50 protein-coding genes (1 of these 50 only partly in view) are annotated in these 47,912 nt (G+C 68.0%); 21 read left to right on the top strand and 29 right to left on the bottom strand.

All coding sequences use genetic code 11. The features are described 5' to 3' along the window. Positions 1-1,003: FecR family protein (locus AC04MI_RS00485; protein ID WP_476496889.1), on the bottom strand; the 1,003-nt coding region annotated here is incomplete at its 3' end. 293 nt (positions 1,004-1,296) lie between these two features. Here AC04MI_RS00485 and AC04MI_RS00480 point away from each other — a divergent pair. Further along, complete coding sequence (locus AC04MI_RS00480; RefSeq protein ID WP_121941301.1) at positions 1,297-2,172, top strand: gamma-glutamyl-gamma-aminobutyrate hydrolase family protein; 876 nt, start codon at positions 1,297-1,299, stop codon at positions 2,170-2,172. Here AC04MI_RS00480 and AC04MI_RS00475 read toward each other — a convergent pair. After that, on the bottom strand, positions 2,155-3,126 hold the full coding sequence (locus AC04MI_RS00475; RefSeq protein WP_436076815.1) for a LysR family transcriptional regulator: 972 nt from the start codon (positions 3,124-3,126) through the stop codon (positions 2,155-2,157). The two genes, AC04MI_RS00480 and AC04MI_RS00475, sit on opposite strands and share 18 nt — an antisense overlap. A gap of 58 nt (positions 3,127-3,184) precedes the next feature. On the opposite strand from AC04MI_RS00475, the gene AC04MI_RS00470 reads away from it, so the two are divergent. The 4 genes from AC04MI_RS00470 (at position 3,185) to AC04MI_RS00455 (ending at position 6,916) form a co-directional block, all read left to right on the top strand. Next, on the top strand, positions 3,185-3,535 hold the full coding sequence (locus AC04MI_RS00470) for a protocatechuate 4,5-dioxygenase subunit alpha (protein ID WP_436076814.1): 351 nt from the start codon (positions 3,185-3,187) through the stop codon (positions 3,533-3,535). A gap of 119 nt (positions 3,536-3,654) precedes the next feature. Continuing rightward, on the top strand, positions 3,655-4,500 hold the full coding sequence (locus AC04MI_RS00465) for a class III extradiol dioxygenase family protein (protein ID WP_436076813.1): 846 nt from the start codon (positions 3,655-3,657) through the stop codon (positions 4,498-4,500). 136 nt (positions 4,501-4,636) lie between these two features. Next, entirely contained in the window at positions 4,637-5,911 is a 1,275-nt protein-coding gene (locus tag AC04MI_RS00460; RefSeq protein WP_436076812.1) for a putative DNA modification/repair radical SAM protein, read from the top strand. A 15-nt stretch (positions 5,912-5,926) separates the two neighbouring features. Continuing rightward, positions 5,927-6,916: a TIGR03915 family putative DNA repair protein gene (locus tag AC04MI_RS00455; protein WP_436076811.1), complete on the top strand. Its 990-nt coding sequence runs from the start codon at positions 5,927-5,929 to the stop codon at positions 6,914-6,916. On the opposite strand, the gene AC04MI_RS00450 is transcribed toward AC04MI_RS00455, so the two are convergent. Together AC04MI_RS00450 and AC04MI_RS00445 are read right to left on the bottom strand one after the other, a co-directional pair. Next, positions 6,810-7,811: a pyridoxamine 5'-phosphate oxidase family protein gene (locus AC04MI_RS00450; protein WP_436076810.1), complete on the bottom strand. Its 1,002-nt coding sequence runs from the start codon at positions 7,809-7,811 to the stop codon at positions 6,810-6,812. The genes AC04MI_RS00455 and AC04MI_RS00450 overlap by 107 nt on opposite strands. Continuing rightward, positions 7,808-8,449, bottom strand: coding sequence for a glutathione S-transferase family protein (locus AC04MI_RS00445; protein WP_436076809.1), 642 nt, complete (start codon positions 8,447-8,449; stop codon positions 7,808-7,810). Before AC04MI_RS00445 ends, AC04MI_RS00450 begins: the two co-directional genes overlap by 4 nt. 117 nt (positions 8,450-8,566) lie before the next feature. Between AC04MI_RS00445 and AC04MI_RS00440 the strand changes: the two genes are divergently transcribed. Beyond that, complete coding sequence (locus tag AC04MI_RS00440) at positions 8,567-9,505, top strand: LysR family transcriptional regulator (RefSeq protein ID WP_436076808.1); 939 nt, start codon at positions 8,567-8,569, stop codon at positions 9,503-9,505. An 85-nt stretch (positions 9,506-9,590) separates the two neighbouring features. Next, a complete protein-coding gene (locus AC04MI_RS00435; RefSeq protein WP_436076807.1) occupies positions 9,591-9,917 on the top strand; it encodes a hypothetical protein in 327 nt (108 codons plus the stop codon). Positions 9,918-10,070: 153 nt separating this feature from the next. On the opposite strand, the gene AC04MI_RS00430 is transcribed toward AC04MI_RS00435, so the two are convergent. Then, positions 10,071-10,664 carry a TetR/AcrR family transcriptional regulator gene (locus AC04MI_RS00430; protein WP_436076806.1) on the bottom strand — a complete coding sequence of 198 codons (594 nt, stop codon included), beginning with the start codon at positions 10,662-10,664 and terminating at the stop codon, positions 10,071-10,073. 115 nt (positions 10,665-10,779) lie between these two features. Between AC04MI_RS00430 and AC04MI_RS00425 the strand changes: the two genes are divergently transcribed. Both AC04MI_RS00425 and AC04MI_RS00420 read left to right on the top strand, forming a co-directional pair. Beyond that, positions 10,780-11,607: an SDR family NAD(P)-dependent oxidoreductase gene (locus tag AC04MI_RS00425; RefSeq protein WP_056067941.1), complete on the top strand. Its 828-nt coding sequence runs from the start codon at positions 10,780-10,782 to the stop codon at positions 11,605-11,607. Between the two features lie 30 nt (positions 11,608-11,637). Beyond that, positions 11,638-12,771 carry a thiolase family protein gene (locus AC04MI_RS00420; protein ID WP_436076805.1) on the top strand — a complete coding sequence of 378 codons (1,134 nt, stop codon included), beginning with the start codon at positions 11,638-11,640 and terminating at the stop codon, positions 12,769-12,771. A gap of 48 nt (positions 12,772-12,819) precedes the next feature. Here AC04MI_RS00420 and AC04MI_RS00415 read toward each other — a convergent pair whose 3' ends face one another. The 6 genes from AC04MI_RS00415 to AC04MI_RS00390 all read right to left on the bottom strand — a co-directional run bounded on the left by AC04MI_RS00415 (position 12,820) and on the right by AC04MI_RS00390 (position 17,986). Beyond that, positions 12,820-13,296, bottom strand: a complete 477-nt coding sequence (locus AC04MI_RS00415; protein ID WP_436076804.1) for an FKBP-type peptidyl-prolyl cis-trans isomerase — start codon at positions 13,294-13,296, stop codon at positions 12,820-12,822. Between the two features lie 161 nt (positions 13,297-13,457). Next, the gene (locus tag AC04MI_RS00410; protein WP_436076803.1) at positions 13,458-14,537 is read right to left on the bottom strand and encodes a pirin family protein; all 1,080 of its coding nucleotides are present in this window, start codon (positions 14,535-14,537) and stop codon (positions 13,458-13,460) included. 226 nt (positions 14,538-14,763) lie between these two features. Then, positions 14,764-16,209, bottom strand: coding sequence for an MFS transporter (locus AC04MI_RS00405; RefSeq protein ID WP_476496888.1), 1,446 nt, complete (start codon positions 16,207-16,209; stop codon positions 14,764-14,766). A 122-nt stretch (positions 16,210-16,331) separates the two neighbouring features. Then, positions 16,332-16,820 (bottom strand): DUF1579 domain-containing protein, encoded by a 489-nt coding sequence (locus AC04MI_RS00400; protein WP_436076801.1) that lies wholly within the window; start codon positions 16,818-16,820, stop codon positions 16,332-16,334. A gap of 33 nt (positions 16,821-16,853) precedes the next feature. Continuing rightward, on the bottom strand, positions 16,854-17,513 hold the full coding sequence (locus tag AC04MI_RS00395) for a glutathione S-transferase family protein (protein WP_436076800.1): 660 nt from the start codon (positions 17,511-17,513) through the stop codon (positions 16,854-16,856). Between the two features lie 44 nt (positions 17,514-17,557). Continuing rightward, the gene (locus AC04MI_RS00390) at positions 17,558-17,986 is read right to left on the bottom strand and encodes a VOC family protein (RefSeq protein ID WP_288850840.1); all 429 of its coding nucleotides are present in this window, start codon (positions 17,984-17,986) and stop codon (positions 17,558-17,560) included. Between the two features lie 112 nt (positions 17,987-18,098). Here AC04MI_RS00390 and AC04MI_RS00385 point away from each other — a divergent pair, with 112 nt between their 5' ends. Further along, positions 18,099-18,764 carry a TetR/AcrR family transcriptional regulator gene (locus AC04MI_RS00385; RefSeq protein WP_476496887.1) on the top strand — a complete coding sequence of 222 codons (666 nt, stop codon included), beginning with the start codon at positions 18,099-18,101 and terminating at the stop codon, positions 18,762-18,764. Positions 18,765-18,891: 127 nt separating this feature from the next. On the opposite strand, the gene AC04MI_RS00380 is transcribed toward AC04MI_RS00385, so the two are convergent. Then, positions 18,892-19,878 carry a helix-turn-helix transcriptional regulator gene (locus tag AC04MI_RS00380; protein WP_436076799.1) on the bottom strand — a complete coding sequence of 329 codons (987 nt, stop codon included), beginning with the start codon at positions 19,876-19,878 and terminating at the stop codon, positions 18,892-18,894. 138 nt (positions 19,879-20,016) lie between these two features. Between AC04MI_RS00380 and AC04MI_RS00375 the strand changes: the two genes are divergently transcribed. Both AC04MI_RS00375 and AC04MI_RS00370 read left to right on the top strand, forming a co-directional pair. Next, positions 20,017-20,745, top strand: a complete 729-nt coding sequence (locus AC04MI_RS00375; protein WP_436076798.1) for an NIPSNAP family protein — start codon at positions 20,017-20,019, stop codon at positions 20,743-20,745. A 49-nt stretch (positions 20,746-20,794) separates the two neighbouring features. Next, on the top strand, positions 20,795-21,331 hold the full coding sequence (locus AC04MI_RS00370; protein WP_422848066.1) for a hypothetical protein: 537 nt from the start codon (positions 20,795-20,797) through the stop codon (positions 21,329-21,331). 100 nt (positions 21,332-21,431) lie between these two features. Here the strand turns inward: AC04MI_RS00370 and AC04MI_RS00365 are convergent, their stop codons facing one another. Beyond that, positions 21,432-22,343, bottom strand: a complete 912-nt coding sequence (locus AC04MI_RS00365; protein ID WP_436076797.1) for an oxidoreductase — start codon at positions 22,341-22,343, stop codon at positions 21,432-21,434. A gap of 157 nt (positions 22,344-22,500) precedes the next feature. Between AC04MI_RS00365 and AC04MI_RS00360 the strand changes: the two genes are divergently transcribed. Then, complete coding sequence (locus tag AC04MI_RS00360; protein ID WP_476496885.1) at positions 22,501-23,484, top strand: LysR family transcriptional regulator; 984 nt, start codon at positions 22,501-22,503, stop codon at positions 23,482-23,484. Between the two features lie 178 nt (positions 23,485-23,662). Here the strand turns inward: AC04MI_RS00360 and AC04MI_RS00355 are convergent, their stop codons facing one another. Then, complete coding sequence (locus tag AC04MI_RS00355) at positions 23,663-24,460, bottom strand: SDR family oxidoreductase (RefSeq protein WP_476496884.1); 798 nt, start codon at positions 24,458-24,460, stop codon at positions 23,663-23,665. Between the two features lie 141 nt (positions 24,461-24,601). Between AC04MI_RS00355 and AC04MI_RS00350 the strand changes: the two genes are divergently transcribed. After that, positions 24,602-25,528, top strand: coding sequence for a LysR family transcriptional regulator (locus AC04MI_RS00350; RefSeq protein WP_476496882.1), 927 nt, complete (start codon positions 24,602-24,604; stop codon positions 25,526-25,528). Between the two features lie 76 nt (positions 25,529-25,604). Beyond that, the gene (locus tag AC04MI_RS00345) at positions 25,605-26,306 is read left to right on the top strand and encodes an aspartate/glutamate racemase family protein (protein WP_146870617.1); all 702 of its coding nucleotides are present in this window, start codon (positions 25,605-25,607) and stop codon (positions 26,304-26,306) included. A 6-nt stretch (positions 26,307-26,312) separates the two neighbouring features. On the opposite strand, the gene AC04MI_RS00340 is transcribed toward AC04MI_RS00345, so the two are convergent. Both AC04MI_RS00340 and AC04MI_RS00335 read right to left on the bottom strand, forming a co-directional pair. After that, positions 26,313-27,293 (bottom strand): alpha/beta hydrolase, encoded by a 981-nt coding sequence (locus tag AC04MI_RS00340; RefSeq protein WP_476496880.1) that lies wholly within the window; start codon positions 27,291-27,293, stop codon positions 26,313-26,315. Between the two features lie 37 nt (positions 27,294-27,330). Further along, a complete protein-coding gene (locus AC04MI_RS00335; RefSeq protein WP_476496878.1) occupies positions 27,331-27,903 on the bottom strand; it encodes a hypothetical protein in 573 nt (190 codons plus the stop codon). Between the two features lie 257 nt (positions 27,904-28,160). Between AC04MI_RS00335 and ompR the strand changes: the two genes are divergently transcribed. Together ompR and AC04MI_RS00325 are read left to right on the top strand one after the other, a co-directional pair. Then, positions 28,161-28,925, top strand: a complete 765-nt coding sequence (gene ompR / locus AC04MI_RS00330; RefSeq protein WP_440596732.1) for an osmolarity response regulator transcription factor OmpR — start codon at positions 28,161-28,163, stop codon at positions 28,923-28,925. Further along, a complete protein-coding gene (locus AC04MI_RS00325) occupies positions 28,922-30,310 on the top strand; it encodes an ATP-binding protein (protein ID WP_476496876.1) in 1,389 nt (462 codons plus the stop codon). Before ompR ends, AC04MI_RS00325 begins: the two co-directional genes overlap by 4 nt. 142 nt (positions 30,311-30,452) lie before the next feature. Here AC04MI_RS00325 and AC04MI_RS00320 read toward each other — a convergent pair whose 3' ends face one another. Beyond that, a complete protein-coding gene (locus AC04MI_RS00320; RefSeq protein ID WP_476496874.1) occupies positions 30,453-32,411 on the bottom strand; it encodes a sigma-54-dependent Fis family transcriptional regulator in 1,959 nt (652 codons plus the stop codon). A 313-nt stretch (positions 32,412-32,724) separates the two neighbouring features. Between AC04MI_RS00320 and exaC the strand changes: the two genes are divergently transcribed. Next, complete coding sequence (gene exaC / locus AC04MI_RS00315; RefSeq protein WP_288850856.1) at positions 32,725-34,248, top strand: acetaldehyde dehydrogenase ExaC; 1,524 nt, start codon at positions 32,725-32,727, stop codon at positions 34,246-34,248. A gap of 180 nt (positions 34,249-34,428) precedes the next feature. Beyond that, positions 34,429-34,806, top strand: coding sequence for a DUF779 domain-containing protein (locus AC04MI_RS00310; RefSeq protein ID WP_476496872.1), 378 nt, complete (start codon positions 34,429-34,431; stop codon positions 34,804-34,806). Between the two features lie 101 nt (positions 34,807-34,907). On the opposite strand, the gene AC04MI_RS00305 is transcribed toward AC04MI_RS00310, so the two are convergent. Next, on the bottom strand, positions 34,908-36,878 hold the full coding sequence (locus AC04MI_RS00305) for a methyl-accepting chemotaxis protein (protein WP_476496870.1): 1,971 nt from the start codon (positions 36,876-36,878) through the stop codon (positions 34,908-34,910). Positions 36,879-37,201: 323 nt separating this feature from the next. Between AC04MI_RS00305 and AC04MI_RS00300 the strand changes: the two genes are divergently transcribed. Together AC04MI_RS00300 and AC04MI_RS00295 are read left to right on the top strand one after the other, a co-directional pair. Beyond that, positions 37,202-37,642, top strand: a complete 441-nt coding sequence (locus AC04MI_RS00300) for an acyl-CoA thioesterase (RefSeq protein ID WP_099731809.1) — start codon at positions 37,202-37,204, stop codon at positions 37,640-37,642. Next, entirely contained in the window at positions 37,639-38,610 is a 972-nt protein-coding gene (locus AC04MI_RS00295) for an EamA family transporter (RefSeq protein WP_476496868.1), read from the top strand. Before AC04MI_RS00300 ends, AC04MI_RS00295 begins: the two co-directional genes overlap by 4 nt. Before the next feature lie 48 nt (positions 38,611-38,658). On the opposite strand, the gene AC04MI_RS00290 is transcribed toward AC04MI_RS00295, so the two are convergent. From AC04MI_RS00290 to AC04MI_RS00240, 11 genes are all read right to left on the bottom strand, one after another. After that, a complete protein-coding gene (locus AC04MI_RS00290; protein WP_476496867.1) occupies positions 38,659-39,651 on the bottom strand; it encodes a M14 family metallopeptidase in 993 nt (330 codons plus the stop codon). Next, positions 39,648-40,622 carry a Bug family tripartite tricarboxylate transporter substrate binding protein gene (locus AC04MI_RS00285; RefSeq protein ID WP_476496865.1) on the bottom strand — a complete coding sequence of 325 codons (975 nt, stop codon included), beginning with the start codon at positions 40,620-40,622 and terminating at the stop codon, positions 39,648-39,650. Before AC04MI_RS00285 ends, AC04MI_RS00290 begins: the two co-directional genes overlap by 4 nt. A gap of 169 nt (positions 40,623-40,791) precedes the next feature. Beyond that, positions 40,792-41,691: a LysR family transcriptional regulator gene (locus AC04MI_RS00280; RefSeq protein WP_476496864.1), complete on the bottom strand. Its 900-nt coding sequence runs from the start codon at positions 41,689-41,691 to the stop codon at positions 40,792-40,794. Positions 41,692-41,790: 99 nt separating this feature from the next. Then, positions 41,791-42,615 carry an orotidine-5'-phosphate decarboxylase gene (gene pyrF, locus AC04MI_RS00275; RefSeq protein ID WP_476496862.1) on the bottom strand — a complete coding sequence of 275 codons (825 nt, stop codon included), beginning with the start codon at positions 42,613-42,615 and terminating at the stop codon, positions 41,791-41,793. A 186-nt stretch (positions 42,616-42,801) separates the two neighbouring features. Next, positions 42,802-43,359, bottom strand: a complete 558-nt coding sequence (locus AC04MI_RS00270) for a FlgO family outer membrane protein (protein ID WP_056742900.1) — start codon at positions 43,357-43,359, stop codon at positions 42,802-42,804. Continuing rightward, on the bottom strand, positions 43,356-44,042 hold the full coding sequence (locus AC04MI_RS00265; RefSeq protein WP_056067885.1) for a hypothetical protein: 687 nt from the start codon (positions 44,040-44,042) through the stop codon (positions 43,356-43,358). The genes AC04MI_RS00270 and AC04MI_RS00265 overlap by 4 nt, the downstream gene beginning before the upstream one ends. 216 nt (positions 44,043-44,258) lie before the next feature. Further along, on the bottom strand, positions 44,259-45,458 hold the full coding sequence (locus tag AC04MI_RS00260; protein WP_436076785.1) for a phosphoglycerate kinase: 1,200 nt from the start codon (positions 45,456-45,458) through the stop codon (positions 44,259-44,261). Positions 45,459-45,541: 83 nt separating this feature from the next. Then, positions 45,542-45,877, bottom strand: coding sequence for an AzlD domain-containing protein (locus AC04MI_RS00255; RefSeq protein WP_436076784.1), 336 nt, complete (start codon positions 45,875-45,877; stop codon positions 45,542-45,544). Continuing rightward, entirely contained in the window at positions 45,874-46,647 is a 774-nt protein-coding gene (locus AC04MI_RS00250) for an AzlC family ABC transporter permease (RefSeq protein ID WP_436076991.1), read from the bottom strand. Before AC04MI_RS00250 ends, AC04MI_RS00255 begins: the two co-directional genes overlap by 4 nt. 47 nt (positions 46,648-46,694) lie before the next feature. Further along, positions 46,695-47,669 (bottom strand): methionyl-tRNA formyltransferase, encoded by a 975-nt coding sequence (fmt, locus tag AC04MI_RS00245; protein WP_436076783.1) that lies wholly within the window; start codon positions 47,667-47,669, stop codon positions 46,695-46,697. A gap of 62 nt (positions 47,670-47,731) precedes the next feature. After that, positions 47,732-47,912, bottom strand: partial view of a hypothetical protein gene (locus AC04MI_RS00240; RefSeq protein WP_056067875.1) — the 3' portion only. 326 nt of this gene lie beyond the right edge of the window; 181 of the gene's 507 nt are visible here — the last part of the coding sequence; its start codon lies beyond the right edge, outside the window; it ends in the stop codon at positions 47,732-47,734.

The raw sequence follows: 47,912 nt of genomic DNA, 5'->3' as shown, positions 1-47,912 counted from the left end.
GGATCTGCACGCGCGCCAGTTGCGCCACCAGCGCCGGGTGGGCGGGCCAGCGCTGGAGCGCCGTGCGCAGCGTCCCGGCCGCTGCAGCCCCTTCCCCCTCCATCAGCTGCACGTCGGACTGCATGAGCCACGCGGGCAGCGGCGCGGCGTCCACCGCAGCCACCTGCCGCGTCAGCGACCCGCGTGCGGCCAGCAGGTCGCCCGCCTGCAGGGCCACAGCCGCATCAAACACATCCACCCATACAGGCGCTGCGGTAGTGCGCGCCTGCGCCAGCGCGGCACGGGCCGCCCCGAGGTCGCGTGCCGCCAGGGCATCCCGCACGGGCGCCAGCGCTGCAGGCACGGGCTCGGCCGACAGGTGGGGCACCGGGTCGGCACGCAGCGCGTTGACCCACTGGATGCGGTCTCGCGGCTGGCTCAGCACCAGCTTGACCGGGGCCTTGCCCACTTCGGCAAGCGCCGCTTCGTTGGCGCCCACCGACACCGAGCCCTGCGCGTTGGAAAACTCCACCGTGCCCGACAGCACGGTGATCAGCGTGCGGCCATCGTCCTCCACACTGATGTCCCAATCGGTGCCACGGATCGCAGCCGTCGCGGCCGGTGTCTCCAGGTTCAGGCGGCTGCCGTCGGCACGTTTGGTCTGCGTCCACGCACGGCCAGCGTTGAGCAGCAAGGTGGTCACGGGCTGTGCCGGGGTGGCCAYGCCCTTGACCTGCAGCACCGTGTTCTGGTGCAGTCGCAGCTGGGTGTCGTCCGCGAACAGCAGCGCCATCTTGGCGGCCTGGCGCGTGCGCACAAAGTCGCCCTGGGCCAGGGCCTGGGCCAGTCGGGCAGGGCCCCAGTCGGCTGCGGAGGCGGCACGCTGGTCACCTGTGCCTTGCAGGCTGATGATCTCTGCCGCCGCACCGGCGGGCACGGTGGCCTGTGCCACCAGCGGACAGGCGGCAGCTGTCGCGGCCACCAGCGCAGCCAGGGCGGACAAACGGAATTTTGGATGGGACATTTTTTCTGCTTTCGGGGAAGGCGTGCATCGCGCCACCGGGCGCCCCTCCCTGGCACCGGGTGAGCCGAAATTATGGCGATCAGCCCCCCAGATTTCGCCCGCGTCCCGTCGACATGCGGACACATTTCATGAAGAAAGCCACATTTCGTTGCAGGTTGTGGCGCTTTGCGCGCTCCACCAACCCATGCAGGCGACGCGCCGCTCCGCACGGCCCTTTCCTACAGACGCCACAGGGGGTGCGGTGCTACAACTGCAGGAATCACGCGCACAAGCGCTGCCCGGAGCTTTCCCCCATGCCTGCTGCCCCCCGCCTCAAGATTGGCCTGTCCGCCTGCTTTCAACACGCCGACCCTGCACGCCCGCTGTTCACGGGCAAGACGCTGCAGTATGTCGAGCAGTCCATCGCCCACTGGCTGATGTCGGCCGGTGCCATGGTGGTGATGGTGCCCTGTCCCACGGGCGAGACCGCGCGTGGTGACGTGACGCTGGACCACTACGCCGAATGGCTGGACGGCATCGTGATGCACGGCGGCGCCGACGTGTGGCCGGGCAACTATGGCGAGGAGCCCTTGCGCGAGGAGTGGGTGGGTGACCGCGTGCGCGACCTGTACGACCTGGCCGTGGTCAAAGCCTTTGCCCAGGTCGGCAAGCCCATCTTTGGCGTGTGCAGGGGCCTGCAGCTCATCAACGTGGCCTTTGGCGGCGCGCTGTACCAGGACATCGAGACCCAGCACCCTGGCGCGCAGCAGCACCGCAACGCCACCACCTACGACCAGCACTTCCACGACATCCAGATCCTGCCGGACTCGCATCTGGCCAAGCTGTACCCCAACACGCCACGCGCGCGGGTCAACAGCATCCACCACCAGGGCATCAAGCGGGTGGCTCCGGAATTTGTGGTCGAGGCACTGAGCGAACCCGATGGCGTGCCCGAGGCGATTCGCCTCAAACCCGCGCCAGGGCGCGGCTACATCGCCGCCACGCAATGGCACCCCGAGTTCCACAAGCAGGGCTCGGACACGCTGGACGACACGGCCATCCTGAATGACTTTCTGGCGGCTTGCGAACAAGCCAAGGCCCACCCGCGACCTGCGGCGCGCCCCGCGCCCTCGCTGCGGGAGCGGGCCGCGCGGCGGCTGCGTCAAGCACTGTCACGGCAGCGCAACTGACGCAGACGCCGGTGCACCCCTGCCCGGCGGCAACACCGCAAACAGCACTTCCTGCAGCTGTGCCCGCAACCAGCGGTGCGCCGCGTCCTGCTGGTAGCGCACATGCCAGATCAGGTACATGGGCAGGCTGGGGCAAGCCACTGGCACCGGCACATGCGCCAGCGCTGCCAAGGCGGTGCGCCCCATCAGCGATGGCGCGGTGGTGAGCAGCGCAGTCCCCCGCACGAACGCGGGCAGGGCCGCAAAGCCCGGCACACGCACCACCATGCGACGGCGCACGCCGCGCGCCTCCAGCAGCTGGTCCAGCTCCAGCCCCCGGCGCGCCTCGTAGGCCACGGTGGCGTGGTCCGCGGCCAGGTACTCGGTCTCTGACAGCGGAGCACTGCGCCCGGCGGGGTCGTAGAACACGCGGTACTGATCCTCCAACAAGCGCTTTTGCACGATGTCGGTGCCCTCCGGCGGGCGGGGGCTGATGACGAGCTGGCATGCGTCCGAGCGCAGCAACTCGGCGCTGGGCGCGCCGCTGGGCACGATGCGCAGCGTGACGCCCGGTGCCGCGCTGCGCAGGCGGGTGGCCAGCGCGGGCAGCAGCAGATCGCGCTGAAAATCGTTGGCCGCAATGGTCAGCTCGGTCTGCCAATGCAGCGGGTCAAACGCGGCCCCTTGGGCAAACCGCTGCATCTGGTGCAGCATGTCGCGCGCGGGCTGGGCCAGGGCCTCGGCCCGGGCGGTGGGCACGATGCCGCGCCCGCGCTTCACAAACAGCGGGTCGCCGGTGATGGCGCGCAGCTTGTCGAGCAGGTGGCTCACGGCCGACTGGGTGACGCCCAGGCGATCAGCCGCCGCCGTGATGCTGCCCGTCTCCAGCACGGCCAGCAGCAGCTTCAGCAGGTGTCCGTCCAGCGCTGATCCATCGAAATTGCTCATGCATTCGATGATGTTTTGAGGCTTCATCTTTGGCAATGCCGTCGCGACACTGCGGGCTGACTTACATCAAGCCCCGGAGACTTCCATGCCTTCCCCACTGCCCCCGATCCCCGGCACCACGCCGTTCAATGGCGACCAGGCCCGCAAGGGCTATGCGCTGAACAAGATGTGCTTCTCGTTCAACAACGAAGCCAACCGCAAGGCCTTTGTGGCCGACGAAGAGGCGTACATGAAGCAATACGGCCTGAACGAGCAGCAGGCCGCCGCCATCCGCGCCAAGAACGTGCTGCAGCTCATCGCCGCAGGCGGCAACGCCTACTACCTGGCCAAGTTCGCGGGCATTTTCAAGCTGGACATGCAGGACATCGGCGCGCAGCAGACGGGCATGACCAAAGACGCATTCAAGGCCATGCTCGTGGCCGCAGGAAAAGACTAAGCCCCCACGCTCCCCACTGCGTGTGGTTCGCTGCCCCCCAGGGGGGCCTCAGGCGGCTTGGGGCGGCCCGGCGCCGCCTGAACAACACACGCCACAACAACCTTCATCAGGAAAACGAAATGGCACAACTCATCGGCGGCCTCGGCACCTCGCACATCCCGGCCATTGGCAACGCCATCCACAAGGGCTTGCAAAACGAACCGTACTGGAAGCCCTTCTTCGACGGTTTTCCTCCCATCCGCCAATGGCTGGGCGAGAAGCAGCCCGACGTGGTGGTGATGTTCTACAACGACCACGGCCTGAACTTCTTCCTCGACAAAATGCCCACCTTTGCCGTGGGCGCAGCGGCGCAATACCACAACGCCGACGAAGGCTGGGGCATCCCCACGTTGCCGCCGTTCCCGGGCGAGGTGGACCTGTCGTGGCACCTCATCAACACACTCATCGAGCAAGAGTTTGACGTGACCACCTGCCAGGAGATGCTGGTGGACCACGCCTGCACGCTGCCGCTCAAACTCTTCTGGCCCGAGGGCGATTGCCCCGTGACGGTGGTGCCAGTGTGTATCAACACCGTGCAGTTCCCGCTGCCCTCGGCCAAGCGCTGCTACGCCCTGGGCAAGGCCGTGGGCCAGGCGATCCAGAGCTGGGACAGCAACAAGAAGGTGGCAGTAATTGCGTCAGGAGGCCTCAGCCACCAGCTCGACGGCGAGCGCGCGGGCTTCATCAACAAGGCGTTTGACCTGCAGTTCATCGAAAGCCTGACCACCAACCCCGAGTGGGCCACGCAGTTCAGCGTGCACGAGCTGGTGGAAAAGACCGGCACCCAGGGCGTGGAACTGCTGATGTGGCTGGCCATGCGCGGGGCGCTGTCCACCGCCAGCGCGGGCGTGCGGCGGGTGCACAGCAACTATCACATCCCCATTTCGAACACGGCCACGGCGGTGATGGCCCTCGAAACGGTGTAGTCCAGCAATTCTCAGGTGATTTTGGCTGCAAGCGCATGATTTTCATGCGCTTGCAGCTATCAAATAAGGAGCACATTGCCGCTATCGCTTGACCCCAGGCTGGCGTCAGACAATCAAAATACTGTAAATTCATCCAGTGAATTTACAGTCCAAACTCGCCATCCTGGCCGACGCCGCCAAGTACGACGCCTCGTGTGCATCGAGCGGCGCTGCGCCGCGCGACTCGGTGGGCGGGCGCGGCATGGGGTCCACCGAAGGCATGGGCATCTGCCACAGCTACGCGCCGGACGGGCGCTGCATCTCCCTGCTCAAGATTCTGCTCACCAACTTCTGCCAGTACGACTGCCTGTACTGCGTGAACCGCGTGACCAGCAACGTGTCCCGCGCGCGCTTCACGGTCGATGAGGTGGTGCAGCTCACGCTGGACTTTTATCGTCGCAATTGCATCGAGGGGCTGTTCCTCTCCAGCGGCATCATCCAGAGCCCCGACTACACCATGGAGCAGGTGGTGGAGGTGGCCCGCGTGCTGCGCGAGGAGCACGACTTTCGCGGCTACATCCACTTGAAAACCATTCCCGACGCATCGCCCGAGCTGATGCAGCGCGCTGGCCGCTATGCCGACCGCCTGTCCATCAACATCGAGCTGCCCACGGCCGAGGGCCTGAAGGCGCTGGCCCCTGAGAAAAACAGCGCCGCCATCGACCGGTCCATGGCCCGCATGGCGGTGCACATTGGCGAATCCCGCGCCGCGCGCAAGGAGCAGGCTGCACAGCCCATCGTGTCCATGCCGCAGTCGCGCACCACACGCCGCGCCAGCGTGCCGCACTTCGCGCCCGGCGGGCAGAGCACGCAGATGATCGTGGGGGCCGATGCCACCAGCGATCGCACCATCCTCGCCACCAGCGCGCGGCTGTATGGCGCGCACCGGCTGCGGCGCGTGTACTACTCAGCCTTCAGCCCCATCCCCGACGCCGCCCACGCCCTGCCGCTGGCCGCGCCACCCACGGTGCGCGAGCACCGGCTGTACCAGGCCGACTGGCTGATGCGCTTTTATGGCTTCACCCACGACGAGCTCGTGCCGACATCTCAGCAGGGCATGCTGGCGCTGGACATGGACCCCAAGCTGGCCTGGGCGCTGGCGCACCGCGAGCGCTTTCCGGTCAACCTCAACACCGCCCCGCGCGAACTGCTTCTGCGCGTGCCCGGGTTTGGTGTGCAGACGGTGGACCGCCTGCTGGCCGCGCGCCGCGTGCGCCGCCTGCGGCATGCAGACCTGGCGCGGCTGCATGTGCCGCTCAAGAAAGTGCTGCCCTTTGTGGAGGCGGCCGACTACCGCCCCGGCCGTGCGCTGGACGCTGCCGACCTCGCCGCGCAGTTGACGCCGCCGCCGGTGCAGCGCAGCCTGTTCTGAGTTGGAGAGGCCCGCATGCAGCGCCACACCATCACGCTGGACCACGCCACCGACTGGCCCGGTTTTCGCCAAGCGGCACGCGCCCTGGTGCAAGCCAACGTGCCTCCGCAGGCTGTGGACTGGCGCTGCCAGGCGGATGCCGCTGAAGACCTGTTCGCGCCCGAGCCTGCTGCCAGCGACACCTGGCCCAGCGCAGCCCCCGATGCGCCACCGCTGCGCGTGCCGCCCGACTTTGTGCACCTGTGCGAGCAGCTCATCCTGCACCGCGACCCGGGCCGCTTTGCGCTGATGTACCGCCTGCTGTGGCGCATGGCGCAGGGCGGCCATGAAGCCGACAGCGCGCGGCACGACCCGCTGGACGCCGACCGCATGTTGGCCCACCACATGGTCCGCAGCGTGCGGCGGGACATCCACAAGATGCACGCCTTTGTGCGCTTCCGGCCCGTGGTGGAACCCGACGGCCAGACCCTGCACATGGCCTGGTTCGAGCCCGACCACTACATCACCGTGGCCAACGCGGGCTTCTTCATCCGCCGCTTCACGCAAATGCGCTGGGCCATCCTCACCCCCGACGCCAGCGTGCGCTGGGACGGCCAGCAGCTGCACACCGGCCCCGGCGCGCAGCGCAGCGACGCGCCGGGGCCCGACGCAGGCGAGGCGCTGTGGCTCACCTACTACCGCCACATCTTCAACCCCGCGCGGCTCAAGCTGGCCATGATGAAAAAGGAGATGCCCACGCGCTACTGGCACAACCTGCCCGAGGCCGCGCTCATCACCGAGCTGGCGCAGACAGCACACGAGCGCAGCGCCAAGATGGTGGAGGCCGAGGCCACCGTACCGCGCAGGCGCATCGCGGGGACAACAACTCCCCGTGCGCGGCCCGCTGGTGGTGCCCCACTCAGTCCAGCGCTGCCTCGCGCATCACCCGGAACTGAGGGGCCGACACCGGCGGTGTCCAGCGCCACGGCAGCACCTGCGGCCGCCACAGGGCGCGCAGCACCGTGAGCCGCAGCACACGCTGTGCGCCGGGCCAGGCAGCACGCGCAGCGCGGTCCCACAGCACCTCGGCCTGCGCGGCAATGTGCAGCAAGCCGCCCTCTTCATAGTCCACCACCAGCAGGCCTGCCAGCGGGTGCAGCGCAAGGTTGCCCAGGGTGTTGAAGAACTGATTGCCAGGGTAGTCCGGCAGGCTCAGCACCACGCCGGCCTCCGTGTGCGCCACCTGCACAAAGCCCGGCTCACCGCCTCGGTGCGATACATCCACGCCTTCGCTGTGCCCGGCACCGGGGCGTGGCGCCGAGGCACTGGCGATGAACAGGGTGTCGGCACGCTGCACGCGCTCGATGGCGGCGGCGTCCAGTCCGGCGCCCAGCCACTGCACCGGGCCCGGAGCGGTCAGCGCAGCGCGCAGGCCTGGCTCCCGCGCCTGGATGTATTTGGGGCAGTTGCCAAAGCTCTGCACCACCTGCACGCCCAGACCGTTGTCGCCAAACGCTGCCACCCGCCCGTTCATGCGGTTGCGCCGCCGCGTGTGCGGCTCCAGCGCCAGCACGCCCACGGCCGCACCTGGCGCCAGGTGTGCAAGCACTGGGTCCTTGGAATCCGGCGCGGTCGCGATCTGCATGTGCTGCGCATCGGGGGTGTGCACAAACCCGGGCGGTCCGGCAAGCATCGTGGCCCACGGCTGGCCTTGTTCATCCAACGTCCCCAGCAGCAAGGTGGGCAGCTTTTCAAACAGCTCACGGTGCTGGTCGGGCATGTGGTCGCGCAGCACCATCGCACCCACGACCGCCATGCGCTCGCGCACGCCCACGCGCGCCTGCAAGGCCTGCTCACCGGGGTGGAATGCCTCGGGCGGCACCGGCACCCCAACCGATGCAGCGGGCACGGTGGCTGTCATGCCGCCACCTGCTCGGCAGCGGGCAGTTGGTCGGCCAGCACCGGATAGCCCGGCAAGGCCTGCATGCGCGCCACCCAGGCCGCAATGCGCGGGTAGGCATCCAGCGGCAGCCCTGCCAGGTGGGCCTGCGAGGTGTAGCTGACCATGGCCACATCGGCCAGGCTGGGCGCTGAGCCCCCGAGCAACCAGGCCCGCCCCTGCAGTTCGTCCTCCATGAAGGCGAGCAGGCGCTTGCCGGTGGCCTGCGCCACCTCGTTCACGGCACGGCCCGTCAACGTCGCAAAGCGCGGCCCCCCGATACCCGGCGCCAGAAAGCCCGCTGCCAGGCTGAACCAGCGCTGCAGCTGCGCCTGCCCCACGGCGTCTTGTGGCACCCAGGCACTGCTGGGGGCGTAGCGCTGCACCAGATACACCAGGATGCCATTGCTGTCGCTCAGCACCTGGCCTGCGTCCACCAGCACGGGCACCTGGCCCAGCGGGTTGAGTGCCAGAAACTCCGCGCGCTGGTGTTCGCCGCGCAGCAGGTTCACATCGATCAGCACATAGGGCAGGCCGAGCAGGGACAGCATCAGCTCCACGCGATGGCAATGGCCCGAGATGGGCATGCGGTACAGCTGGAGCGGGGTGGTGGGGAACATGGTGAAGCCTCGTCGGTGGGTGGGTGAAAAGATGGCTCGACGATATCTATTGCAATCTGCGATGTGAATAACCAATCACCGCTTTTCATAATTGCGACATCCGCAATAATTGGTTGCATGGACTATCTCGACACCCTGCGCTGTTTTGTGGCCGTGGCGGACGCTGGCGGCTTTGCCGTGGCGGGCCGGCGGCTGGGCTGCTCGGCCACGGCCGTCACGCGCGCCATCGCGGCGCTGGAGGCGCGGCTGGGTGTGCTGCTGTTCCAGCGCAGCACGCGCATGGTGCGCTTGACCGAGGCGGGCGAGCGCTTCTTGCACGACTGCCGTCCCCTCTTGAACGACCTGCACGAGGCCGAGCAGGCCGCCAGCGGTGCACAGGCCGAGGCCCAGGGGCTGCTGTCCATCACGGCACCGCAGATGTTCGGCATCCAGCATGTGGCACCCATCGTGCAGGGCTTTTTGCAGGCCCAGCCGCGCGTGCAGGTGCGCACTCTGTTCGTCAACCGCCTGGTGCATTTGCTCGAAGAAGGCATGGACGTGGCCATCCGCATCGCGCACCTGCCTGACTCCGGCCTCACTGCCGTGCAAGTGGGTGCGCTGCGCCGCCTGGTGGTGGCGTCTCCCGCCTACCTGGCGCAACACGGCAAGCCACGCCACCCGGCCGACCTGAGCAGCCACCGGGCCATCGGCTTCGCGTTTGACGCACGCGCGCCAGCGCCCTGGAAGTTTCGCGATGGCGCCACCGGCCAGCCGCAGTTCACCTGGATCAGCAACAGCAACGAGGTGGACATTGCCGCCGCAGAGGCGGGTATCGGCCTGACCCGTTGCCTCGCCTACCAGGCCGCTGCGAGCCTGCGCGCCGGGCGGCTGCGCATCGTGCTGGCCGACCACGAGCTGCCCCCCGTGCCCGTGCACATCGTGTACCCCGCAGGGCGGCGGGCCCCGGCGAAAGTGCGCGCCTTTGTCGAATGGGCACGCGAGCGCTTGACCAAGGAGCCGGTGCTGAACGGGCGCGGTCTGGGCCGCGGTAACGCCTTGTTGCCAATGACTTCGTAACCTGTCATCGCAACGCCTCCGAGCGCCGTTGCATAGCTAAGTCCGACGCTGTGTCGGGCGGTCATCCGATCTGAAAGGATTTCTCATGAACAAGCTCCTCGCTGCCCTGCTCGCCGGTTTCTTTGTGACCGCATCGTTTGCCCAAGCCCCTGCGGCCCCCGCAACGCCAGCACCCCCCGCGAAGGCCGCGGCGCCTGCGACCCCTGCCACATCGGCCATGCCTGCCACCCCAGCGACTCCGGCCACGCCCGCCACACCAGCGGCCAAAGCCGAAGCCAAGCCCGCAGTAACGCCAACCGCCACAGCGTCTGCCCCTGCAGAAAAGAAGGCAGAGAAGAAGGCGAAGGCCAAGAAGACCAAGGCAGCAGCAGAGAAAAAAGCCGACGCTGCCAAGCCTGAAGCAGCCAAGTAAGTTCCCAGTCGACCACTACACAAAGCCCGCTCTGCGGGCTTTGTGTTTTTCTATCTCAGGGTTCTATGCTGTCGCTGTAGCACCCGCAGAAATGCGAGGACAAGAAATGCGATCGCAAGATCCAGCGCGCTGCATTTCATGCACCGTGGGCACTCACCGCGCGACAGGCTCCGGCAAGCGCAGTGAGGCTGCGGTTGCATTCAGGATTTCGTTCGACAGCTCTTCATCGTCCACCGCGCGCGCCAACACCATGGCGCCTACCAGATTCGCATAGTCGGCCAGCGCACGCTGGCGCTTCGCAGCCTTGGTACGGCCAGGCACCAAGGTGGCCAGTCCTTCCAGTTGGGCGCGCACGCCCTCGGTCACGGCATGACGCACGGCCGGCCCCTGCCGGGCTGCATCACCGCCCAGTGCGGCCAGCAGACAACCCTGACCGGGTGCATCTCGGTGGCGGGGCGAAAGATAAGCCGCCTCGATAGCTGCCAAAGGGTCCTGCCCCTTATCCACAGCGTCACGCGCAATGGCTGCCCAGGCGGTCTGCAGCCGGTGCAAGGCCCTTGCGCTGGCCTGCGCCATCAGCTCGTCCTTGGACGCAAAGTGCCCATAGAACCCGCCATGCGTGAGCCCCGCGCTCTTCATGAGGTCGGCCACACCAATGCCATCGAAACCCTTTTCGCGGAACAACTGCGCGGCCGCATCAAGGATGCGCTCACGGTTTTCCGCCATCTGTTCCTTGCTGACCTTCATTGTCTACCTCTCCTCGGACTGCAAGCCCTGAAACTTAGTCTTGACATTTTAAATGATGATCATCATATAATTTAAACGTGACGATCATCATCTAAAACAGATTTCAGGAAACCTTATGACCACCACAGAGAACCATTCCTCTCGCCCCTCTCTGGGCACAGCCCTCATCACTGGCGCTTCGTCCGGCATTGGTGCCGTGTACGCGGACCGTCTCGCGCGCCGTGGCTACGATTTGATCCTGGTTGCGCGTGACTCCGCACGCCTGGCTGCACTCGCCCACCGCCTGGCGCAGGAGACCGGGGTGAAGACTGAGGTGCTGCAGGCGGACCTCACCGACCGCAGCGACCTGGCCCGTGTGGAGCAGCGTCTGCACGGCGACGCCGGCATCACGCTGCTGCTCAACAACGCGGGCATTGCAGTGACAGGGACATTGCTGGACGCCGATATCGATGCCGTGGAACGCATGGTGGCGCTGAACGTTCTGGCACCCACCCGGCTCGCTGCGGCTGCAGCCAAGGGCTTTGCGGCACGCAAGGCGGGCACGCTGATCAACATTGCCTCCGTTCTGGCACTGCTGCCGGAGATGTTCAGCGGCACGTACAGCGGCACCAAGGCTTACCTGCTGAACCTCACCCGGTCCCTGCAGCAGGAGCTGGGGCCAATAGGCGTCCGCGTGCAGGCGGTGATGCCGGGAGCAACACGCACCGAGATCTGGGATCGCGCGGGTACACCCATCAGCCACCTGCCGCAAGACATGCTGATGGACGTGGACGCCATGGTGGATGCCGCGCTGGCCGGTCTGGATCAGGGCGAGGCGGTGACCATCCCCTCGCTGGAAGCGGTGCACGAGTGGAACGCGCTGGAAGATGCGCGCCGGGCGCTCGGGCCTTTCCTGTCGCTGCGTCAGCCAGCCCGACGCTACGCGGTCACCACCAGCGCCTGAGCCTTCCTGCACCACAACCGAGGTCTGACCATGCAAGCACTGATTTCTGCCTATGCCCGCTCCCCGTTCCACTTCGCCCGCAAGGGGGCGTTGGCCGATGTGCGGCCCGATGCCCTCGCCGCGCAGGTGGTCACGGGTCTGTTGAAACGCACCGGAATCGACCCTGCAACCCTGGAAGACGTGATTGCCGGCTGCGCGTACCCGGAGGCAGCACAAGGCAACAACATCGCGCGCATCGTGTCGCTGCTGGCGGGCCTGCCACACGAAGTGGGCGGCATGACGGTGAACCGCTTTTGCGGATCGTCCATGTCCGCTATTCACATCGCCGCCGCGCAGATCGAGGCGGGCCTGGGCGAGGCCTTTCTGTGCATCGGTGTCGAGTCCATGACCATGGTTCCGCAGGGGGGCTTCAACTTCTCGGCCCACCCCACGTTGTACGAGCACAGCGATACGTACATCAGCATGGGAGAGACGGCCGAGAACGTGGCCCACCGATACGGGGTGAGCCGCGCTGATCAGGAAGCACTGGCCGTCTCGTCGCACCACAAGGCTGCGGCGGCGCGTGAGGCGGGGCTGCTGAAAGACGAAATCGTGCCCATTACCCTGGCGTCGGGCGACTGGGTCACTCAGGACGGCTGCATCCGCCCCGGCACCACACTGGAAGCACTGGCGGCGCTGCGGCCCGCATTCCGCGCAGATGGTGTGGTGACCGCTGGCACCTCGTCGCCGCTGACCGATGGTGCAGTGGCTGTCTTGGTGACCACCCACGCATATGCAGCGCGGCACGGCCTGGCCCCGCTAGCCCGCATCCGCGCAATGGCCACTGCGGGCGTAGATCCCGCGTACATGGGCATGGGCCCCGTACCCGCCACACGCAAGGCACTGGCCCGAGCGAAGCTGTCGGTCAGTGATCTGGATGTCGTGGAGATCAATGAAGCGTTTGGATCGCAAGCCCTGGCGTGCATCCGCGAACTGGGCCTGCGCGAAGACACCGTCAATCTGGATGGGGGTGGGCTGTCCATCGGCCACCCGCTGGGCGCCACCGGTGCGCGCATCACGGGCAAGGCCGCTGCGCTGCTGCAGCGCGAGAAGGGCCGCCATGCGCTGGCCACACAGTGCATTGGTGGCGGCCAGGGCATTGCGACGGTGCTGGAGGCCCTATAAGCAGCAGAGGCAAATCAGAGGCCCGCGCAGCGGCCTCTGGAATGACTATCAGTGGTGGTGGCCATGCGCACCATGCACATGGCGGTGCGCAACTTCTTCGGGGCTGGCAGCGCGCACTTCAGTGACCTTGCAACTGAAGGTCAACGCCTGGCCTGCCAGCGGGTGGTTGCCGTCCAGATGCACTTCGGGGCCCTTGATCTTGACCACATTGAACACGGCGGGCTGGCCGTCGTTGCCCACGCCCTGCAGCTGGCCGCCGACCTTCACGCCGGGCGGGAACTCGCTTTTGGGGATGGTGCGCAATAGGCTTTCATCGCGCGCGCCAAAGGCGTCTTCCACCGCCAGCTGCAGCGTGGTGCTGAAGCCCACGGCCTGGCCATCGAGTGCGGCCTCGACCTTGGGGAAGATGTTTTCGTAGCCGCCGTGCAGGTACGACAGGTGCCCCGCATCCAGCGGCTTGCCCTGGGGGGTGGTGACCTTGTAGGTGATGGTGACGGCGGAGTCTTTGGTGATGGTGGTGGCCATGGTGGTGCTTGCGCTTTCAGGCGGTGAAGAATCGGCGCGGGGCTGGCAGGGGTATGCCACCAGCCGCCGCGCGGGTCAGAACGAAACCCCGGATTGTCCACGAGGCGCCGGACGGCTGCCGCAGGGCCTCGTGGAAGCTTGGCAGGGCCTGGTGAACAACCCTATGCGCCCGCCGGGGCCTCGGCTGGGCGCTCTTCCTCCGTCTGGCCGGGGTAGCGCGCAAAACGCCGCGCTTCGGTGCCGTGCACCGGGTCCTGGTCGGGCCAGGGCCAGCCGCCGAACTGGGTACGGCGGTAGTCGTTCATGGCTTGCATGATCTCGGCCTGTGTGTTCATCACAAACGGGCCGTACTGCGCCACGGGCTCGGCGATGGGCTGGCCTTGCAGCAGCAGGCATTCCAGCGGCGTGGCGCCAGTGTTGGTCAGCTGCCAGTCCTGCCCGGCCACCAGCTCCAGCGCGGCGTGCTGGCCCACATCCTGCGGGCCCACGCGCAGGCTGTCGCCCACAAAGAAGTACAGCATGCGGCGCGTGCCCTGGCCGCGCGCGGCGGGCAGCGTCCACTGCGCGCCGGGGTCCATGTGCAGCGTCCAGATGGCCACATCGCCCTCGGGCTGCGAAGCCCAGGACTCGGGTGGCGGCGCCAGCGGCGCGGGCGCGCCGGGCAGGGCGCCCGCCACCACCGTCACCGTGGTGGCGCGACCTGCATCGTCGTGGTGGACCAGGCGCGGAATGCGCTCGTTCCACAGCATGGTGAAGTGCGGCTCCACCATCTTGTTCTTCGCGGGCAGGTTCAGCCAGATCTGGAACAGCTCCAGCGGGTTGGGCTCGGTGGCGTTGAGCAGCGGGAACATCTCTGAATGCACGATGCCCTTGCCCGCCGTGACCCACTGCACATCGCCCCCGCCAAAGCGCGCGGCGGCGCCCAGCGAGTCGGAATGGTCGATGAGGCCCTTGCGCACGAGGGTCACGGTTTCAAAGCCCCGGTGCGGGTGGCCCGGAAAGCCCGGCACCGTGTCGCCGTGGTACATGCTCCAGCCATCCTTGCGGCTGAAGTCGCTGCCGATCTGGCGGCCCTCCAGCGACACGGCGGGCGCAAATGCGCCATTGCTTGCGGGATAGGCGTCGTCATGGTGGGCGCAGAACAGGAACGGGTCCATCGTGGGCCACAGCGGACCCAGCGCCTGGGCCTGCACGACGGGCAGGCTGGCGGCAGACGAAGACACGGTGGGGGAGGACGACATCAAGGACTCCTTGGGTTTGCGCCACCGGCTATCGGGCAGCACGCCTGCCAAAGATAAGGCCAGCGGCCGCTTTCAGAAGTGCGCTGGGTGGAACAGTGCGGTGCGGCATACAGGACAGTGCCGCACAGCGTGCGCACACAGCTTCGTCACCATTTCAAGCCAAAATGACTGCATGCGCTAGTGGAATATGCCCAATCAGCTATCAATTAAATAGCGCCCTATCTCCTCATACGGCACCCGCGTGGGAAGGCGCGGCGGCGGACGGTGGCGGTGCTGGGCGCAACACGAAACCACCCAGCATGGCGGCCACCAGCGAGCACAAGGCCGACACCCAGAACGCCAGCTGGTAGCCCGCATTGAGCGCCTGCTGCACGCTGGCCCCGGCCTGGCGCAGGTGGTCGGTGCGCGCATCGGCCAGGCTGGCCAAGATGGCGAGGCCCAGGGCGCCRCCCATCATGAAGGCCGTGTTSACCACSCCCGAGGCCAGSCCCGAGTCTTCGGGCTTCACATCGCCCATGGCGGCCAGCAGCAGCGGGTTGAGCGCAATGCCGGCGCCCACGCCCAGCAGCAGCATGCCGGGCAGCACGTGGATCACAAACCGCCCCTCGGTGGGCGCGAGTGCAAACAGGGCCAGGCCCACCGCCGCCAGCAGCAGCCCCCAGCCCAGCGTGCGGCAAATGCCAAAACGCATCACCACCCAGGCCGACAGCCCCAGCGAGCAGCCCGCCATGATGAGATTGGACGGCAGGAACGCCAGGCCCACCTGCATGGCGTCGTAGCCCAGCACCAGCTGCATGTASAGCGCSGAMAKRAAGAACCACGCRAACATSGMSGCCGCCCACAGCACGCCCACCACGTTGGAGATGGCCAAATTGCGCAGCCGCAACAGCGGCAGGGGCACCAGCGGCGCAGCCACATGCGACTCGATGAACAAAAAAGCCGCCAGCAGCGCCGCCGCAGCCCCCAGCAGCCCCAGCGACTGCAGCGAGGTCCAGCCCGCCGCGTTGCCGTTGACGATGGCGTACACCGCGAGCATCAGCGACGCGGTGATGGTGACGGCGCCCGCCAAGTCCAGCCGCTGTCCGTGGGCCTGCCCCTTGCCGCCCGGCAGCAGCGCCAGGCAGGCCAGGTAGATGGCCACGCCCACGGGGATGTTGACCAGAAAGATCCAGTGCCAGCTCAATGCGCTGGTGAGCACCCCGCCCAACAGCACCCCAATGCTGCCCCCCCCGGCACACACAAAGCCGTAGACACCCATGGCGCGCGCTCGCTCGCCGGGCTCGGTGAACAGATTCATGATGAGCGACAACGCCACGGCCGACACCACCGCGCCGCCCACGCCCTGCACCGCGCGCGCCGCCACCAGCAGCCCCTGCGTATTGGCCAACCCGCAGGCCAGCGATGCGATGGTGAACAGCGTGATGCCCGCCAGGAACAGCCGCCGGTGGCCGTACAGATCGCCTAGCCGCCCACCCAGCAGCAGGCAGCCGCCAAAGGTAAGCATGTAGGCGTTGACCACCCACACCAGCGAGGTTTCGGTAAAGCCCAGGTCGGCCTTGATGCTGGGCAGCGCGACATTCACGATGGTGGTGTCGAGCACGATCATCAGCTCGCCCAGGCACAGCAGGATGAGTGCGGGCCAGCGAGCGCGGCCTTCGATACGGAGGGTCATGGGACAGCGGAAATCAGAAGAGATGGACAGCGCAGTGTGTCACGCGCGTTGCGCTTGGGACTGGCGGAGTTCCACGCCAGTCCACCGGTTGCTCCCCCACCAGGGGGAAGCCGCGCAGCGGCTCAGGGGGTTCTCGTGTACTTGGCTTGCATGAACTGCTTCCAGCTGCCGTCCGGCTGCTGGCCGAATGAGGTGAGCGTGCGCTCATTGGCGCTGACGAGGGTGATCACGTCCCGGTAGCGCACGGTGACGCCATCGTTCTTGAAGCTGGGGCCTTCGGTCTCCAGCGTCAGCACCTTCTGGTCCGCATCGAGCGTGCCACGGTACACCCACAGGTGGGTCATCATCGAGCCCACCCAGGTGCCGACGAACGCCTGCTGGCCCGGGTCGTAGCCCAGCGTCATCAGCATGCGGGCGTCGCCGCCCCCGCCGGGCATGGAGCCCGCCCCTTCGCAGAGCACCCACAGGCTGCCCAGCGCGCGCACTTGCTCGGTGCCCCGGCTTTGCGCGGGGGGTTCGCCTGGGCCCATGTCGGCCAGGGATTCGCAGGTCCAGTCGCCCAGCAGCTGCTGCAGCCAGCGATGCATGGCGTGGGGTTCGGGGTTCATCATGGGATGCTCCTGGTGTCGTGGTGCGGGCGCTGCTCAGTCGCGGTCGGGCGCACCGAGCGGAAAGTAGTGGCGGTAGGGGCGCCCGCCCTCCACCGCGCGTGCAAACGAGGGGCGCGCCAGCAGCCGGGCACGGTACGTGCGCAGCTGCGGGTAGGTGGCCGCGATGGGGTGCGTCCAGTCGGCATAGAACAGCGAGGGCGCCGCAGCGCAGTCGGCCAGCGAGAACGGCTCGCCCGCCGCCCAGGTGCGCCCTGCCCACATGCCCTCCAGCCAGGCGTAGGCTTTCTCCAGCTTCTCCGCAGCCCAGGCCACGCCTTCTGCCTTGCGCTCGGCGTTGCCGGTCAGCGCGGCATTGACCGCGTGCTGCACCGGGGCCATCACGTGCAGGTCAAAGAAGCGGTCCATGAAGCGCACGTCCAGTGCCGCCCGGGGGTCGGCAGGAATCAGCGGCACGGGCCCCGGGTGCGCGAGCTGCAGGTGCTCGATCACGATGCTGCTTTCGACCACCGCGTGGTCACCGTCCACCAGCACCGGAAACTTCGCCAGCGGCCAGTGGCGCAACCAGTCGGCCGAATGGCTGACGGGCTCTGCGGGGTCGAGATTGAGCAGTTCGAACGATGTCCCGTTCTCGTACAGCGCGATCAGCACCTTCTGGGTGTAGGACGAAAAAGGGTGGCCATAGAGAGCGAGCATGCGGGTTCCTGTGGGGGAGTCGGTGGGGGTGATAGCGGTTGCACTCATTCAGGGGCCACCACCATCCAGGGCACGCCAAAGCGGTCGGCCACCATGCCAAACGCCTGCGAGAAAAAGGTCTTGCTGAGCGGCATCTGCACCTTGCCACCATCGGCCAGCGCGTCGAAATAGCGTTTGGCATCGGCCGCAGTGGCGGGGCTCAGCGCCAGCGAGATGCCCTGGAAGTTCGCGTGGCCCGAGCCCATGCCGTCCGACGCCATGATCTGCGTGTCGCCCACGGTGAACGAGGCGTGCATGACCATCTCGGGCGTGGGGCCCGGGCCGCTGCCATCGGCGCAGCCCTCGCCGGCGGCGGGCTCGGGGTTGTCCTTGTAGCGCATGAGCATGGTGACTTGGGCGCCCAAAGCGTGGCGGTAAAACTCCAGCGCTTCATCGCAGCGGCCTTCGAACATCAGGTAGGGCTCGACTTTCATGGGGGTCTCCTGGGGAACATGGACGGGGCAGGAAGGGTTTCGGCGCGCAATTGTGAACACCGTCCACAAACAATAACAAAGATAATGGACAGTGTCCACATCCCAACGATCCATGACCGTAAGCACCCGCAACAAAGCTGCCCCCTCCAGCGCACCCGCCGCACGCGCCACCTACCGCCACGGGGATCTGCACCGTGCGCTGCTGGACGCGGGCATCGAACTGGCGCGCCAGGGCGGGCCGGATGCGGTGGTGCTGCGCGAGGCCACACGCCGCGCGGGTGTGGCACCCAATGCGGCCTACCGCCATTTCGCCAACCGCGACGACCTGCTGGGCGCCGTGCGCGCCGCTGCCGTGGCCGCCGCCGCGCGGTCCATGGAGGCCGAGCTGGCCCTTGTGCCCACCACCGGCACGCCCACCGAGCAGGCCCACGCCAAGGTGCGCGCCGTGGGCGCCGGCTACCTGCGGTTTGCGCACACCGAGACAGGGCTCTTTCGTACCGCCTTCGGTGGCCGCTTCACGGTGCAGCAAACCCCCGACCCCGCCATGGGCGGTGCCACGGGGCTGAACCCCTTCCAGCACCTGAGCGCCGCACTGGACGACCTGGTGGCCGCGGGCGCCCTGCCGCCCGGGCGCCGCCCCGGCGCCGAATACCTGGCCTGGTCSRCCGTGCAYGGCMTGGCGCTGCTGGCCATCGACGGGCCGCTGCGCGGCACGCCCCAGCAAATGCTGGACCTGCTGGGCCAGCGGTTGCTGGACATGGTGGAACGGGGGCTTTGAGCGCACCGCGCACGCCGGGTCCACTCAAGAACTGCCTTGGAACAGGCTTCGATGATCCTATGGGCCGGTAGCGCCCACAAACAATGCCCTTGCTGCTATCTAATTTGCAGCAGATATTTCCCATGCCTCATCCGGCCGCCAGCCCATACAGCCGCGCCGTGGCCTGCACCCGCGCCACCAGCGCGCGGCGCAATGCCACGGGCCGCAGCACTTCCACCTGCGGCGACAACCGCATCAGCTGCCCGCAGGCATGCTCCACCGACTCGATGGGGATCGTCACGGCCGTGCGGCCGTCCTTGCGGCGGGACGGAGGGGCGGCGGCCACCGCTCGGGCCACGGCGCTGCTGAGCGCGCGCAGACCGCGCAACCCGTCGGGCGTGGCCAGCAGTGCGGCCTCGCCCGTGTACAGGCCTGACTCAAAACGCCGGATCGACGCGGCCCAGTAGCCCGGCAGGTCAAAGCGTGCGGGGCGCCTGGCTGGTTGGTCCAGCGCCGTGGCCGCGAGGATGTTCGACACCCGGTAGGTGCGGGGCCCGCGCGTGTCGGCTCCCGTGGGCAAGGCCACCAGGTACCACACGCCCGCTTTCAGCACCAGGCCCAGCGGGCTCACCGTGCGCTCTGCCGTGCGCGCCCAGCCCTCATAGCGCAGGGTGATCTGGTGGCCACTCCATACGGCGGCTGCCACCGTGGGCAAATGCGGCGTGGGGTCGCTCTCGCGGTACCAATCCACGGGGTCCAGGTGCAGGCGCGTGCTCACGCGCTGCGCGTCGTCGCGCCAGGCGGCGGGCAGTGCGGCCAGCAGCTTCAGGCGCGCCCCCGCCACATCGCCGCCCAGGCCCAGGTCCTGCGCAGGGCCGGGCAGGCCGCTCAAGAAAACGGCCTGCGCCTCCGACGGCGTGAGGCCTGTGAGCGTGGTCTTCCAGCCCGGCAGCAGCGCAAAGCCACCATGGCGCCCCCGCTCGGCATAGATGGGCACGCCCGCAGCGCTGAGCTGGTCCACATCGCGGTACAGCGTGCGCACCGACACCTCCAGCGCCTCGGCCAGCGCCTGCGCGCTCATGCGGCCACGCGTCTCCAGCAACATCTGAAGGGACAACAAACGGCTGGCGCGCATGGGTTTTGGCAGGGGTGGTGCAAAAAGACAGAACACCAAAGATAGCGCAAATACCTGCCATGGGTTGGCAGGTATCGGTGCGCACACTGCAGGCCTGTCTTGGCCTTGTTGCCCTCCCTACCTTTTCAGGAGCCCCCAATGCTCACCACCGATCCCCACGCCATCGTCGAACTGCGCCAGTACACCTTGCACCCCCAACAGCGCGAGGTGCTCATCGACCTGTTCGACCGGGAGTTTGTGGAAACCCAGGAGGCGCTCGGCATGCGCGTGCTGGGCCAGTTCCGCGACCTRGACCGGCCCGACCGGTTCGTCTGGCTGCGCAGCTTTGCCGACATGCAGGCGCGCCACCGCGCGCTGGAGGGCTTCTATGGCGGCCCCGTGTGGGCGGCACACCGCAACGCCGCCAATGCGACCATGATCGATTCGGACAACGTGCACCTGCTCTGCCCCGCCTGGCCCGGCGCCACGACGGCCCTGCCACACCATGCAAGGCCGCAGCCCGGCGCGCAGGGTGCCACCGCTGGCGTCCTGCAGGTCGCCGTGTTGCCGTTGCGTGAGCCCGCCACACCACCACTGCTGGACTTCTGCCGCCACCGCATGACGCCCACCCTGCAGCGCGGTGGCGCGCGCCAGATCGCCTGGTTCTGCACCGAGCCCAGCCCCAACACGTTTGCCCGCCTGCCGGTACGCGAAGGCGAACCCGTTCTGGTGGGCCTGGCCCTGTTTGGCGACGAGGCTGCGCTGACATCGTTTACCGACAGCGGGGTCTGGGCGCGTGACGTGGTGCCCGGTCTTGCGCCCTGGCTGGCGGCAGAGCCCGAGGTGCTCCGCCTGCAGCCCACCGCGCGCTCGGCGCTGCATGCGTGACGCACCGCACACCTCTCCCCTGACGCATCAACCACCACGGAGCCCCACCATGTCCACCTCAGCCCGCCTCACTCCCATCCCGTCGCCCACCGTGGCGCCCAGCGCTGCGCGCGACTTCGACTTTCTCATGGGCCCCTGGCGCATTCGCAACACGCGGCTGGTGCGCCGGCTCGCGGGCTGCCACGACTGGGAGGTGTTTGACGCCACGGGCACCGCACGTCCATTGCCCGGTGGCATCGGCAACTTCGACGACTTCACGCCGCTGGCATGGAAGCCCGGCTACGTGGGCATGGCACTGCGTGTGTTCAGCCCCGTGACGCAGCGCTGGAGCATCTACTGGCTGGACAACCTCACGGGCGGCCTGGACCCGGCCAACGGCCTGCTGCTGCCGCCCGTGGTAGGCGGCTTCCAGGGCGGTGTGGGCCTGTTTGAAGGCGAGGAGCTGTTCGAGGGCCGCCCGGTGCGCGTGCGCTTCGAGTGGTCGCAGATGCACACCGGCGCCCCGCGCTGGCAGCAGGCGTTTTCGGACGATGGCGGCGCGACCTGGGAGGTGAACTGGGTGATGGAGTTTGCACGGCCTGTGTGAGCGTGGTCAGCCCCCAGCACCAGGCCCAAAAATGGGAGACCCAACAGCCCCTGCCGCCTGATGGCAGGGTGCTGCCAGCTACCCCAAGAGGAGCAGGGACTCACGCCGCCTGAAGCGCGGCTTCCTGCACCGGGAAGTCTGTGGACGCCGCCACCGCACGCCACTGCGCCGTCTCTTTTGCCACGAAGGCATGTTTATCAGCAATGGTTTGGAGCGTGTCCGTGCCCAGCGGCAGGCGCAGCGGCGGCGTGGGGCTGGCCACCAGCTGCATCACGGCCTGGGCCAGGCGCACCGGGTCCCCGGGCTGGTTCAGGTTGATGCGGCGGGCGGCTTCGCGCACGGCACCGGCGCTCTCGGCGTAGTCGTCCAGCACGCTGGGCGACACGGCCAGCGAGGCGCTGTCCAGAAACTCGGTGCGAAAGTACCCCGGCTCCACCACCGTGGCGTGGATGCCCAGCGGCGCCAGCTCGGCATGCAGCGCCTCGGTGATGCCCTCGACCGCAAACTTGGTGGAGCAGTACAGACCAAACCCGGCGGCCGACTGCACACCGCCCAGCGACGAGATGTTGACCACATGCCCGGCGCGGCGCGCGCGCATGGTGGGCAGCACGGCGCGGGTCACATGCAGCAGGCCGAACACGTTGGTGTCGTACAGGCGCCGCACCTCGTCGGCGGTGGCCTCTTCCACCGCGCCCAGCAGGCCGTAGCCTGCGTTGTTGACCAGCACGTCGATGCGGCCGAAGCGGTCGAGCGCCGCGCCTACGGCATGGCGGGCCTGGGCCTCGTCGGTCACGTCCAGCGCCAGGGGCAGCAGGGCATCGTGTGCGCCCAAGCGCTTTTCAACCGAGGCGGCATCGCGTGATGTGGCGATGACGGCATCGCCCTGGGCCAGCGCAGCCTCGGCAATGCGCGCGCCGATGCCACGCGAGGCGCCGGTGATCAGCCAGACGCGGGGGTACGAAGAACGGGTGGTGGTCGTGGCTGTGGTGGGGGTGGTGTGTGCGGCGTTCATGGTTGGTCCTTGAGGTGGTGTTGAGCAATGGGCGGTGCCCATGGCGGTGAACTTTAGGCAAGCCATTGCCATGCGACTAGCCCATAATCTCTGGATTCATTCGCAAGCAATGCTTGCCAATCCACCACGCAGCCGCCCCGCACAATGCCTGTCCACCATGGCCATCAATGAACTGCGCGCCATCGCCAACTTCGTCAAGGCCGCCGAGCTGGGCAGCCTGCGCCAGGCGGCGGCCGCACAGGGCATCACGCCGCAGGCGTCCAGCCAGCTGCTGGTGCAGCTCGAATCGCACCTGGGCGTGCGACTGTTCCACCGCACCACGCGSMGCCTGAGCCTGACCGAAGAAGGGCGCCAGTTCCTGGTGTCGGCGCAGCCGGGCCTGGCCACGCTGCAGCAGGCGGTGCAGGGCGCGCGGCGCGGGCGCGAGGCAATGGCGGGGCCGCTGCGCATCGTGGCGCCGCGCTCCATCCTGCTGGAGGTGATCTGGCCGGTGCTTGACGAGTTCTGCCGCCGCCACCCGCTGGTGGAGCCCGATGTGCAGCTGGACGACCGCATCGACAACTGGGTGGAAGACCGCGTGGACGTGGGCTTCCGCTCGGGCTACCCGCCCGAGGGTGGCGTGGTGGCGCGGCGGCTGCTCACGCTGCAGCTCATCGTTTGCGCCGCGCCCGCCTACATCGCACGCCACGGTGCGCCGGCCAGCATCGACGACCTGGCGCAGCACCGCTGCAGCGGCTTTCGCCATGCATCCACCGGCAAGCCCATGCCCTGGGAGTTCCAGGTGGGCGACGACATCGTGGCGCGCACCATCCACCCCACCTTCTGCACCAACGACATCGAGGTGGAGGCCCGTGCGGTGCTGGGCGGCCACGCGGTGGGCCAGCTGGTGGGCGTGACGGCCGCGCCGCTGGTGCGCAGCGGCCAGCTGGTGCCGCTGCTGCCCCAGCATGTGGCGCAGCACCTCGCGCTCTACGTGTACTACGGCAGCCGCACGGCGCTGCCAGCGCGCGTGCGGGCCTTCATCGACCTGGCGGTGGAGATGGTGGCCCACAACCCCGCCCACCTGCTCACACCCAAAGAGCTGGCGACCCACGGCCCGGCTGTACAGAAAAAGCCCCGGGCGCGAAAGCCCACGCCGTGAGCGCCGTGCTGACAGCTCAGAAGGTGTGAACGGATCCGGCGTGTCCGAGCAGGCCGCTAAAACACGGCCGGTCTAGGCGCAAAGCACAGCCATAGCGCGGGCTATGGCGAGCATTTGCAACGACCAGCGGACGTGTTTTGGCGGGATGAGCGGGCATGATGGGTTCGTTCACACCTTCTCAGGCCGCAAACCCGCCGTCGATCAACAAGCTCGCCCCCGTCACCATGCCCGACTCCGGCCCCGCCAGGTAGGCCACCATGCCCGCGATCTCATCGGGGTGGGCATGGCGGCTCAGGGCCATCAGGCCGTGCATGTCGCCCGCCATGGGGCCGTCGGCGGGGTTCATGTCGGTGTTCACGGGGCCGGGCTGCACGTTGTTCACGGTGATGCCACGCGGGCCCAGGTCGCGCGCCAGGCCCTTGGTCAGGCCCACGATGGCGGCCTTGCTCATGCCGTACACGCTAAATCCGGCCCATGGCACGCGGTCGGAGTTGGTGCTGCCGATGGTGATCACGCGGCCATAGGCACCGCCTTGTCCCATGTGGCGCACGGCGGCCTGGGTGGCTACGAACACGGCGCGCACGTTGACGTTGAGCGTGTGGTCAAAGTCGGCCAGCGCAAAGCTGCCGATTTCACCCGCGATGGCGACGCCCGCGTTGTTGACGAGGATGTCCAGGCGGCCCAGCTCGCGCGCGGCGCGGTCCACCGCCTGCGTGAGGGCGACGGCATCGGCGCTGTCGGCCTGCAGGGCCAGGGCCTTGCCGCCGCTCGCAGCAATGTCCTCCACCAGCGCCTGCGCAGGCGCTGCAGAGCTACTGTAGGTGAAGGCCACGGCCGCCCCGTCGCGCGCCAGACGCCGCACGATGGCCGCGCCAATGCCGCGCGCGCCGCCGGTGACGAGCGCGACCTTGCCCGCCAGCGGGCGACCAGGCGATGAAGGGGCGGAGACCGGGGATGTTTCAGACACAGAAGGCATGGTGTTGTTTCTCCAACGAGATGTATGCAGAAAATGGTTCGCAACCGAACCGGGAAGACCTGCAGTGTCAGAAAAACACTCATGCTCCGGTAGCCATGAATGGGCTGTATATCTTTCAACCCTTGGTTGAAAATACACCGCATGCAGCCCCTCAGCCACCTTGAATCCTTCGTACAGTCCGCCCAGGCGGGCAGCTTTTCGGCCGCCGCACGGCTCATGGGCCTGACGCCCGCCGCCGTGAGCAAGAACGTGGCGAGGCTGGAGGCCAGCCTGGGCGTGCGGCTGTTCCAGCGCAGCACGCGCAGTCTCACGCTGACCGAGGGCGGGCAGCGCCTCCTGGCGCAAGTGGGCCCGCCACTCACCGCACTGGCCGATGCGGTGGACCACGCGGCCGAGGCCGAGCAGCAGCCTGCGGGCACGCTCAAGGTCAGCATGGGCCAGGCCTTTGGCCGCGCGTACCTGGTGCCGCTGCTCACCGAGTTCCTGCAGCGCTACCCGGCCATCCAGCCCGACTGGCGCTTTGAGAACCGGCAGGTGGACTTGATCGGCGAGGGCTTTGACGCCGGCATTGGCGGCGGCCTGAACCTGAACCCCGACATGGTGGCGCGCACGCTGGGTCCCATCCACCTGGTGGTTGTGGCCGCGCCTGCGCTGCTGCAGGGCCGCAAGCGGGCACCACGCCACCCGGCGGACCTGGCGCAGTGGGATGGCATTGCACGGCGCAACATCCGCACCGGGCGCATCAACCTCACCACGCTGCGCAACAAGGCGGGCGATGCCGCCCCCGTGGAGCTGCGCCCGCGCGTCGTGTTCGACGACCCCGAGGCCATGTGCCAGGCCGCGCTGATGGGCCTGGGCCTGGCCGTGCTGCCCATGCCGTTTGCGCAGCCCTGGCTGGCGCGGGGCGACCTGGTGCGGGTGCTGCCCGGCTGGTGGGCCGATGCAGGTCCGACCTCGCTGTACTACCCSAGCAAGAAGCTGCTGCCCGCCCGCACCCGGGTGTTTGTGGACTTTGTGCTGGAGCAGTTCAGCGCGCGCGGGTTTGCGCAGCGGGTGCGCGGGGACTGACCGGCACAGAGGCAGGGCCAAGCCGCGGCAGCGTGGTGGCAATAATGGGCCTTTGCAACCGCTCTGGACCACCGTCATGCCCCAACACATCGGCATCGTGGGCTGCTCCGCCGAAGGTGCCGCCCTGTGTTACCGCACCCTGTGCGCCGAAGGCGCCGCATTGCTGGGCCGCCCGCATGCGCACCCCGAAGTGACGCTGCACACGCCGTCGCTGGCCGACTATGTGGACTGCCTGGACCGGCATGACCTGCAAGGCGTGGCCGACCTGATGCTGGCCTCCGCCCACAAACTGGCGCGTGCAGGCGCAGATTTTCTGATCTGCCCCGACAACACCATCCACCAGGCGATGGACCGGGTGCTGCCCCACTCGCCGCTGCCCTGGCTGCACATTGCCGAAGTGGTGGCGGCCGAGGCAGCAGCGCGCGGCCACCGGCGCCTGGCGCTCACCGGCACGCGGTGGCTGGTGGACAGCAGCGTGTACCCCGATGCGCTGCAGGCCCGGGGCCTGCAATGGGTGCGCCCCACCGAGGCCGAGCGCAGCGAGATCAACCGCATCATCATGGACGAACTGGTGCCCGGCATCATCCGCCCCGAGGGCGTGGCCATGTTCCAGCAGATCATCGCACGCATGCAGCGCGAGGACGGCTGCGATGCCGTGGTGCTGGGCTGCACCGAGATCCCGCTGATCCTGAGCGACGCCAACTCCCCGCTGCCCACGCTGGACTCCACCCGCCTGCTGGCCCGTGCCGCGCTGCGGCGGGCCGTGCAAGCGGACTGAACGCAACTACTTGAGCCGCTGCGCCACCACCGCATCCAGCGAGGCCATGAAGGTCTCCACGGCCCGCGTGTAGGCGCTCTCCAGGCCCAGCTGCGCGTTGATCTCGCCGTGGGTCAGCTCCTGCGGCAGCACCTCGGCACGGCCGCCCAGGTCGCGCACGCGGCGGGCCATGCCCTGGGCCTGCAGGCAGGGGTGGTCGGGGCGCTCGGTGGAACAGACCAACTGGAACGGCGGCACCGGCCCCGACAGCGCGTGGTACGGCGACACTGCGGCCCAGAACAACGGGTTGGCGCCCATCACTTCGTCATAGAACGGGTAGTGCGGCGCGGTCATCACCACCGGCACATTGAGCGCCGCGCTGTCCAGCGACACGGTGCCCAGCCAGGGCCACGCCCCCTCGCGCTGGGCCAGGGTGGGCGACGCATTGATGAGCGACACCAGGTGCGCGCCGGCCGAGTGCCCCATCAGGATGAACCGCGATGCATCGGCGCCCCAGCTGGCGGCGCGGCTTTGCGCGGCGGCCAGCGCCATGGCCACGTCCTGCGCCTCCTGCAGCACGTTCACGGTGGGGTACAGGCGGTAGTTCACCGAGATGAACACAAAGCCCTTGGGCACCCAGCGCGCCACCTTCTCCTGCACCACGCGGGACATGGCCTTGTCGCCCGTGCGCCAGGCGCCGCCATGCACCATGAAGATCACCGGCGCGCGCGTACCACTGGCCACCGCAGCACTGCTGGCGGCGTCGCCAGCAGCGGGCAGGTAGACATCCATGCGCTGCAGCGGGTCCGCACCATAGGGCACATCGGCCACGCGCTGCACACCGGCGGGCAAGGCCGCAGCGGTGTCGCGCACCTGCGCGAAAGGCCCCAGCCCCCGCAGCTGGGCGTGGGCGGGTGGGGTCAACACGGCGGCCAGCGCGCACAGCGCTGCGCCCAGGCCTGTGCGCAGGGGGGCCAATGCAAAGAGTGGGCTTGAAGGACGGGACATGCGGGATCTCCTGGCTCAATGAATGGAAGGTAATGGATCAGGGCCGCGCGGGGCAGGCCATGGGGGCGCCGCTGGCGTCAAAGCAGCTGGCGCTGCGGGTGCGGCCGGTGTCCGCGGTGTACGAGCTGCTGGTCTGCACGCTGTTGCCAGTGGCTGCGCTGGTGGCCGTGGTGGTGCGGCCCTGGGTCAGGCTGCCGTCGGCGCTGCGCGTAGCGGCGCCCGTGCTCTGCAGCGTGCCCCGGTCGCCCTGAGCGGCCAAGGTGCTGCTGTGGCTGGCCGTGCCATCGGCATTCCTTGCGCTCTGGCCCTGGCGCACAGCCATGGCGCCGTTGGGGCCCACCACGGCAGCGCCGCTGCGCACACTGCCGTGGCCCTGGCCGTCGGTGGACACGCTGCGGCCGCGCAGCACGCCCCCACCGCCCGGCGCTGCGCGGACCACGCCGGTGCGGGCGGTGGTGCTGCCGTCGGCGTTGTGCTCCACCGTGTGGCGGCTGCGTGCGTTGGCATCGTTCGCTGCCAGAAGCAACAGTGCCGCCACGGCCAAGGCGGCCAGCAGCATGGCCCGGTAAGTGGCAACAGGGGCGGTCGGTGTCGGGACGGAAGGGAACATGGCGGTAGGCTCCTTGCAACAGAACAGGGGGTACGAAGCAGCGGGGTGCTGCGCTGGCCTGAACTATGGCCGCCAGGTATGAGCCAGTTGTGGCGCCCGCTGCACGATGTATGACAAAGCATGACAAACCACCGGCGCGTGTCATGCGTTGTCATGCACCGGAGCACCTGCCCGCGCTGGCACCCGGTGTTTTCGGCCCTACCATTGGCACGCAGCCTTGGCTGCACCCACCCGCTGCCACACCCACACACCGCCCCATGACGGAAGCCCTGGCCAAGATCCTGGTCGCCGACGACGAACCCGACCTGCGTGCGCTGCTGCAGCGCTACCTGAGCGACCAGGGCTACAGCGTACGCACGGTCGATGGCGCGGGCCCGCTCGATGTGCTGCTGCAGCGCGAGCGCTTTGATGTGCTGGTGCTCGACGTGATGATGCCGGGCGAGGATGGCCTGTCGATCTGCCGCCGCCTGCGCGCGCAGGGCGAGACCATTCCCATCCTGATGCTCACGGCCAGGGGCGACCCCGTGGACCGCATCGTGGGCCTGGAGATGGGCGCCGACGACTACCTGCCCAAGCCCTTCAACCCGCGCGAGCTGCTGGCCCGCATCCAGGCCATGGTGCGCCGCCAGCGCCTGCTGGGTGCGCACACCGGGCCGCGCCAGACGGGCGGGCACATCGCGTTTGGCGCATTCACGCTGTGGCTGGACGAGCGCCGGCTTGAGCGCAACGGTGGCGAGGACGGCCAAGGTGCGCAAGACGTGCCCCTGACCACGGGCGAATTCGCGCTGCTGCAGGCGCTGGCACAGCAACCGCACCGGCCCCTGGGCCGTGACCGGCTCATCGCACTGGCCTATGGCCCCGACCACACGGCCACCGACCGCAGCATCGATGTGCAGGTGATGCGCCTGCGCAAACTCATCGAGGCCGACCCTGCCCAGCCGCGCCACATCCGCACCGTGTGGGGCGTGGGCTATGTGTTTGTGCCCGATGGCGCAGCGCCGGGCGGCGGAGGCAGGGCATGACGCCCCGTGCCACACCCCAGGCCGCCGGGGGCTGGTGGCCGCGCAGCCTGCTCGGGCGCAACCTGCTGCTGATGGCAGTGCTGATCGTGCTGGGCCAGCTGGTGGCGGCCGTGCTGGTGCGGCAGATGATCTTTCAGCCCCGCGTGGCACAGGTGGCCGATGGCGTGGCGCGCAATGTGGGCGCGCTGCGCGCAGGGCTGCAGGCGCTGCCCCCGGCACAGCGGGCCGCGTTTGTCGAGGCCTTCAACCAACAGGCCGTGCGGTCGGCCCCGCCGGTGGCGGTGGAGAACGCTGCGCGGCATGCGCTGCTGTCGCCCATGGAGCGGCAGTTTGTGCAGGCGGTGTCGCGCCGCCTGGGGGTGGACGATGCGACAACAAGCACATCGCAACCCGTATGGCGCCGCGACAGCACCGGCGTGCTGGCCCTGCGTGTGGTGCACCAGGGGCCGCAGGGGGCGGAGACCTATTGGCTGAACCTGCCCAGCGTATTCCCCACGCGCGAGTTCACCGGCGCCTGGCTGGCCGCCACGCTGGCCAGCATGCTGTTGGCGCTGCTGGGGGCCTGGTGGCTGCAGCGGCACATCAACCGCCCGCTGGCGCAGGTGGTGGCGGCGGCCCGGCAGCTGGCACAGGGCCAGCCGCCCGCACCGCTGCCCGAGGACGGACCCGAAGAAATCGCCACCGTGGGCCGCAGCTTCAATCACATGGCGCACAGCCTGGCCGCTGCCGAGCAGGAACGCGCGCTGATGCTGGCCGGTGTGTCGCACGACCTGCGCACCCCGCTGACCAAGCTGCGCCTGGGCGTGGAGATTGCCGGTGCACAGGTGGATGCCCCGCTGGCCGCGAGCATGGCCCGCAGCATCGACGAGATGGACGAGATCGTGGGCCAGTTCCTGCAGTTTGCGCGGGTCGGTTCCAGCGCAGGCGAGGCCGAGGTGCCCACCCCGGCATCGCTCAACGACCTGGCCCAGGCCGTGGCCGAGGCGCAGGCCGACCATGGGCGCACCGTGCGGCTGGCGCTGGGCACGCTGCCCGACGTGCTGGTGCGCCCCCAGGCCCTGCGCCGCGCGCTGGACAACCTGGTGGAAAACGCCTGGCGCCACGGCACGCCGCCGGTGCTGCTGCGCACGGGGGCGGATGCCGACGGCGTGTGGCTGGAGGTGCAGGACCAGGGCCCCGGCATCGCTCCGGCAGAGCTGGACCGCATCCGCCAGCCCTTTGCGCGCGGCGATGGCGCGGCACGCTCGGGCGCGCCGGGCGCGGGGCTGGGCCTGGCCATCGTGGAACGCGTGGTGCGCAGCCACGGCGGGCGGCTGGAGCTGTTCAGCACGCCGGGCGCGGGGCTGCGCGCGCGGCTGGTACTGCCGCGGGGCGGGCAGGCCTGAGAGGTTGATGCCACCGGACGCGCCCTGCGCACGCCCTGGGCGTGCTGCGCACTGAGAATTCAGCGAAAAGTGCCGTAAGCGCTAGTGCGATATGCGGCGACCGCTCTTAAATCAATAGCAGTTCAGTGAACCCGGCATGCCCTCAGGCCACCGGCATCTTCAGCTTGCGGTACAGCGTCTGGCGGCTGATGCCCAGCTGGCGTGCGGCCTGCGACATGTTGCCGCGCGCGGCCTGCAGCGCCTGGTCGATGGCGGCCTGCGACAGCTGCTGCAGGCTCAGGCTGGCAGGCAGGCCGTCCACGCCCGGGCCCACTGCGGCGTCGCTGCGCGGCCCGGGGGGCACCGCCGTGAGGGCCTGCACCAGGTCGTCGGGCATGTGCTCCCAGCCCAGGGTGTCTTCGCCCTCGGCCAGCATGGCGCAGGCCGTGCGCAGCACGTTGGCCAGCTGGCGCAGGTTGCCGGGCCAGGGGTAGGCGGCCAGGCGGGCCAGCAGGTCGGGCGCCACCTGTACCTCAAAACCCAGGCCCTGCTCCGTGGCCAGGTTGGCCAGCAGGCGCTGCAGCAGCGCCACAAAGTCGCTGCGCTCGCGCAGCGCSGGCAGTTGCACGGTGAGGCCGTTGATGCGGTAGTACAGGTCTTGCCGAAAGCGGCCTTGTTCCGCCGCCTGCATGAGCTGGTTGTGCGTGGCGCAGACCAGTGCAAAGTCCACCGGCACGGCCTTACTGGCGCCCACGGGCGTCACGCTGCGCTCTTGCAGCACACGCAGCAGACGGGTCTGCAGGGCCAGCGGCATGTCGCCGATTTCGTCGAGAAACAGCGTGCCGCCATGGGCCTCGCGCAGGCGGCCCAGGTGGCCCTCCTTGCGCGCGCCGGTGAAGGCACCGGCCACATGGCCGAAGAGTTCGGATTCGATCAGGTGCTCGGGAATGGCTGCGCAGTTGATGGCCACAAACGGCGCATCGCGGCGCGGGCCGCTGGCGTGCAGCGCGCGCGCAAACACCTCCTTGCCCACGCCCGACTCGCCCTGCACCAGCACCGCAATCGGTTTGCCCACCACGCGGCGGGCCTTGTCGGCGGCGGCGCGCCAGCGCGCGTCGCCGGTGTCCAGCCGCGCCAGGGCGTCTTGCTGGGACACCGCGGCAGCCGCAGCGGCGGGCCGTGTGGGGGTGGCGACCCAGGCGGCGTCCATCTGCACCTGGGCAAACAGCAAGGCGCCTTGCAGTGTGCGCAAGGCCTGCGGCTGCTGGGGGCGGCGCTTGTGGTGCGAGAGCAGGTCATCCAGCCGCACGTCCAGCACCCGCTCCAGCAAGGTGGCGCCCACGTCCCCCGCATGCAGGCCCAGCTGCGCCAGCGCCACGCGGTTGGCACCCACGATCCAGCCGTCGGCCGACACGGCCACGATGCCCTCGGCCACGCTGCCAATGCCCTCGGGCGCGCTGTGCAGATGCAGCCGGATGTTGCGTTTGCAGGCGGCCGCCAGCAGGCGGTTTTCGATCATGCGGGCGGCCGTGCTCACCAGGCCCAGCGTGTGGGCGTGGCCGTGGCGGTAGTCGCCCGAAATGTCGAGGATGCCCAGCAACTCGCCCGTGGCCGATAGGATGGGCGAAGCCGCGCAGGTGAGAAAGTTGTTGCGCTCCAGAAAATGCTCGCCGCCGTGCACCTCCACCGCGCAGGCCTCTGCCAGCGCCGTGCCGATGGCATTGGTGCCCCGGTGGGCCTCGTGCCAGGAGGCGCCGCTGGTCAGCGCCACGCGCTCGGCCTTGTCCACAAAGTACGGATCGCCCAGCGTGTGCATGAGCATGCCGCGCCGGTCGGCCAGCACCACCACGCTCTGGCTGTGGCGCACTTGCTCGAACAGGTATTCCATCACCGGCCGCGAATGCGCGAGCAGCTCGGGGTTGCTGGCCAGCACCTGGCGCAGCGTGCCGCTGCTGGGGTGGTCGATGGCCTGCGGCCGCCCGGTGGGCAGCAGGCCGGCCGCCATGCTGCGCGACCAGGAGCGCGCCAGGCGCTCGTCCACCAGGCCACTGGGGCACTGGCCAGAGTCCAGCAGGTGCTGGCGGGCCTGTCGCAGGGCGACGGGGGAAGTGTTGGGGCGCACGCTTTGTCTCCGTGCGGGCTCAGGGCGGCCCGCTTGTGGTGTGTGGGCCAGTATGGCGGGCTCGACGGCGCGGGGCAAGGGTGTGGGCGCAAGCGGTGTGCCAACTGTTCCATTTCGTGACAGGTGTCGCGGCCCGGCACACCGCGATGCGGGCGGCTGCAACAGGTGTCCGCCCTGGGCAGCCGAAAAAATCCAATGAAATCAACACTTCATGCGCCGTGGCCTGCTGGCATGTGTTTTGAGTAAGGGGTTGGCATCGGACAGGCTCCACCGAGTCCGCCCGATGCACACAACCATCGCAGGAGACAACACCATGACCGTGTACGCAGCCCCCGGCGCCGCTGGCGCCAAGATCACCTACAAGCCCCGTTACGACAACTTCATCGGCGGCAAATTCGTGCCGCCCGTCAAGGGCCAGTACTTTGATGTCATCACGCCCGTGAGCGGCAAGGTCTACACCCAGGCCGCGCGTTCCACGGCCGAAGACATCGAGCTGGCCCTGGACGCCGCGCACGCCGCCGCCGACAGCTGGGGCAAGACCGATGCCGCCACGCGCGCCAACATCCTGCTCAAGATCGCCAACCGCATCGAAGAAAACTTGGAGCGCCTGGCCTACGCCGAGACTGTGGACAACGGCAAGGCCATTCGCGAGACGCTGAACGCCGACATCCCGCTCACCGTGGACCACTTCCGCTACTTTGCGGGCTGCGTGCGTGCGCAAGAAGGCGCCTTGAGCAACATCGACGAGAACACCGTGGCGTACCACATCCAGGAACCGTTGGGCGTGGTGGGCCAGATCATTCCGTGGAACTTCCCCATCCTGATGGCGGCGTGGAAGCTGGCACCCGCGCTGGGTGCGGGCAACTGCGTGGTGCTCAAGCCTGCAGAGTCCACCCCCATCTCCATCCTCATCCTGGTGGAGTTGATTGCCGACCTGCTGCCGCCCGGCGTGCTCAACATCGTCAACGGCTACGGCCGCGAGGCGGGCATGCCGCTGGCGCAGAGCAAGCGCATCGCCAAGATCGCGTTCACCGGCTCCACGAGCACGGGCCGCGTGATTGCGCAGGCCGCCGCCAACAACCTCATCCCCGCCACGCTGGAGCTGGGCGGCAAGAGCCCCAACATCTTCTTTGCCGATGTGATGGACAAGGACGATGCGTTTCTGGACAAGGCCATCGAAGGCCTGGTGCTGTTCGCGTTCAACCAGGGTGAGGTCTGCACCTGCCCATCGCGCGCCATCATTCAAGAATCGATCTACGACCAATTCATGGAGCGTGTCCTGAAGCGCGTGGCCGCCATCAAGCACCAGAACCCGCTGGACACCGACAGCATGATGGGCGCGCAGGCCTCCAAAGAGCAGCTCACCAAGATCCTGAGTTATCTGGACCTGGGCAAGCAGGAAGGCGCCGAAGTGCTGGCCGGCGGCGGCCAGGCCCACCTGGGTGGCGACCTGGAAGGCGGCTACTACGTGCAGCCCACGCTGTTCAAGGGCCACAACAAGATGCGCATCTTCCAGGAAGAGATCTTCGGCCCCGTGCTGGCCGTGACCACCTTCAAGGACGAGGCCGAAGCGCTGGCGATTGCCAACGACACGCTGTACGGCCTGGGCGCGGGTGTGTGGAGCCGCAACGGCAATGTGGCCTACCGCATGGGCCGCGCGATCAAGGCCGGGCGGGTGTGGACCAACTGCTACCACGCGTACCCCGCGCATGCGGCGTTTGGCGGCTACAAGGAGTCGGGCATTGGGCGTGAGACGCACAAGATGATGCTGGACCACTATCAACAGACCAAGAACCTCTTGGTTTCGTACTCGGAAAACAAGCTGGGCTTCTTCTAAGGGGTGGCGGTCCACAAACCGTCCCTGGCGTCGTTGCTCCGTCTTGCCGTAGCGTTGCTACTGTCTGCGACGGAGACGCCTAGCCAGAAACGGCCTGTGAACCGCAGGACACGCTGCTGGCGGCGCGTTGTTCCAACGCGCCGCTTTTTGCTTCTTTTGCACCGCACGCTGGAGACAACCATGGTCGAAAAAGTCATCGCCACCCCTGCCGCGCTGGAGCTTGTGGCCTTTCTGCAAGCAAAGCATGGCCCTGCGCTCATGTTTCACCAGAGTGGCGGCTGCTGCGACAACAGCGCGGCCAACTGCTATCTGCCGGGTGAGATCACGATGGGTGCGGGAGACGTGTACCTGGGCGACATCGGTGGCTGCCCGTTCTACATCGGGCGCGCGCAGTACGAGACCTGGAAGCACACGCAGCTCATCATCGATGTGATCGAAGGCACGGGCGGCACGTTTTCGCTGGAGGGGCCGGAGGGCAAGGCCTTTCACACGCGCTCGCGGGTGTTCTCCGACGCCGAGCTGACCGAGCTGGGCATCGCGCACGGGCCTGCGGTGTGAACCCCGGGGGCTGTACGGCCCTCCATGACGCCCCTTCATGCCCGCTCCAGCGCATTTCGGGTCATTCAGGCCGGTAGCGCTAGTGCAATATGCCGCTGTAGCTATTGAATTCGTAGCGCGCGTGCAGCCGTGCGCCCGCCGCCATCGTCACCCAATCGGAATACCGACACCACCTGCACCAGGTCTTCCGCCTGGTTCTTGAGGCTGCTGGCGGCGGCGGCCATCTCTTCGACCAGTGCAGCGTTCTGCTGGGTCACCTGGTCCATCTGCGTCACGGCCTCGCCCACCTGGGCCACGCCCAGGGACTGTTCGTGGCTGGCGGCGCTGATCTCGCCCACGATGTCGGTCACGCGGCGGATGGCGCCCACCACCTCGCTCATCGTGGCGCCGGCGCGGTCCACCAGGGCGCTGCCCTGGGCCACGCGCTCCACGCTGGCGCTGATGAGCGTTTTGATCTCGCGCGCGGCCTCGGCACTGCGCCCGGCCAGGCTGCGCACCTCGCTCGCCACCACCGCAAAGCCCCGGCCTTGCTCGCCCGCACGGGCCGCCTCCACCGCGGCGTTCAGCGCGAGGATGTTGGTCTGGAACGCGATGGAGTCGATCACGCCGATGATGTCGGAGATCTTCTGCGACGAGGCGTTGATGCCGTGCATGGTGTCCACCACCTGCGCCACCACTTCACCGCCCTGAACGGCCACGGTGCTGGCATTGGCGGCCAGCTGGCTGGCCTGCTGGGCACTGTCGGCGTTCTGGCGCACGGTGGCGTTGAGCTGCTCCATGGACGCGGCGGTTTCTTCCAGCGCGCTGGCCTGGCTCTCGGTGCGGGCCGACAGGTCGGTGTTGCCCTGGGCAATCTGCACGCTGGCGGTGGCCACGCTTTCTGACCCGCTGCGCACGTTGCGCACCACCTGTGTGAGTTGTGTGCGCATCTGCTGCAAGGCCTCCAGCAACTGACCCACCTCGTTGGTGCCATGGGCAATGGGGGCGCCGCTCAGGTCTCCCTGCGCCACGGCGCATGACAGCGCCACGGCCTGCGACAGCGGCCCGGTCATGGAGCGCACGAACACCAGCGCCATCGCACTGGTGGCCGACAGCGTGATGACCAGGGCCAGCGCCACCCACAGCAGGTTGCGCTGCAGCCCCGCCACGCGCGCCTGCAGCGCCTGGTCCAGGCTGGTCATCGACAGGTTGTTGAGCGCGTTCAGCGCCTCGATGGTGCGGGTGAACGCGTCAAAGTAATCCTTGGACGGCAGCTGCAGGTCCGTGGCGTTGAGGATGTCGCGCTCCACCATCTGCAGCGACTGCTGGATCTGCCCTTGCACGGCCTGCACGCTGCTGCCCAGCGCGCGCTGCAGCTCGGCATTGCCCTGCAAAGCGCGGTCCAGCCCCCGGAAGGTGTCGCCCTGCAGCTCGGCCACGCGCTGCTGCAGCACCAGCAGCTGGCCCTTGCCCTGGGGCGTGAGCTCGCGCTTGCCCAAGGYGCTGGCGCCCTGGGCGCGCAGCATGCCCAGCTTTTCCCCCAGCATGGGGGCTTGGGCCAGCGACGCCTGCACCAGCGCGTGGGTGTCGGCCTCGGGGTCGATCTGCAGGCCATAGGCATGCACCAGCGCCTCGTTGAGCTGCAGCAGCGTTGCGATGAGCTGGGTGTGCTGCGCCGTGCTTTGCACCTGTTCGATGCTGCGCGCGGCCACGGCCTGCTCCAGGGTGCGCCAGGTCTGCTGCGCCTGGGTCCAGGCCGCCATCTGCGCTGCGGGCACCTTGGCGGCGGCAAAGCGGGCGCTCACGTCGTCCAGGGCGGTGTTGACCGCATCGCGCGCGGCAGGGCGGCGCGCGGCCAGCGACTCGTCACCGCCCAGCATACCCACCGACAGGCCCCGGTGCACCTGCATGCGCTGCACCAGGTGCGTGAGTGCCTGCGCGGGGGCCACGCCCTGCGCCTCCAGGCGCGCATGGTCGATGGCGTGGAGCGAGTCGCGCACCACCAGGTAGGTGGGCAAGGCGCTCATCATGAGCCCGATGGTCCCCAGAATGAGGAATTTTTCGAGCAGGTTCAAACGGTGAAGCAATGACATGGCAGTGGGCGCAGGCAACGCGGCGTGCGCAATGGAATAGGCCCCAGGGGCGGGTGTCGGCACCGCCGACTGGATAGCGGCCCTCTCAAGAACGTGTGGACGATCTCGCAGGGGATCACCAACACGCTCTGAAGGCCAAACGGAATGGTTCTCAATGTAGGGACGTGTCCGCAGTAGGGTTTTGACTCAGGTCAAGTCACGCAGAGCTTCCCCGCCCGTGGCGGGGCGGCCGGCATCGGGCTGTGTGCCGGTGCGCAAAGGGGCTACGGCCGCCGGGGCGCTGGAGAATAATGAACACATCCCCATCCATTGGAGCCCCTGGCATGCACTCGATCACCCTGCGTTTCCTGGCGTCCCAGTCCACCCTGCCCCAGGCGGGCCGCGTACCCGGTGGCACGGTGCTGCGCTGGGTGGATGAGGCTGGATTTGCCTGCGCCAGCGCCTGGGCCCAAGGAGATTGCGTGACCGAATTTGTGGGTGGCGCCCACTTTGTGCGCCCTATCCGGCCGGGCAATCTGGTCGAGGTGCACGCGCGCCTGGCTTACACCACCGATACCAGCATGTGCCTGGCGGTGGAGGTGCGCAGCGGCGCCGTACACGGCGCGCCGCTGGAGGATGTGGTGCACTGCGTGGCCGTGTACACCGCCGTGGATGCCAGCGACCAGCCGCGCACCGTGGACAAATGGAGCCCCGAGACCCCCGGCGACATTGCGCTGGCCCAGCGCGTGAAGGCCCACATCGACGCAGCGCGCGCGGCGCAATGAGCGGCGCTGCACAGGCCGCATCCGCCACCAGCCCGCTGCGTGCGCGCGACCTGCTCGCGGCGCTGGTGGTGGTGATCCTCTGGGGCGTGAACTTTGTGGCGATGAAGTGGGGGCTGCGCAGCTTCAGCCCCTTCCAGCTGGGCGCCGCGCGCTACCTGTGCGCGGCCCTGCCGCTGGTGCTGCTGGTGCGCCCGCCACGCATGCACTGGCGCTGGGTGCTGCTGTTCGGATTGTTCCAGGGCGTGGGGCAGTTCGGCTTTTTGTTCATCGGGCTCAAGGTGGGCATGACGGCCGGGCTGGCCAGCGTGCTGCTGCAGACCCAGGTGTTCTTCACGGCGCTGCTGGGCTTTGCGCTGCTGCGCGAGCGGCCGGGGCTGCCGCTGCGCGTGGGCATGGGGCTGGCCGCGCTGGGGCTGGTGTGTTTTGCGATGAACTATGTGGGCCCGGGCTCCGGCATGGGGGTGGCGGCAGCCACCACGCTGGCGGGCCTGCTGCTCACGCTGTGTGGCGCGGCGATGTGGGCGTCGTCCAACATCGTGGCGCGGCTGGCGCAGCAGCACAGCCCGGGGTTTGATCCGTTGGCCTTTGTGATCTGGAGCAGCCTGGTGCCGGTGCTGCCGTTCATTGCGCTGTCCGCCCTGTTCGACCCCGACGCCGCGCGCTGGCTGCAGTGGCAAACGCTGGCCAGCGTGCCGCTGCTGTCATGGGCCGCCGTGGCCTACCTGGGCTGGGCCGCCACCATCGTGGGCTACGCGCTGTGGACCAACCTGCTGCAGCGCTACCCCGCCAACCGCGTGGCGCCGTTCAGCCTGGCGGTGCCTGTGGTGGGCCTCACCGCAGGCTGGCTGCTGCTGGAAGAGGGCGTGGCGCCCTGGCAGTGGGCGGGCATTGCGCTGGTGGTGGCCGCGCTGGCCTGTGTGGTGCTGGGGCCCAGACTACAAGCCAAATTGGCCGGTAGCGCTGGTTGAATATGCTGCAACAGCTATCAATTGGATAGCATTCAGCCACCGCACCGGCTACAGCAACCTGCGCCGCGCAAAGCGCACCACGGTAACCCCGGCACGTGCCTGGCGCACCGAGGGCATGACCAGCACGCAGTCGTCGTACGGAGTGACCACCGGCACGCCGTCGTTGTCGCCAATCACCGTGCCCGCCTTCTCGAACACTTCAAGGCCCGTGTACGGCGCCACGAAGCGGAAGGCGCTGCTGGTGGCGACCACGGGGCCGGTCACTTCCAGTGCCCACTGGCGCGGTGCGTCGGGCAGGCGCCAGCCGGGCAGCTGCTGCGCCAGCCCGTCGGCGCTCAGGGCACCGGACTGCTCGATGAAGCGCCCGCACTGGTCCTGCGCCACGGCGCGGCTGGCCGGGTCGCCATGGAAGCCACATTCGATGAGCAGCGAGCGGGTGCCGTTGTCGTCCAGGTCGCCAAACCGGCCGTAGTCGCGCATGCGCACGCCGTCCTTGTGGCCGGCGTCCACCACGATGTGTTCGGGCGAGCGCATGGCGCGTGCCAGCGCCAGATTGCGCGGCTGGATGCCGGTGAGCAGCAGCGGCGCCGAGGGCTCGTGCATGGAATGGATGTCGAGCAGCCAGTCGGCCTGCGCCACCCACGGGCGCAGCGCGGCGGCGCGGCGGCGCTCGTTGGTGTCGGCCGCGTCGATGCGCTCGTCCAGCCACTGGCGGTTGAGGTCTTCGTCGGTGAAGCGCGAGGCGTCGTGGTTGCCGGGGTCAAACCGGTCGAAGGCGTCGAGGTTGCAGAACGCAAGCGTGAGCGTGCCCTGCTGCGGGCGCACACCGGCGTCGAGCAGGCCTTTGAGCGCCCAGGCGCCGCACAGCTCGTTGCCATGCACCAGAGCGCTGATCATCACGTGGCGGCCGGGCCGGCCCGAGTCGAAGTGCCACACGCCTTCGGTGCCGGTGTTGCCTGCGCGCCAGGCGCCGATGTCGGGGGCGGGCAGCGCAAACACCAGGGGTTGCACGGACGTGGAGGGGAGAGTGCTGCTGCTCATTCTTCGATCTTGGCGAATTCAACAATTTTCTTGTACTTGGCCACTTCGGTGGTCAGGAACTGGTCGATGTTCACGGTGGGCGAGGCCACGGTGGACCCGCTGGCTTCCATCTTCTTGCGGAAGTCTGGCGATTGCAGGCTGTCGGCCAGCGCCTTCTTGAGCTTGTCGGTCACGGGCTTGGGCAGGTTGGCAGGGCCCATGAGCGCAAACCACACGCTGATGTCCACGTTCTTGTACTGCGGCGACTCCGCCAGCGCGGGGATGTCGGGCGTGGTGGCGGAGCGCTTGGCCTCGGTGGTGCCCAGTGCAATCACCTTGCCGCTCTTGATGTGCGGCAGGCCGCTGGAGAGCACGAACACGCCGTACTCCAGGTTGTTGCCCATGAGGTCGCTGGTGAGCGGCGCCACGCCCCGGTAGGGAATGTGGGTCATGAACAGCTTGCCTTGCTCCTTCACGGCCTCGCCCGCCAGGTGCAGCGCCGTGCCCACGCCCGAGCTGCCGTAGCTGAACTTGCCGGGGTTCTTGGACACCTTCTGCGTGAACTCCGCCATGTTCTTGACGCCCGCGCCGGTGGAGGCCACCAGCACCAGCGGCTGGGAGGCAATGAGACCGATGGCGGTGAAGTCCTTGATGTCGTACTTGACCTTCTTGGTCACGAGCTTGTTGATGGCGATCTCGTTGTTGGCGCCCACCAGCAGGGTGTAGCCGTCAGGTGCGGCGTTGGCCACCTTCTGCGCGCCGATCGCGCCACCGGCACCGCCCAGGTTCTCGATCACCACCGGCACGCCAAGCTTGTTGCCCAGCTCGGTGGCCACCGTGCGTGCGGTCAGGTCGGTGCTGCCGCCGGGCGGATAGCCCACCACGATGGTGATGGGCTTGCTGGGGTAGGCGTCTTGGGCGATGGCAGGGGCAGCGAGGACGGCCAGGCCGCACAGCAGTGCAGCACGGCGCAGGGGGTGGACGGTGGTCATGGTGGAACTCCTTGGCAAAGGCGTGGGGCTGAATGGGGCGGGTGAGGTATGGATTGGATTGTGAAAAACCGGCCCCTGGCTGTTGGTGCCAAAACGGCACCAGGTCGTGCTGATTCGCGATGCCTGGCACGGGGAAACCCGCAGGTCTCTCACCATAGACACACGCGCATCAGCGCTGCGCCAGGGCCTTCCACAGCGCCTCGGCCAGCGGCCCCAGGCGGCGCTTGGGGCGGTACAGGCGCACGTCAAAACGCACCTCCATGCGGGCATCACCCGCCAGCGCGAGCCGCTGGGCCTTGCAGTCGGCAAACACCATAGACCAGGGCAGCCACGCAACGCCCAGGCCTTTTTGCACGTATTCGTAATGGGCGTCGGCCGAGTCGCACTCCACCACGCGCTGCAGCCGGGGCGCATGGGGGTTGTGCGCCAGGTGGTCTTCCACCAGCCGCCCCAGGGCCAGCAGGGGCGCGTAGGCCAGGTAGGGCACCCGCGTGGCGTCGGGCCCGAACCGGTGCAACGCCTGCCCCTGCGCCGTGGCGCGTGAGACGGGCACCAGCCGGTCGGAGGCCACCGTCAGGTGCGTAAACTGCCGCKCATCGAGCCGGATGGCCAGGGCCGGGTGGTGGTACACGAGCGAAAAATCGGCCTCGTTGCGCTCCAGCATGCCCACGGTGTCGGCCAGCGCCCGGGTGCGAATGCACAGCTCGCCGCCTTGCAAAATGGGCTGCAGGCGCACCAGCCAGTCGGCCACCACGGTGCGCGCCAAGGTGCGGCCCGTGGCCAGGGTCACGGTGCGGGCCTGCCGCCCGGCCAGGCTTTGCAGCTCTTCGTGTGACTGGGTGAGGCTACGGGCCAGGTGGCCGGCGGTCTCCAGAAAACTCTGCCCGGCGGGCGTGAGGGTGACCGGGCCACCGCTGCCGCGCWCCACCAGCGGCGTGCCCGCCCAGGCCTCCAGCGCGCGGATGCGCCGGCCAAACGCGGGGTGGGTCACATGCCGCAGCTCCGCCGCACGGGTGAAGCTGCGCTCCTGCGCCAGCACGATGAAGTCTTCCAGCCATTTCAACTGCATCGTCGGCTCCTGAAGGGGCGGCTGTCCGGTCGGTGGGCTGGTGCCCGGGCTGTGCCAGCCCCGTTAGAGGACCAGACACCGCGGTCGGAGTGAGAGCGCTCAGCCCCGGGCAGCTTCCAGAACGCCTCGGGTGCGCATGGCTTCTGCACGCGCGGCCGCAGCAAAGTCCTCGCCTTTGGACGCGTAAAGAATGGCSCGCGACGAGTTCACGATGATCGGCCCGTCACTGCGCAGCCCGGCGCGCACGGTGGCGGCGGCATCACCACCCTGGGCACCSACGCCSGGRATCAGCAGCGGCASCGTSGGYGCGAKKKCRCGCACGCGCTCGATCTCSKSCGGGTAGGTSGCGCCCACCACGAGGCCGAGCTGGCCATTCTTGTTCCAGGGGCCTTGCGCCAGACGCGCCACATGCTCGTACATGAGCGGCTGGCCCTCGACGCTGGCCAAGCGCTGGGTCTGCAGGTCGTCGCCGCCGGGGTTGGACGTGCGGCAGAGCAAAAACGCGCCCTTGCCGTGGTAGGCCAGATAGGGCTCGATGGAGTCGAAGCCCATGAAGGGCGACAGSGTSACGGCRTCGGCRCCGTAGCGCTCGAAGGCCTCSWTGGCGTACTGCTCGGCCGTGGAGCCRATGTCGCCGCGCTTGGCGTCCAGGATCACCGGCACCTGCGGTGCGTTGGCCCGCATGTGCTGCATCAGGCGCTCGAGCTGGTCCTCGGCACCATGCGCGGCAAAGTAGGCGATCTGTGGCTTGAAGGCACACACCAGGTCGGCGGTGGCGTCCACGATAGCCGCGCAAAAGTCATAGATCTTGCGGGGGTCGCCCTGCATCGCGGCGGGAAACCGCGTGGGTTCAGGGTCCAGGCCCACGCACAGCAGGGAGTTGTTCTGTGCCGTGGCGTCGCGCAGCATGTCGGTGAAGTTCATGGGGCGTGATTTTAGGTGGGTGGGCACGGGATGCCCCCGCCGGGGACCGTGATCGTCAAGGAGAGGCCCCGTGAAGCGGAGGTTTCGGGCACCCCGGGGTGTGCCAACGGGCAACAAAAAAAGGCCGTCGAGACGGCCTTTTTGCGGTAGCAGAGGGAGCAACAAGTCCCTGGTGAGAACGAAAGATCAGCGGGGCACAGCCAGCAGGCGTTGCACGTCGCGGTCGTTGGGCAGCGCGTAGTCGTAGCCACGCACGATGCGGCTGTCTTCGGTGCGCACCAGCTTCAGGCTCACGTAGGTGTAGTTGGCGGCCGCAGAGTAGGTACCCACCAGCACCAGGGAGGCATTATGGTTGCGGGCAATGTCCTTGATCTCACGCGACAGCAGCAGCTCGCCCTGGCCTTCGCGCACGAACACGTCACCGCGCAGCTTGATTTCCTTCACGTTGAAGCCGCTGGCCGCCATGCTGGTGGCGTACTGCTCGGACAACGTGCGGCCCAGCGGGGCGGCGCGGCTGAGGTCGTTGACGTTGACCACGGTGGCCACGAGCACGGGCCCGCCACCCAGCGAGTTCATGTCGAAACCGGTGGTCAGCTTGGTCACCGCGTCGCGGCTGCTCTGGATGAACTGGCTGCTGGCGGCTTCCTGGTAGGTGGGCTCGACGCGCACCGGCGCAGCGTTGTTGGCGCAACCGGCCAGCACCACGCCGGCCAGCACCGTCAGAAGAAGTGCGGGGGTTTTCATTGCGAGACAACCTTCATGTTGACGTTCTTGTACGAGGGGCGCGTGAACAATGGGGTGTCAGCGTTTTCCAGGTAGTACACGTCGGTCTTGCGGGCCAGGTACTGGCCGCCGCGCGTGACGGTGGTGGTCAGGATCAGCTCGGTGTTGGTCGGGCCACCGGAGTTGATGCTGTTGGCATAGTCGGCGGCGATCGACAGACCCAGGCCCGCGGCCAGCTGGGCGTCGATGTGCTCATGGCGCAGGCCGTAGGCGGCAAACAGGCCTGCAGCCAGCATGGTGAACTGACCAGGGATGAAGTGCGGGCGGTCGCTGTTGTGACGCACGACCTGGATACCGTAGGAGACTTCCAGGGCCTGGCCCAGGTTCTGCTGCACCACGGCGCCGTTCTGGACCAGTTTGGTGATCAGGAACTCGCGGAACGCGGTCTCAAACTGCGTGGCATTGGCGGGCAATGACACATGCAGGGGGGTGTTGGGGGCCACGCCGGCCTTGTCCAGGGTGCTCAGCGTCTGATTGACCACATCGCGCGAGACCAGGTCCCAATGTCCGGCGGAGCGAACCTTGGGCTGCGAGGTGTACTCGAAATTTTCCGCGACGGGAATAGGCGCCCTCTGTGCGCACCCCACCAAAGTTGCCACAGCGCCAGCCAGCACGGCCAAGCTGATTGCCTTTGAAAACGACATGATTCCCTCCTACGGACTGAATTTGCGAGGATCCGAACAGATGCGACCCGCACGATTGAAAAATAATTCTGGGCGGTATCCTCAACAAAAACAAGAAAAAATTACGCTAACTACGCTCCGGCGTACACAGTTCGTTGTTTTTGGTCACAGTTGTGTGCCGATGCAAGGCGTGTAAGCAGGCAGGGCCACCTTTGCGATGGCCCGCCTTGCATTTGCTTACACGGAAGCGGCTGCGCGCTGCTCCAGGATGTCGAAAGCGGGCAGCTTTTTGCCTTCCAGCACTTCCAGGAAAGCGCCGCCACCGGTGGAGATGTAACCCACCTGTTTGTCGATGCCGTACTTGGCAATGGCGGCCAGCGTGTCGCCACCGCCCGCGATGCTGAAGGCCGAGGATTCGGCAATCGCCTTGGCGAGTTGCTTGGTACCGTTCTCAAAAGCGGCAAACTCGAACACGCCCACGGGGCCATTCCAGACGATGGTGCCAGCAGACTTGAGCTGGGCCGCGAGGCGGGCAGCCGTCTCGGGGCCGATGTCCAGGATCATGTCGTCAGCAGCCACGTCGGTGGCCGCCTTCACAGTGGCGGGAGCATCCGCAGCAAAGGTCTTGGCCACGACCACGTCGGTGGGGATCGGCACCTCGGCGCCACGCGCCTTCATGGCAGCCATCACGGACTTGGCGGCGTCCAGCAGATCGGGCTCGGCCAGGCTCTTGCCGATGGGCAGGCCCGCCGCCAGCATGAAGGTGTTGGCAATGCCGCCGCCCACGATGAGCTGGTCCACCTTGTCGGCCAGGCTTTGCAGGATGGTGAGCTTGGTGGACACCTTGGAGCCCGCCACGATGGCCGCCAGCGGGCGCTGAGGATGGGCCAGGGCCTTGGTCAGGGCATCAATCTCGGCCGACAGCAGCGGGCCGGCGCAGGCAATGGGGGCGTACTGCGCGATGCCGTAGGTGGTGCCTTCGGCGCGGTGGGCGGTGCCAAACGCGTCGTTCACGAAGATGTCGCACAGCACGGCCATCTTGCGTGCCAGCTCCTCTTTGTTTTTCTTCTCACCCACGTTCAGGCGGCAGTTTTCCAGCAGCACGATCTGGCCGGGGGCCACTTGCACGCCGTCCACCCAGTTGGCAACCAGCGGCACATCACGGCCCAGCAGCTCGGCCATGCGCTTTGCAACAGGGGCCAACGAATCTTCGGGCTTGAATTCGCCTTCGGTCGGGCGGCCCAGGTGGCTGGTGACCATGACGGCAGCACCTGCGTCCAGCGCCATGCGGATCGCGGGAATGGAGGCACGGATGCGGGTGTCTTCGGTGATGTTGCCAGCATCGTCTTGCGGCACGTTCAGGTCAGCGCGGATGAAAACGCGCTGGTTGCGGGCCTTGCCCTGGGCGCACAGATCGGAAAAGCGAAGGATGTTCATGGAGGGAGGTTTCCTGGAGGGGCCGGTGGATCAGGGGCGCCATTTTAGGCGGCCCTGCTGACGCGGCCGCCCGCCGCCAGCACCTACCAACCCCAGCCGATGTGCAGTGGCAGATACACCGCCATGCCCACCAGAATGGTGCCCAGGATGCCCCGGCGCCAGAAGTAATACACGCTGGCGAACAGCACGGCCGGCAGGCGTGCGTCCATGAAGGTGTCGATCAGCTCGCCCTGCGCCATGAGGATCTCGGGTGCAATGACGGCGGTGAGCGCGGCCAGCGGGGCATATTTAAGGCCCCGCTTGAGCCAGTCGGGCAGGGGCAGCTCACGCTCCGGGATCATGAAGAAGGAGCGCGACACCACCGTGATCACCGCCAGGCCCACAGTGGCCAGCAAGGGATAGATCCAGGACCAGCTCATGGGTGGCGTTCCTCGCGCAGCGGCACCACATCGCCCGCCTCGACATGCTCACGCTCCTCGGGCGGCATGACGCTGTCAGCGGGCACCAGCAGCAACTCGGGTTGGCGACGGCGGCGGTCCACGGCCTCCATCAGCAGTCCCGCGGCCACGGCTGCCGCCAGCGCCACCAGGATGTTGAGCTTGAGCGGCAAGGCAAACGCAGCAATCGCTGCAGTGGCCGCAACGCCCGTGGCGAGCCAGGTGGCCCGGTCGAACAGCAGGGACAGCAGCACGCCCAGCAAGGCCAGCACCCCTGCAAAACCCAGCCCCCAGGACAGGGGCACCGCGTTGGCCAGCAGGATGCCGGCGATGGACGGCACCTGCCAAGCCAGCCAGTTGGTGAAGGCCGCGCCCCAGAAATACGGCACCTGCTCTGGGGCCGGCCGGGGTTCCGGAAAGCGCTTCATGAACGCCACATAGATCACGTCCCCGCTGAAATACCCCACGGCCAGGCGCTGGCGCAGCGGCAGGTGCGCAAAGTAGCTGCGCCACATGCTGCTGAAAATCACAAACCGCAGGTTGACGCAGGCGGCCGTGAGCCACACCACCCACAGCGGCGCACCCACGGACAGCAGCGGAATGACGGCGAGCTGGGCGCTGCCGGCATACACCAGCAGCGACATGAACACGGCCATGCCGACCGACATGCCACTTTTGACCATGGCCACCCCGGTGACCAGCCCCCAGGCTGCAATGCCCAACGAGGTACCGGCCATGTCGATGGCGGCCATGCGGAAGGAGGGGTGGCGCAGTGTCCGGCCCAGCGCGGCAGACACGCTCATGCAGGGTTTGCGCCCAGCACCATGCCCGGCTGCAGGTCAAAGCCGCGCAAGAAATCAGCCGCCGCCAGCCGCTTGCCACCCGCCCGCTGCAGCGTGGTCAGGCGCAACGCCGTGCCGCTACCGCATGCGACGGTCACTCCCGCGCCATCGGCAGCCAAAATCTGCCCGGAGCGCTGGTCAGATATGCCTTGAACGCTATCAATTGCATAGCTCCAGATCTTGATCGTCTCGCCGTTGCACTCGGTGCTGGCCCCCGGGAAGGGATCGAACGCGCGAATGCGCTGGCCAATGACTGCGGCAGGCAGTGTCCAGTCGATCGTGCTCTCGGCCTTTTCGATCTTGTGGGCGTAGGTGATGCCGTCTGCCGGTTGCGGCACAGCAGTGAGGCCACCGCAGGCGGCCAGCTCCAGCGCCTCGACGATCATGCGACCGCCCAGCGCGGCCAGGCGGTCGTGCAGGGTGGCTGTCGTATCGCCCGGGGCAATAGGCAGGCGCTCGGTCAGCAGCATGTCGCCCGTGTCCAGCCCTGCATCCATCTGCATGATGGTGACGCCGGTTTCGGCATCGCCTGCCTCGATGGCGCGGTGAATGGGGGCGGCGCCGCGCCAGCGCGGCAGCAGGCTCGCGTGGATGTTCAGGCAGCCCAGGCGCGGTAGATCCAGGGTCCACTGCGGCAGGATCAGCCCGTAGGCGGCCACGACCATCACATCGGCCTGGGCTGCGAGCAGGGCTTCGCGCGCTGCTGCGGCATCCTCGGGGTATTTGCCATCCAGGCGCAGGCTGCGGGGCTGTGCGACAGCAATGCCGTGCTCCAGTGCGCATTGCTTCACAGGCGAAGCCTGCAGCTTCATGCCACGGCCAGCGGGGCGATCCGGTTGCGTCAGGACCAGTGGAACGGCGAAGCCTGCAGACAACAGCCGCTCCAGGGCCACACGGGCGAATTCGGGGGTACCAGCAAAAATGACTCTCATGAAAGCAGATAGCGGCTCAGGTGAGCGCGGGACTCAGTGGCCCAGAGGGACCACCCATCCAGTCAATCGCGCGCATTGTCAAAATTCGGCAGTTCGTCGGTAAACAACACCTGGCGCACCACCCCTTGGCGATCCAGGTGCACATGGGCCTGTCGCAGGTCCGAGTTCTGCCGGAAGCGGTAGGTCCAGATATCACCATCAAAGCGCGCCACCTGCTCGACACGCAAGGGCATTCCGAAGGTG

This window comes from Acidovorax sp. LjRoot204, assembly GCF_056175785.1.
Note: the sequence above shows the minus strand (reverse complement) of the source record. Positions and strands in the feature narration are given on the sequence as shown.

Coding starts and splice junctions, on each gene's coding strand:
- AC04MI_RS00480 (WP_121941301.1), top strand. CDS start 1,297: ATGCCTGCTGCCCCCCGCCTCAAGATTGGCCTGTCCGCCTGCTTTCAA.
- AC04MI_RS00475 (WP_436076815.1), bottom strand. CDS start 3,126: ATGAAGCCTCAAAACATCATCGAATGCATGAGCAATTTCGATGGATCA.
- AC04MI_RS00470 (WP_436076814.1), top strand. CDS start 3,185: ATGCCTTCCCCACTGCCCCCGATCCCCGGCACCACGCCGTTCAATGGC.
- AC04MI_RS00465 (WP_436076813.1), top strand. CDS start 3,655: ATGGCACAACTCATCGGCGGCCTCGGCACCTCGCACATCCCGGCCATT.
- AC04MI_RS00455 (WP_436076811.1), top strand. CDS start 5,927: ATGCAGCGCCACACCATCACGCTGGACCACGCCACCGACTGGCCCGGT.
- AC04MI_RS00450 (WP_436076810.1), bottom strand. CDS start 7,811: ATGACAGCCACCGTGCCCGCTGCATCGGTTGGGGTGCCGGTGCCGCCC.
- AC04MI_RS00445 (WP_436076809.1), bottom strand. CDS start 8,449: ATGTTCCCCACCACCCCGCTCCAGCTGTACCGCATGCCCATCTCGGGC.
- AC04MI_RS00440 (WP_436076808.1), top strand. CDS start 8,567: ATGGACTATCTCGACACCCTGCGCTGTTTTGTGGCCGTGGCGGACGCT.
- AC04MI_RS00435 (WP_436076807.1), top strand. CDS start 9,591: ATGAACAAGCTCCTCGCTGCCCTGCTCGCCGGTTTCTTTGTGACCGCA.
- AC04MI_RS00430 (WP_436076806.1), bottom strand. CDS start 10,664: ATGAAGGTCAGCAAGGAACAGATGGCGGAAAACCGTGAGCGCATCCTT.
- AC04MI_RS00425 (WP_056067941.1), top strand. CDS start 10,780: ATGACCACCACAGAGAACCATTCCTCTCGCCCCTCTCTGGGCACAGCC.
- AC04MI_RS00420 (WP_436076805.1), top strand. CDS start 11,638: ATGCAAGCACTGATTTCTGCCTATGCCCGCTCCCCGTTCCACTTCGCC.
- AC04MI_RS00415 (WP_436076804.1), bottom strand. CDS start 13,296: ATGGCCACCACCATCACCAAAGACTCCGCCGTCACCATCACCTACAAG.
- AC04MI_RS00410 (WP_436076803.1), bottom strand. CDS start 14,537: ATGTCGTCCTCCCCCACCGTGTCTTCGTCTGCCGCCAGCCTGCCCGTC.
- AC04MI_RS00400 (WP_436076801.1), bottom strand. CDS start 16,820: ATGATGAACCCCGAACCCCACGCCATGCATCGCTGGCTGCAGCAGCTG.
- AC04MI_RS00395 (WP_436076800.1), bottom strand. CDS start 17,513: ATGCTCGCTCTCTATGGCCACCCTTTTTCGTCCTACACCCAGAAGGTG.
- AC04MI_RS00390 (WP_288850840.1), bottom strand. CDS start 17,986: ATGAAAGTCGAGCCCTACCTGATGTTCGAAGGCCGCTGCGATGAAGCG.
- AC04MI_RS00380 (WP_436076799.1), bottom strand. CDS start 19,878: ATGCGCGCCAGCCGTTTGTTGTCCCTTCAGATGTTGCTGGAGACGCGT.
- AC04MI_RS00370 (WP_422848066.1), top strand. CDS start 20,795: ATGTCCACCTCAGCCCGCCTCACTCCCATCCCGTCGCCCACCGTGGCG.
- AC04MI_RS00365 (WP_436076797.1), bottom strand. CDS start 22,343: ATGAACGCCGCACACACCACCCCCACCACAGCCACGACCACCACCCGT.
- AC04MI_RS00355 (WP_476496884.1), bottom strand. CDS start 24,460: ATGCCTTCTGTGTCTGAAACATCCCCGGTCTCCGCCCCTTCATCGCCT.
- AC04MI_RS00345 (WP_146870617.1), top strand. CDS start 25,605: ATGCCCCAACACATCGGCATCGTGGGCTGCTCCGCCGAAGGTGCCGCC.
- AC04MI_RS00340 (WP_476496880.1), bottom strand. CDS start 27,293: ATGTCCCGTCCTTCAAGCCCACTCTTTGCATTGGCCCCCCTGCGCACA.
- AC04MI_RS00335 (WP_476496878.1), bottom strand. CDS start 27,903: ATGTTCCCTTCCGTCCCGACACCGACCGCCCCTGTTGCCACTTACCGG.
- ompR (WP_440596732.1), top strand. CDS start 28,161: ATGACGGAAGCCCTGGCCAAGATCCTGGTCGCCGACGACGAACCCGAC.
- AC04MI_RS00325 (WP_476496876.1), top strand. CDS start 28,922: ATGACGCCCCGTGCCACACCCCAGGCCGCCGGGGGCTGGTGGCCGCGC.
- exaC (WP_288850856.1), top strand. CDS start 32,725: ATGACCGTGTACGCAGCCCCCGGCGCCGCTGGCGCCAAGATCACCTAC.
- AC04MI_RS00310 (WP_476496872.1), top strand. CDS start 34,429: ATGGTCGAAAAAGTCATCGCCACCCCTGCCGCGCTGGAGCTTGTGGCC.
- AC04MI_RS00300 (WP_099731809.1), top strand. CDS start 37,202: ATGCACTCGATCACCCTGCGTTTCCTGGCGTCCCAGTCCACCCTGCCC.
- AC04MI_RS00295 (WP_476496868.1), top strand. CDS start 37,639: ATGAGCGGCGCTGCACAGGCCGCATCCGCCACCAGCCCGCTGCGTGCG.
- AC04MI_RS00290 (WP_476496867.1), bottom strand. CDS start 39,651: ATGAGCAGCAGCACTCTCCCCTCCACGTCCGTGCAACCCCTGGTGTTT.
- AC04MI_RS00285 (WP_476496865.1), bottom strand. CDS start 40,622: ATGACCACCGTCCACCCCCTGCGCCGTGCTGCACTGCTGTGCGGCCTG.
- AC04MI_RS00270 (WP_056742900.1), bottom strand. CDS start 43,359: ATGAAAACCCCCGCACTTCTTCTGACGGTGCTGGCCGGCGTGGTGCTG.
- AC04MI_RS00265 (WP_056067885.1), bottom strand. CDS start 44,042: ATGTCGTTTTCAAAGGCAATCAGCTTGGCCGTGCTGGCTGGCGCTGTG.
- AC04MI_RS00260 (WP_436076785.1), bottom strand. CDS start 45,458: ATGAACATCCTTCGCTTTTCCGATCTGTGCGCCCAGGGCAAGGCCCGC.
- AC04MI_RS00255 (WP_436076784.1), bottom strand. CDS start 45,877: ATGAGCTGGTCCTGGATCTATCCCTTGCTGGCCACTGTGGGCCTGGCG.
- AC04MI_RS00250 (WP_436076991.1), bottom strand. CDS start 46,647: ATGGCCGCCATCGACATGGCCGGTACCTCGTTGGGCATTGCAGCCTGG.
- fmt (WP_436076783.1), bottom strand. CDS start 47,669: ATGAGAGTCATTTTTGCTGGTACCCCCGAATTCGCCCGTGTGGCCCTG.